This window comes from Ruminococcus sp. SR1/5, assembly GCF_000209835.1.
Lineage (GTDB): Bacteria > Bacillota > Clostridia > Lachnospirales > Lachnospiraceae > Blautia_A > Blautia_A fusiformis.
Genome location: NC_021014.1, coordinates 643,044 through 700,714, shown reverse-complemented (window position 1 = coordinate 700,714; position 57,671 = coordinate 643,044). Strand labels below are relative to the sequence as shown.

At 43.3% G+C, this 57,671-nt stretch carries 59 protein-coding genes, 3 pseudogenes, 2 riboswitches and 1 other annotated feature (1 of these 65 only partly in view); of the genes and pseudogenes, 11 read left to right on the top strand and 51 right to left on the bottom strand.

Features of this window, described 5'->3' with window-relative positions; translation table 11 throughout:
• The 4 genes and pseudogenes from alaS to CK1_RS03505 all read right to left on the bottom strand — a co-directional run.
• Nucleotides 1–2,597: the 5' portion of an alanine--tRNA ligase gene (gene alaS, locus CK1_RS03520; protein WP_015524943.1), read on the bottom strand. 46 nt of this gene lie to the left of the window's left edge; 2,597 of the gene's 2,643 nt are visible here — the first part of the coding sequence; its start codon is at nucleotides 2,595–2,597; the stop codon falls past the left edge of the window.
• An 86-nt stretch (nucleotides 2,598–2,683) separates the two neighbouring features.
• Nucleotides 2,684–3,910: a tyrosine--tRNA ligase gene (tyrS, locus tag CK1_RS03515; RefSeq protein WP_015524942.1), complete on the bottom strand. Its 1,227-nt coding sequence runs from the start codon at nucleotides 3,908–3,910 to the stop codon at nucleotides 2,684–2,686.
• Between the two features lie 97 nt (nucleotides 3,911–4,007).
• Nucleotides 4,008–4,328 (bottom strand) — a binding site (T-box leader).
• 194 nt (nucleotides 4,329–4,522) lie between these two features.
• A pseudogene (rnhA, locus tag CK1_RS03510) lies at nucleotides 4,523–5,010 on the bottom strand (ribonuclease HI).
• A 77-nt stretch (nucleotides 5,011–5,087) separates the two neighbouring features.
• Entirely contained in the window at nucleotides 5,088–6,356 is a 1,269-nt protein-coding gene (locus CK1_RS03505) for a cell wall hydrolase (protein ID WP_015524940.1), read from the bottom strand.
• 173 nt (nucleotides 6,357–6,529) lie between these two features.
• Between CK1_RS03505 and CK1_RS03500 the strand changes: the two genes are divergently transcribed.
• The 7 genes from CK1_RS03500 (at nucleotide 6,530) to folK (ending at nucleotide 10,858) form a co-directional block, all read left to right on the top strand.
• Nucleotides 6,530–6,829 carry a hypothetical protein gene (locus CK1_RS03500; protein ID WP_015524939.1) on the top strand — a complete coding sequence of 100 codons (300 nt, stop codon included), beginning with the start codon at nucleotides 6,530–6,532 and terminating at the stop codon, nucleotides 6,827–6,829.
• A gap of 258 nt (nucleotides 6,830–7,087) precedes the next feature.
• Nucleotides 7,088–7,444: a hypothetical protein gene (locus CK1_RS03495; protein WP_015524937.1), complete on the top strand. Its 357-nt coding sequence runs from the start codon at nucleotides 7,088–7,090 to the stop codon at nucleotides 7,442–7,444.
• Entirely contained in the window at nucleotides 7,441–7,716 is a 276-nt protein-coding gene (locus CK1_RS03490) for a hypothetical protein (RefSeq protein ID WP_015524936.1), read from the top strand. The genes CK1_RS03495 and CK1_RS03490 overlap by 4 nt, the downstream gene beginning before the upstream one ends.
• A gap of 219 nt (nucleotides 7,717–7,935) precedes the next feature.
• Nucleotides 7,936–8,032, top strand: a riboswitch (THF riboswitch).
• A gap of 144 nt (nucleotides 8,033–8,176) precedes the next feature.
• Nucleotides 8,177–8,734, top strand: a complete 558-nt coding sequence (gene folE / locus CK1_RS03485) for a GTP cyclohydrolase I FolE (RefSeq protein WP_015524935.1) — start codon at nucleotides 8,177–8,179, stop codon at nucleotides 8,732–8,734.
• Nucleotides 8,734–9,195, top strand: coding sequence for an HD domain-containing protein (locus CK1_RS03480; protein ID WP_015524934.1), 462 nt, complete (start codon nucleotides 8,734–8,736; stop codon nucleotides 9,193–9,195). Before folE ends, CK1_RS03480 begins: the two co-directional genes overlap by 1 nt.
• A 25-nt stretch (nucleotides 9,196–9,220) precedes the next feature.
• Nucleotides 9,221–10,027, top strand: a complete 807-nt coding sequence (gene folP, locus CK1_RS03475; RefSeq protein ID WP_015524933.1) for a dihydropteroate synthase — start codon at nucleotides 9,221–9,223, stop codon at nucleotides 10,025–10,027.
• A gap of 9 nt (nucleotides 10,028–10,036) precedes the next feature.
• Nucleotides 10,037–10,858 carry a 2-amino-4-hydroxy-6-hydroxymethyldihydropteridine diphosphokinase gene (gene folK / locus CK1_RS03470; RefSeq protein WP_015524932.1) on the top strand — a complete coding sequence of 274 codons (822 nt, stop codon included), beginning with the start codon at nucleotides 10,037–10,039 and terminating at the stop codon, nucleotides 10,856–10,858.
• Between the two features lie 248 nt (nucleotides 10,859–11,106).
• On the opposite strand, the pseudogene putP reads toward folK, so the two are convergent.
• The 19 genes and pseudogenes from putP to CK1_RS03380 all read right to left on the bottom strand — a co-directional run bounded on the left by putP (nucleotide 11,107) and on the right by CK1_RS03380 (nucleotide 32,340).
• Nucleotides 11,107–12,638, bottom strand: a pseudogene (putP, locus tag CK1_RS03465) (sodium/proline symporter PutP).
• Between the two features lie 512 nt (nucleotides 12,639–13,150).
• Entirely contained in the window at nucleotides 13,151–14,140 is a 990-nt protein-coding gene (locus CK1_RS03460; RefSeq protein WP_015524928.1) for an ABC transporter ATP-binding protein, read from the bottom strand.
• Complete coding sequence (locus CK1_RS03455; RefSeq protein ID WP_015524927.1) at nucleotides 14,133–14,918, bottom strand: ABC transporter ATP-binding protein; 786 nt, start codon at nucleotides 14,916–14,918, stop codon at nucleotides 14,133–14,135. The genes CK1_RS03460 and CK1_RS03455 overlap by 8 nt, the downstream gene beginning before the upstream one ends.
• A gap of 14 nt (nucleotides 14,919–14,932) precedes the next feature.
• Nucleotides 14,933–16,501, bottom strand: a complete 1,569-nt coding sequence (locus tag CK1_RS03450) for an ABC transporter substrate-binding protein (RefSeq protein WP_015524926.1) — start codon at nucleotides 16,499–16,501, stop codon at nucleotides 14,933–14,935.
• A 58-nt stretch (nucleotides 16,502–16,559) separates the two neighbouring features.
• Nucleotides 16,560–17,390 (bottom strand): nickel transporter permease, encoded by an 831-nt coding sequence (gene nikC / locus CK1_RS03445; RefSeq protein ID WP_306288717.1) that lies wholly within the window; start codon nucleotides 17,388–17,390, stop codon nucleotides 16,560–16,562.
• On the bottom strand, nucleotides 17,391–18,329 hold the full coding sequence (gene nikB / locus CK1_RS03440) for a nickel ABC transporter permease (protein ID WP_021651480.1): 939 nt from the start codon (nucleotides 18,327–18,329) through the stop codon (nucleotides 17,391–17,393).
• Nucleotides 18,330–18,512: 183 nt separating this feature from the next.
• Nucleotides 18,513–18,701: riboswitch (cobalamin riboswitch) on the bottom strand.
• Between the two features lie 284 nt (nucleotides 18,702–18,985).
• Nucleotides 18,986–19,945, bottom strand: coding sequence for a M14 family metallopeptidase (locus CK1_RS03435; RefSeq protein ID WP_015524925.1), 960 nt, complete (start codon nucleotides 19,943–19,945; stop codon nucleotides 18,986–18,988).
• Nucleotides 19,946–20,116: 171 nt separating this feature from the next.
• A complete protein-coding gene (hisIE, locus tag CK1_RS18755; RefSeq protein ID WP_044961526.1) occupies nucleotides 20,117–20,695 on the bottom strand; it encodes a bifunctional phosphoribosyl-AMP cyclohydrolase/phosphoribosyl-ATP diphosphatase HisIE in 579 nt (192 codons plus the stop codon).
• Between the two features lie 327 nt (nucleotides 20,696–21,022).
• Nucleotides 21,023–21,397 (bottom strand): annotated as a pseudogene (locus tag CK1_RS18750) (HisA/HisF-related TIM barrel protein); the annotation flags it as partial.
• An 18-nt stretch (nucleotides 21,398–21,415) separates the two neighbouring features.
• Nucleotides 21,416–22,003 carry an imidazoleglycerol-phosphate dehydratase HisB gene (gene hisB, locus CK1_RS03425; protein ID WP_015524923.1) on the bottom strand — a complete coding sequence of 196 codons (588 nt, stop codon included), beginning with the start codon at nucleotides 22,001–22,003 and terminating at the stop codon, nucleotides 21,416–21,418.
• Entirely contained in the window at nucleotides 22,003–23,313 is a 1,311-nt protein-coding gene (hisD, locus tag CK1_RS03420) for a histidinol dehydrogenase (protein ID WP_015524922.1), read from the bottom strand. Before hisD ends, hisB begins: the two co-directional genes overlap by 1 nt.
• Nucleotides 23,314–23,363: 50 nt before the next feature.
• The gene (gene hisG, locus CK1_RS03415; RefSeq protein WP_015524921.1) at nucleotides 23,364–24,002 is read right to left on the bottom strand and encodes an ATP phosphoribosyltransferase; all 639 of its coding nucleotides are present in this window, start codon (nucleotides 24,000–24,002) and stop codon (nucleotides 23,364–23,366) included.
• Nucleotides 24,002–25,123: an ATP phosphoribosyltransferase regulatory subunit gene (gene hisZ, locus CK1_RS03410; RefSeq protein ID WP_015524920.1), complete on the bottom strand. Its 1,122-nt coding sequence runs from the start codon at nucleotides 25,121–25,123 to the stop codon at nucleotides 24,002–24,004. Before hisZ ends, hisG begins: the two co-directional genes overlap by 1 nt.
• 110 nt (nucleotides 25,124–25,233) lie before the next feature.
• Complete coding sequence (locus CK1_RS03405; RefSeq protein ID WP_015524919.1) at nucleotides 25,234–25,767, bottom strand: Holliday junction resolvase RecU; 534 nt, start codon at nucleotides 25,765–25,767, stop codon at nucleotides 25,234–25,236.
• A 12-nt stretch (nucleotides 25,768–25,779) separates the two neighbouring features.
• The gene (gene lepB / locus CK1_RS03400; RefSeq protein WP_015524918.1) at nucleotides 25,780–26,337 is read right to left on the bottom strand and encodes a signal peptidase I; all 558 of its coding nucleotides are present in this window, start codon (nucleotides 26,335–26,337) and stop codon (nucleotides 25,780–25,782) included.
• Nucleotides 26,321–27,289: an RluA family pseudouridine synthase gene (locus tag CK1_RS03395; RefSeq protein ID WP_015524917.1), complete on the bottom strand. Its 969-nt coding sequence runs from the start codon at nucleotides 27,287–27,289 to the stop codon at nucleotides 26,321–26,323. Before CK1_RS03395 ends, lepB begins: the two co-directional genes overlap by 17 nt.
• Before the next feature lie 12 nt (nucleotides 27,290–27,301).
• Complete coding sequence (locus CK1_RS03390; RefSeq protein ID WP_015524916.1) at nucleotides 27,302–29,758, bottom strand: YgiQ family radical SAM protein; 2,457 nt, start codon at nucleotides 29,756–29,758, stop codon at nucleotides 27,302–27,304.
• A 46-nt stretch (nucleotides 29,759–29,804) separates the two neighbouring features.
• Nucleotides 29,805–30,617: a GTP pyrophosphokinase gene (locus CK1_RS03385; protein WP_015524915.1), complete on the bottom strand. Its 813-nt coding sequence runs from the start codon at nucleotides 30,615–30,617 to the stop codon at nucleotides 29,805–29,807.
• A gap of 277 nt (nucleotides 30,618–30,894) precedes the next feature.
• The gene (locus CK1_RS03380) at nucleotides 30,895–32,340 is read right to left on the bottom strand and encodes an aminoacyl-histidine dipeptidase (protein ID WP_015524914.1); all 1,446 of its coding nucleotides are present in this window, start codon (nucleotides 32,338–32,340) and stop codon (nucleotides 30,895–30,897) included.
• Between the two features lie 82 nt (nucleotides 32,341–32,422).
• Between CK1_RS03380 and CK1_RS03375 the strand changes: the two genes are divergently transcribed.
• Together CK1_RS03375 and CK1_RS03370 are read left to right on the top strand one after the other, a co-directional pair.
• Complete coding sequence (locus CK1_RS03375) at nucleotides 32,423–32,989, top strand: hypothetical protein (RefSeq protein WP_015524913.1); 567 nt, start codon at nucleotides 32,423–32,425, stop codon at nucleotides 32,987–32,989.
• A 23-nt stretch (nucleotides 32,990–33,012) separates the two neighbouring features.
• Complete coding sequence (locus CK1_RS03370; protein ID WP_015524912.1) at nucleotides 33,013–33,357, top strand: hypothetical protein; 345 nt, start codon at nucleotides 33,013–33,015, stop codon at nucleotides 33,355–33,357.
• Here the strand turns inward: CK1_RS03370 and CK1_RS03365 are convergent.
• The 5 genes from CK1_RS03365 to CK1_RS03345 form a co-directional block, all read right to left on the bottom strand.
• Nucleotides 33,334–33,972 (bottom strand): F0F1 ATP synthase subunit B family protein, encoded by a 639-nt coding sequence (locus CK1_RS03365; protein WP_015524911.1) that lies wholly within the window; start codon nucleotides 33,970–33,972, stop codon nucleotides 33,334–33,336. The two genes, CK1_RS03370 and CK1_RS03365, sit on opposite strands and share 24 nt — an antisense overlap.
• Nucleotides 33,973–33,984: 12 nt before the next feature.
• Nucleotides 33,985–34,479 (bottom strand): pantetheine-phosphate adenylyltransferase, encoded by a 495-nt coding sequence (coaD, locus tag CK1_RS03360; protein ID WP_015524910.1) that lies wholly within the window; start codon nucleotides 34,477–34,479, stop codon nucleotides 33,985–33,987.
• A 15-nt stretch (nucleotides 34,480–34,494) separates the two neighbouring features.
• A complete protein-coding gene (gene rsmD / locus CK1_RS03355; RefSeq protein ID WP_015524909.1) occupies nucleotides 34,495–35,043 on the bottom strand; it encodes a 16S rRNA (guanine(966)-N(2))-methyltransferase RsmD in 549 nt (182 codons plus the stop codon).
• Nucleotides 35,040–35,435, bottom strand: a complete 396-nt coding sequence (locus tag CK1_RS03350) for a methylglyoxal synthase (protein WP_015524908.1) — start codon at nucleotides 35,433–35,435, stop codon at nucleotides 35,040–35,042. Before CK1_RS03350 ends, rsmD begins: the two co-directional genes overlap by 4 nt.
• A 166-nt stretch (nucleotides 35,436–35,601) precedes the next feature.
• Nucleotides 35,602–36,363 (bottom strand): DNA/RNA non-specific endonuclease, encoded by a 762-nt coding sequence (locus CK1_RS03345; RefSeq protein WP_015524907.1) that lies wholly within the window; start codon nucleotides 36,361–36,363, stop codon nucleotides 35,602–35,604.
• A gap of 346 nt (nucleotides 36,364–36,709) precedes the next feature.
• Between CK1_RS03345 and CK1_RS03340 the strand changes: the two genes are divergently transcribed.
• On the top strand, nucleotides 36,710–36,940 hold the full coding sequence (locus CK1_RS03340) for an alpha/beta-type small acid-soluble spore protein (RefSeq protein WP_015524906.1): 231 nt from the start codon (nucleotides 36,710–36,712) through the stop codon (nucleotides 36,938–36,940).
• Nucleotides 36,941–37,085: 145 nt separating this feature from the next.
• Here CK1_RS03340 and CK1_RS03335 read toward each other — a convergent pair whose 3' ends face one another.
• From CK1_RS03335 to CK1_RS03290, 10 genes are all read right to left on the bottom strand, one after another.
• The gene (locus CK1_RS03335) at nucleotides 37,086–37,709 is read right to left on the bottom strand and encodes a GDSL-type esterase/lipase family protein (protein ID WP_015524905.1); all 624 of its coding nucleotides are present in this window, start codon (nucleotides 37,707–37,709) and stop codon (nucleotides 37,086–37,088) included.
• A 158-nt stretch (nucleotides 37,710–37,867) separates the two neighbouring features.
• Nucleotides 37,868–38,443 carry a DUF6465 family protein gene (locus tag CK1_RS03330; protein ID WP_015524904.1) on the bottom strand — a complete coding sequence of 192 codons (576 nt, stop codon included), beginning with the start codon at nucleotides 38,441–38,443 and terminating at the stop codon, nucleotides 37,868–37,870.
• A gap of 95 nt (nucleotides 38,444–38,538) precedes the next feature.
• On the bottom strand, nucleotides 38,539–38,724 hold the full coding sequence (locus CK1_RS03325) for a hypothetical protein (RefSeq protein ID WP_306288716.1): 186 nt from the start codon (nucleotides 38,722–38,724) through the stop codon (nucleotides 38,539–38,541).
• Between the two features lie 269 nt (nucleotides 38,725–38,993).
• Entirely contained in the window at nucleotides 38,994–39,683 is a 690-nt protein-coding gene (locus tag CK1_RS03320; RefSeq protein ID WP_306288715.1) for an Ig-like domain-containing protein, read from the bottom strand.
• A 186-nt stretch (nucleotides 39,684–39,869) separates the two neighbouring features.
• On the bottom strand, nucleotides 39,870–41,990 hold the full coding sequence (locus CK1_RS03315) for a BspA family leucine-rich repeat surface protein (protein ID WP_015524902.1): 2,121 nt from the start codon (nucleotides 41,988–41,990) through the stop codon (nucleotides 39,870–39,872).
• Nucleotides 41,991–42,068: 78 nt separating this feature from the next.
• The gene (gene recG / locus CK1_RS03310) at nucleotides 42,069–44,129 is read right to left on the bottom strand and encodes an ATP-dependent DNA helicase RecG (protein ID WP_015524901.1); all 2,061 of its coding nucleotides are present in this window, start codon (nucleotides 44,127–44,129) and stop codon (nucleotides 42,069–42,071) included.
• An 11-nt stretch (nucleotides 44,130–44,140) separates the two neighbouring features.
• The gene (locus CK1_RS03305) at nucleotides 44,141–45,793 is read right to left on the bottom strand and encodes a DAK2 domain-containing protein (protein ID WP_114002507.1); all 1,653 of its coding nucleotides are present in this window, start codon (nucleotides 45,791–45,793) and stop codon (nucleotides 44,141–44,143) included.
• A gap of 20 nt (nucleotides 45,794–45,813) precedes the next feature.
• The gene (locus CK1_RS03300) at nucleotides 45,814–46,173 is read right to left on the bottom strand and encodes an Asp23/Gls24 family envelope stress response protein (RefSeq protein ID WP_015524900.1); all 360 of its coding nucleotides are present in this window, start codon (nucleotides 46,171–46,173) and stop codon (nucleotides 45,814–45,816) included.
• A gap of 825 nt (nucleotides 46,174–46,998) precedes the next feature.
• Nucleotides 46,999–47,430 carry a flavodoxin family protein gene (locus CK1_RS03295; RefSeq protein WP_015524899.1) on the bottom strand — a complete coding sequence of 144 codons (432 nt, stop codon included), beginning with the start codon at nucleotides 47,428–47,430 and terminating at the stop codon, nucleotides 46,999–47,001.
• Nucleotides 47,427–47,801, bottom strand: a complete 375-nt coding sequence (locus CK1_RS03290; protein WP_306288714.1) for an MmcQ/YjbR family DNA-binding protein — start codon at nucleotides 47,799–47,801, stop codon at nucleotides 47,427–47,429. The genes CK1_RS03295 and CK1_RS03290 overlap by 4 nt, the downstream gene beginning before the upstream one ends.
• A 391-nt stretch (nucleotides 47,802–48,192) precedes the next feature.
• Here CK1_RS03290 and rpmB point away from each other — a divergent pair, with 391 nt between their 5' ends.
• Nucleotides 48,193–48,381 carry a 50S ribosomal protein L28 gene (gene rpmB / locus CK1_RS03285; protein ID WP_015524898.1) on the top strand — a complete coding sequence of 63 codons (189 nt, stop codon included), beginning with the start codon at nucleotides 48,193–48,195 and terminating at the stop codon, nucleotides 48,379–48,381.
• A 294-nt stretch (nucleotides 48,382–48,675) separates the two neighbouring features.
• Here rpmB and CK1_RS03280 read toward each other — a convergent pair whose 3' ends face one another.
• The 13 genes from CK1_RS03280 to ruvB form a co-directional block, all read right to left on the bottom strand.
• On the bottom strand, nucleotides 48,676–49,047 hold the full coding sequence (locus CK1_RS03280) for a GerW family sporulation protein (protein ID WP_015524896.1): 372 nt from the start codon (nucleotides 49,045–49,047) through the stop codon (nucleotides 48,676–48,678).
• Nucleotides 49,031–49,630, bottom strand: a complete 600-nt coding sequence (locus tag CK1_RS03275) for a DUF2953 domain-containing protein (protein WP_306288713.1) — start codon at nucleotides 49,628–49,630, stop codon at nucleotides 49,031–49,033. Before CK1_RS03275 ends, CK1_RS03280 begins: the two co-directional genes overlap by 17 nt.
• Before the next feature lie 95 nt (nucleotides 49,631–49,725).
• Nucleotides 49,726–50,085: a hypothetical protein gene (locus CK1_RS03270; protein WP_015524894.1), complete on the bottom strand. Its 360-nt coding sequence runs from the start codon at nucleotides 50,083–50,085 to the stop codon at nucleotides 49,726–49,728.
• 18 nt (nucleotides 50,086–50,103) lie between these two features.
• Nucleotides 50,104–50,415, bottom strand: coding sequence for a hypothetical protein (locus CK1_RS03265; RefSeq protein WP_173733336.1), 312 nt, complete (start codon nucleotides 50,413–50,415; stop codon nucleotides 50,104–50,106).
• Between the two features lie 64 nt (nucleotides 50,416–50,479).
• Entirely contained in the window at nucleotides 50,480–50,935 is a 456-nt protein-coding gene (locus CK1_RS03260; protein ID WP_015524893.1) for an NUDIX hydrolase, read from the bottom strand.
• A 100-nt stretch (nucleotides 50,936–51,035) separates the two neighbouring features.
• Complete coding sequence (locus CK1_RS03255) at nucleotides 51,036–52,037, bottom strand: peptidoglycan D,D-transpeptidase FtsI family protein (protein WP_353611113.1); 1,002 nt, start codon at nucleotides 52,035–52,037, stop codon at nucleotides 51,036–51,038.
• Nucleotides 52,034–52,387, bottom strand: coding sequence for a hypothetical protein (locus tag CK1_RS17935; protein WP_353611112.1), 354 nt, complete (start codon nucleotides 52,385–52,387; stop codon nucleotides 52,034–52,036). The genes CK1_RS03255 and CK1_RS17935 overlap by 4 nt, the downstream gene beginning before the upstream one ends.
• Before the next feature lie 43 nt (nucleotides 52,388–52,430).
• Complete coding sequence (locus tag CK1_RS03250; RefSeq protein ID WP_015524892.1) at nucleotides 52,431–53,810, bottom strand: FtsW/RodA/SpoVE family cell cycle protein; 1,380 nt, start codon at nucleotides 53,808–53,810, stop codon at nucleotides 52,431–52,433.
• A gap of 155 nt (nucleotides 53,811–53,965) precedes the next feature.
• Nucleotides 53,966–54,430: a hypothetical protein gene (locus CK1_RS03245; RefSeq protein WP_502685120.1), complete on the bottom strand. Its 465-nt coding sequence runs from the start codon at nucleotides 54,428–54,430 to the stop codon at nucleotides 53,966–53,968.
• Complete coding sequence (locus CK1_RS03240) at nucleotides 54,315–54,956, bottom strand: DUF3656 domain-containing protein (RefSeq protein ID WP_306289062.1); 642 nt, start codon at nucleotides 54,954–54,956, stop codon at nucleotides 54,315–54,317. Before CK1_RS03240 ends, CK1_RS03245 begins: the two co-directional genes overlap by 116 nt.
• Before the next feature lie 49 nt (nucleotides 54,957–55,005).
• Complete coding sequence (locus CK1_RS03235; protein WP_306289061.1) at nucleotides 55,006–55,974, bottom strand: peptidase U32 family protein; 969 nt, start codon at nucleotides 55,972–55,974, stop codon at nucleotides 55,006–55,008.
• An 88-nt stretch (nucleotides 55,975–56,062) separates the two neighbouring features.
• Nucleotides 56,063–56,470 carry a cell division protein ZapA gene (locus tag CK1_RS03230; protein WP_015524889.1) on the bottom strand — a complete coding sequence of 136 codons (408 nt, stop codon included), beginning with the start codon at nucleotides 56,468–56,470 and terminating at the stop codon, nucleotides 56,063–56,065.
• Between the two features lie 130 nt (nucleotides 56,471–56,600).
• A complete protein-coding gene (gene ruvB, locus CK1_RS03225; RefSeq protein WP_015524888.1) occupies nucleotides 56,601–57,611 on the bottom strand; it encodes a Holliday junction branch migration DNA helicase RuvB in 1,011 nt (336 codons plus the stop codon).
• Nucleotides 57,612–57,671: the final 60 nt, after the last annotated feature.

Genomic DNA, 57,671 nt, shown 5'->3' with positions numbered 1-57,671 from the left:
GCTTCCTGGGCTTTTTCCGGATTCTTTCCGCCGGCCTGTGCCATGTTCGGACGTCCGCCGCCGCCACCGCCAACGATCGTTGCCACTGCTTTGATCAGGTTTCCTGCATGAGCGCCTGCTTTCTGAGCTGCATCCGTTGCCATTGCAAGAAGATTAACCTTGCCGTCGTTTACTGCTGCAAGAAGGACAACACCTTCGCCAAGCTGCTCTTTCAGTTTATCACCCAGGTCTCTGAGACCGTTCATGTCAACGCCCTCAACTTTGGCTGCAAGGAGTTTTACGCCGTTTACTTCAACGACTTTATCCATGACATCGCCAAGTGCACTCTGGGCAGCTTTGCTCTTGAGGGATTCATTTTCGCTCTGAAGAGCCTTTACCTCAGCCTGCAGGTGACTGATCTTTTCTACAACCTCGGCTGTATTGGCCTTTAATGCTTTTGCAGCCTCATGGAGAAGCTCTTCCTGCTTTCTGTAGTATTCGATAACTGCTTTGCCGGTAAGTGCCTCAATACGGCGTACACCAGCTGCGATACCGGATTCGGACACGATCTTAAAGAGCATGATGGAGCTTGTATTCTTTACATGAGTACCACCACAGAGCTCTTTGGAAAAGTCTCCCATGGATACTACACGTACCTTCTGGTCATATTTCTCACCAAAGAGAGCCATTGCTCCGGATTTCTTGGCTTCTTCCACATCCATGACATCTGTATGAACATCAAGACCTGCCTGGATCTCTTTGTTTACAAGCTCTTCTGTTGCCTGGAGTTCTTCTGCTGTCATAGCCTGAAAATGAGCAAAGTCAAAACGAAGTCTGTCCGGAGTTACCAGAGAACCCTTCTGCTCTACGTGGGAACCAAGAACGGTCTTCAGTGCTTTCTGAAGAAGATGTGTTGCACTGTGGTTTTTCTCGGTATCTTTTCTTGCTTCTTCGTTTACCTTCAGGGATACTGTCTCACCTGAGGAAATCATACCGGATTCCATATGTCCTACGTGGCCGAATTTACCGCCGCGGAGTTTGATGGTGTCCTCAACAACAAATTTACCGTTTGCAGTCTCGATCACACCGGTATCACCTTCCTGTCCACCCATTGTTGCATAGAAAGGAGTCTGCTCTACAAATACGGTACCCTTCTGTCCCTCTGTGAGAGAATCTACGATCTCTGTTTCTGTGGTAAGGACAGTAACCTTGGAATCAAAGGTAAGATGATCGTAGCCGACGAATTCTGTTGTCACGTTTACATCAATATCATCGTATACGGTTGCGTCTGCACCCATATAGTTGGTTACTTCACGGGCAGTACGTGCCTTGACTCTCTGTTCCTCCATTGCTTTCTGGAAGCCTTCCTCGTCAATGCCGTAGCCTTTTTCCTCAAGGATCTCTTTTGTAAGGTCAAGAGGGAATCCGTACGTATCATAAAGCTTGAATGCGTTGTCACCGGAAAGAGTCTTTTCACCTGCTTTTTTCATATCCTCTTCCATGTCGGAAAGGATACGAAGTCCCTGATCGATAGTTTTGTTGAACTGATTCTCCTCATTTGTCAGTACACGGAAGATGAACTCTTTCTTCTCCTCAAGCTCCGGATATCCGGCTTTGGAGCTCTCGATCACCTGTGCACTTAATTTTGCAAGGAAAGTTCCCTCGATGCCAAGAAGACGTCCGTGACGTGCTGCGCGGCGGATCAGACGGCGGAGAACATATCCACGTCCCTCATTGGTTGGCATGATTCCATCGGAGATCATAAATGTTGCGGAACGGATATGGTCCGTGATCAGACGGATGGAAACGTCATCTGCATAGTTTTTCTCATATTCTTTATGTGCGATCTCGCATACAAGATTACGAAGTGCACAAATTGTATCTACATCAAAAATAGAATCAACATCCTGAACAACTACAGCAAGACGCTCAAGTCCCATACCGGTATCGATGTTTTTCTGTTTCAGGGTTGTGTAGTTTCCGTTTCCATCGTTCTCGAACTGTGTGAAAACGTTGTTCCATACTTCCATGTAACGGTCGCAGTCGCAGCCTACCGTACATCCGGGTTTGCCACAGCCGTATTTTTCGCCACGGTCATAGTAGATCTCAGAGCATGGACCGCATGGACCTGCGCCATGCTCCCAGAAGTTATCCTCTTTTCCGAAACGGAAAATACGTTCAGACGGAATCCCTACTTCTTTGTTCCAGATATTGAAGGCTTCCTCATCATCCAGGTAAATGGATGGGTAGAGACGGTCTGCATCAAGCCCTACAACCTCAGTAAGAAACTCCCAAGACCAGTGGATGGCTTCTTTCTTGAAGTAATCACCAAAAGAGAAGTTACCAAGCATTTCAAAGAAAGTACCATGACGTGCGGTTTTACCTACATTTTCGATATCTCCGGTACGGATACATTTCTGGCAGGTTGTCACTCTTGTTCTTGGCGGCTTCTCAGCACCTGTAAAATATGGTTTCAGCGGAGCCATACCTGCATTGATCAGCAGAAGACTCTTATCTCCCTGAGGAACCAGGGAAAAGCTTTTCATTACAAGATGGCCCTTGCTCTCCATAAAGTCAAGGAACATCTTACGAAGTTCGTTCACTCCGTACTTTTTCATGTTGTTATCCTCCTTGTGTCAACCCTACCTGTCAGCATTTCCGGAATGCCGTAGCTTTATCCCGGAAATGTCACAGATATGGGAAATTATTTTACACAGATCTTTTTGAATTTTTTCTTGCCTCGTTTCAGAACGATCCCGTCCCCTGCAAAAGCATCCTTCTCAACCGTATGGTAAATATCGGTGAGCTTCTCACCATCGATGGATACACCACCCTGCTGGATCGCACGGCGACCCTCGGAACGGCTTGGTACCAGCTCTGCTTTTACAAGAAGTGTGATCAGGTCGATTTTTCCTTCCTCGTCAAAATCTTCCTCTGAAAGCTCTGTTGTAGGCATATGAGAAGTATCTGCACCTGAGAACAGTGCGCGGGCACCCTCCTGTGCTTTCTTGGCTTCCTCCTCACCGTGTACAAGCTCTGTCAGCTGGTATGCAAGGATCTCCTTGGCTTTGTTCAGCTCGCTGCCTTCCCATTTGGCCATCTCGTCGATCTCCTCAAGAGGAAGGAAAGTAAGAAGACGCATACATTTGATAACGTCAGCATCGTCTACATTTCTCCAGTACTGGTAGAAATCGAACGGGGATGTCTTATTCGGATCAAGCCATACAGCTCCGGACTGTGTTTTTCCCATCTTTTTGCCCTCAGAATTGAGAAGCAGTGTGATGGTCATGGCATAGGCATCCTTGCCAAGCTTACGGCGGATCAGCTCGGTACCGCCAAGCATGTTGCTCCACTGGTCATCGCCACCGAACTGCATGTTGCAGCCGTATTTCTGGTACAGCATGTAGAAGTCGTAGCTCTGCATGATCATGTAGTTAAATTCCAGGAAGCTTAAGCCTCGCTCCATACGCTGTTTGTAGCACTCTGCTGTCAGCATACGGTTTACGGAAAAGTGAGCACCTACCTCACGGAGAAGCTCTACATAGTTAAGGTTCATAAGCCAGTCAGCATTGTTTACCATAAGAGCTTTTCCATCAGAGAAATCGATGAAACGGCTCATCTGCTGCTTGAAGCAGTCAATATTGTGCTGGATGGTTTCTTTTGTCAGCATCTGACGCATATCGGTCCTTCCGGACGGGTCACCGATCATTCCTGTTCCGCCACCGAGAAGGGCAATCGGACGGTTTCCTGCCATCTGCAGTCTCTTCATCAGGCAAAGAGCCATGAAGTGACCTACATGAAGGCTGTCTGCTGTAGGGTCAAAGCCAATATAGAATGTGGCTTTTCCGTTATTTACCATCTCTTTGATCTCGTCTTCGTCTGTAACCTGTGCGATCAGGCCACGTGCTTTCAGTTCTTCCCAAACTGTCATTGTTCTTTCCTCCTGTATAGCTTTTATGTTTACGCTTTTATTAAAGTTTATAATTTACAGTATCAGCGTAAAAAATAAAAATGCCCGGTTCCTGTCCGTTTAGGACGAGAACCGGGTCCCGCGTTACCACCTAAATTTACAGAAAACTCGCATTTCCTGCCTCATAAAGTGAATCTACATCCCGTTATATCCATATATATCAAGATATAAAACCACTTCAGCACAATAACGGGTGCCATTCCGTCGCAGCCTATCTATAATACGCTATTATTATAAAGTTTATAATTTACAGTATCAAGTTCCGATTCGGTGCGCAGCTCCGGGATGTATTCACAAAAGTTCTACCCTGCGCCTCTCACCTGCCGGCTGCTCTCTGTGGGGTTTTCCTCAAGCTACTTTTTCCCTTCCAAGCCTTTTACTATACTATATGAAGTATACAAACTGCTTTTTTGTTTGTCAAGAAATTTTAATATTGCTTTGACAACTTAAAGTGGCAGAATGTTACTGTTTACTCTGTTCTCAGTAACACGCTTCGCGATGCACAGAATTTACGCTGATCGCATAAATTCGCGCGGTATGTTTCGGGTTTTCTGTGAGTGATAAGTGGAACTTTTATTTCTGTAAGCCATTTAATCCCTCATCTACGAAAAGGTCATTGCCGTCTGCCGCTGATGTGGCAAGCTGATCACACCGTTCATTTAACGGATTATCTGCATGTCCCTTAACCCAGTGGAAGCTTACCTGATGCTGCTCCTTGGCCTTTAAAAGGCGTTTCCAGAGATCTACATTCTTCACATCTTCGTTTTTCCACGTTTCCAGTTTTTCTTTAGCCAGGAATCGATCCAGTGCTGATTAAAAGCATCTACCAGATATTTGGAATCGGAATACAGATCCACCTGGCAGGGGCGGTTCAGTGCTTCCAGTGCTACGATGGCTGCCATCAGCTCCATCCGGTTGTTTGTGGTTTTTTTGTAGCCTCTGGACAGTTCACGTTCATGTAACTGGCCTTTGGTATCGATGTACTGAAGAACTGCTCCGTAGCCTCCCGGTCCATCCGGATTTCCCCGGGCTGCACCATCCGTATAGATTTTCACCTGCATATTTGCTTCTCCTTAAATTTTCAATTTTATGTCCATACGCCTGTTTGTTCAAAGTTTACTGCCGGAGACTATGTTGCTTATACCCAGTCTACAAAAAATGTATGGCCTTTATAAGTTTCATATTTCACTTTGCTGAAATTCAGATTCTGGTTCCAGAAATAGCTGGTCATCATGAAATACATATAATTAAAATCTTTCTGTTTAAATCCTCTGAGTGTCCTGGCTTTGCCGGAAGTGACATGTTTATTGAAAATAGTCATTGCTTCTCTTGCAGCCTGATAAGCAAGAGTACGGTTTTCAAACTGACCATTGAGACGTTTGAGAAGGGCCCCGTTCCGCACTACAGAATACTGTGGGGTTGTGCTGCTTCCGATATTCTCATAGATCACACCTCGTATCGTAGATGGAAATTCCTTGTCTGATTTGATCGTACGATTCAGAACACAAAGTGCTACTGCTTCCATTCCGATCTTGCCCTGATCGCCTGCTTCTGATTCGCAAAGCGCGGCCAGAAGTGCTTCATCTGAGGTCTTTCCGTTTGCAATTCCGGGATGACTCTTATATTCCTTGACCATGGTGTAATATCTGCTGTTTCTGGTATCATAAATTTTAACATTTCCGTTTCCGACATTTACATTAGGTTTGGTAGTCTTCGCAGTGGCCACTCCGTCTGCTGCGATGGAGTATGTAATTCCATTCACTGTCACGGAGGTACTTACTGCCATGACACCGTTGGATTTAAAATAATAGTTCTTCTGATTGATCGTCTTCAGACCAGTATACATATAACCGGTACTGGTGGCAAAATAGTAGCTGATATTTTTGGATTTGTTTTTTACCCATTTGGTTGCCATATAACCGGAAGTTTTGTAAAAATAACGTTTCTGCCCTTTGCTGTTGGTGAGCCAGCCGGTTGCCATAATGCCTCCGCCTTTTGTGAAATAACGTTTCCTTCCCTTGCTGCAGTTTACCCAGCCTGTGGTAAGCTTACCTGTTTTGGGATTGAAATAGCGCTTATGGCCTTTGGAATCTGTCATCCAGCCGGTTGCCATAACCCCCTTGACTTTTGTAAAATAGTAGGTATATTTGCCATTGACCTTCATCCAGCCCTTTACCTGTACTCCGGTCTTTGTGTTAAAGTAGTACTTGTATCCGCTCAGGGTCAGCCAGCCTTTCTGCTTGCTCCCATCACTTTTTATGTAGTATGTTTTTCCATCGATAGTTTTAAAGCCTGCAGTGGCAGCCTGTACCTCTTTTGCAGAAGCAGAAAAGACTGTGCTTCCCACGATCAGCAGCATGGCAAGCATCAGACCCTTCAGCCTATTTTTTGTTCTGAAACTCTTCATAATTTTCCCCATTTCCTGTTTTAGATATAAAAGCTAGTTTGCCTCAAAAATTACAAAAATGTTACATTTCGTTTATTATATCGTAATGAATAAACACTGTCAACTTTTTGTAACTGTGGACGGACTCCTGCCATATGATGAAGTGTAAATAAAATTTGCTGGAGGACTTATCGATGAGTGACTTAGCAGCTACCAATTGTGGATGTGATTGCGGATGTGGTTGTGATTCCGGATGTAGCACAGGATGTGGATGTAACAATAACTGTGGCTGTAATAATGGCTGCGGAAATTCCCTGTTTGGAAACGGTGGAAACAGCTGCTCCTGTATCCTTTGGATCATCTGTCTGATGTGTTGCTGTGGAAACAACAGTGGCTGTGGCTGTAATAACAACGGCTGCAACGACAGCTGTTGGATCATCATCCTTCTTCTGCTTTTGTGCGGAAATGGATGCGGCTGCAACAATTGCTGCTGATCTTTTGAAAAGGCAGAGGTTATTTCCTCTGCCTTTTCTGCTGCCGTTTTTCTGCTTCCTCCTGTTTCTGTTTTTCTCTTCCAGACATTTCAGATCTATCTCATAAAAAGAATTTCCATCAATGACAAGTTCCTGTTTTTTTCAGATTCCATAATCACATTCCTTTGAAAAATTTCTTCTATATATAATATGACCAGAGAAGGTTTCTGTCATATTTCTTTCTGCAAATTCATAGATTTCAGGAAAAAGGATTTTTTTATGGAACAGGAGCCTATCGCACGTACTGCTCTGGATGAAATGGTGGAAAGTGACCAGAATCAGATGCTGAAAGCCATGATCCCGTACCTTCCTTCTTCCGGGCAGCGGTTTTTATCTGTGTATACGAAAGTCCGGGAACTTCAGAATACCATGTCGCTTTTTCAAAGCAGCCGTAGAACAGCCGATCTGCAGGCTACCGGTTTTTCCGGCACCGATCCTCTGGAAATGCTGCAGGATATCCGTAAGTGCTGTGGCGGAGAAAATCGCCGTCAGATCGATCATATCACCAGTCTTATGGCTACGATCCAGATGCTTCAGATCATGAATGAAGATTCGTCAGGAGGTGAGAATCCATGAGTGATGACTGGAAAAATAATCCACGGCTTTCCGGAATGGACCCTCAGAAGCTTTCCATGCTTCAGGGTCTGGCAGATCAGGGATTGGGGAAAAATCCGTCCGAACTTCTGCCTTTTATCATGGGCGCAGCTTCTAAAGGAAAAAATGCGGGCTTAAATTTCAGCTCTGATGAGATCTCCACTATCATAGAAGTTCTGAAAATGGGGAAAAGTCCGGCAGAGGCAGCTAAGCTTGACAGAATTGTGAATCTGATGAAAATGATACGTCATTAACAGCTTTGTGATCCCGGAACAGCGGTTTTCTGTTCCGGGATTTTCTACTTTGTAATTCTTTTTATATTTGTCGGAATATAATCTGCAAAAATCTGACATATCCATAGATTCTATCGCATAATTCATAGAACATATTCCCTATTTTTGTGATATTTTTTTATCATTTTCCCTTTCTTCTTATATCAGTATATGGTATACTTGTCCGTGAAATGAATGATATGCAAAATAGGATTTTATGCGTCAAGTGTTTGGCGAATGGGGAGTTGTCGCCAGAACGAAAAGTACGTCTTACGGTATGAAATCCGCACCCGTTGCAGCAATATAAGAGAATATCTCATATTGTGTAGGGCTTTTTCGACATACGTTCTATTACAATTGGAGATATCTTTTTTTATGCGCAAAAATAAAAGAGACAGTCTCCGAAAAACGTGATTTTTTTAACAAATGGAGGTTGTTATTTATGGTAGACAAAGCAAAAGTTGAAGAGGCGATCAAGCTTCTTCTCGAGGGAATCGGCGAGGATGTAAACAGAGAGGGACTGCAGGGAACTCCGGAACGTATCGCCCGCATGTGCGAGGAAATTTATGGCGGACTTGATAATGAAGCGGATGAACATCTTCAGAAACAGTTTCATGTAGAGAACAATGAAATGGTTCTGGAAAAGGATATTACCTTTTATTCCATGTGTGAACATCATCTTATGCCCTTTTACGGAAAAGCTCATATCGCATATATCCCAAATGGCAAGGTTACCGGCTTAAGCAAGCTGGCCCGTACCGTTGATGTGTATGCAAGAAGACCGCAAATCCAGGAACGTCTGACTGTGCAGATCGCAGATGCGCTGGAACGTGTTCTCGCTCCTAAGGGAATCATGGTTATGCTGGAAGCGGAGCATACCTGCATGACCATGCGTGGGATCAAAAAGCCGGGAAGCAAAACGGTTACGACTGTTACCAGAGGTGAATTTAAAGAAAATATGGAGCTTCAGAAACAGTTCCTTGCTATGGTCAAGGACTGATGGACAGAGTGAATCAGATCTGGAATCATCCGCTCTATCAGAATGAGCTTAATAAGCTTCAGCTTCTGGAGACTGACCGTGAATTCTGCAGACATACACCGGAGCATTTTTTGGATGTGGCACGCCTTGCCTATATCCGGGCACTTGAGGAAAATGCTCCTGTTTCAAAGGAACTGATCTACTGTACTGCCCTTCTTCACGATATCGGACGGGCCAGACAGTATGAAGATGGCACTCCTCATGATGAGGCCGGTGCTGCTATCGCAGGACAGATCTTAAACGAGCTTGGATTTTCTATGGAAGAAATGGAAGCAATCATTGCGGCAATACGTGGTCACAGAGCTCAGACGGATCCGACAGTTCTTGGAAAACTGCTCTATACTGCGGACAAAAGCTCCAGAAACTGTTTTTCCTGTAAAGCAGAGCCGGAATGTTACTGGTCTCCTGCTAAAAAAATATGACGATCCAATATTAGGAGGTTTTTCCATGAAAATCGGAAATCGTGAGTTTGATGTAAAAAACAAAACATATATTATGGGTATCCTAAATGTCACACCGGATTCTTTCTCAGATGGCGGAAAATGGAACGATATGGATCATGCCCTGAAACATACAGAAGCTATGATCGCCGAAGGTGCTGATATTCTTGATATCGGTGGGGAATCCACACGTCCGGGACATACACCGGTTGATGCACAGGAGGAGATCGAGCGTATTCTTCCTGTTATCGAAGCAGTAAAAGGGCGTTTTGATATCCCCATCTCTGTAGATACCTATAAGGGATGTGTTGCGGAAGAAGCCCTGAAACACGGAGCAGATCTTATCAATGACATCTGGGGACTGAAATATGATCCTGAAATGGCTCCTGTCATTGCCAGATATCAAGCTCCCTGCTGTTTGATGCATAACAAAGATAATACTGAATACAATAATTTTATTGTGGATATGCTGGCAGAAACCCAGGAATGTGTCAATATTGCCAAACGTGCCGGTATTGCCGATGATAAGATCATCCTTGATCCTGGTGTCGGATTTGGTAAAACATATGAGATGAACCTGATGACCATGGATAATCTGGAGCTTTTCCGGAAGCTGGGATATCCGGTGCTTCTTGGTACCTCCAGAAAATCCATGATCGGACTTGCCCTTGATCTTCCTGTAGATCAGCGTGTAGAGGGAACTCTTGCCACATCGGTGATCGGTGTTATGAAGGGTTGTGCATTTGTCCGTGTTCATGACATCAAAGAAAATAAACGCGTCATCCAGATGACAGAAGCTATTCTGGGACGTTAGGAGGAACTGATGGATAAAATCGAAATCAGAGATCTTGAGATTTTTGCAAACCATGGCGTGTTTCCGGAAGAAACAGCTCTCGGACAGAAATTTGTTGTTTCTGCTGTTATGTATACAGAAACACGTCCGGCAGGGCTGACAGATGATCTTTCTGCTTCCATCAATTATGGAGAAGTCAGTCATATGATCACCGATTTTCTTCAGAAAAATACTTATAAACTTCTGGAGGCTGCTGTGGAGAATCTGGCAGAGACGCTGCTGCTTTCTCTCCCTCTTCTTAAAAAGATCACCCTCCGCATTGAAAAACCCTGGGCTCCGGTAGGCCTTCCTCTGAAAACCGTTGCTGTGGAAATTACCCGAGGCTGGCATACGGCTTATATTGCTTTTGGTTCCAATATGGGGGATAAGAAGAAATACCTGGACAATGCGATCCAGGGTCTTCGGGATATGAAAGAGATTGTTGTTGAAAAGGTTTCCGAGTATCTTGTAACGGAGCCTTACGGGGATGTGGAGCAGGATGAGTTTCTCAACGGAGCCTTAAGAGTCCGGACGCTGCTTTCTCCGGAGGAGCTTCTTGACAGGCTGCATGTGCTGGAACAGGCTGCGGACCGGAAAAGGATCATTCACTGGGGACCAAGGACACTGGATCTGGATATTCTGTTTTACGATAATGAGATCATTGATACAGTGGAACTACATGTGCCTCATATTGATATGGAAAACAGGGATTTTGTTTTGAAGCCTATGGTGGAGATCGCACCGTATCTTCGGCATCCGGTGTTGAATTTAACAATGGAGCAGTTGTTAAAAAAGCTTGAGGGAAAAAATTAGTTTTTCTCGGCTTGAAAGCTGTGAAAAGCGTGGGGAAGGGAAGCATTCATAGTTGCGAAGGCCATTTCCCTTCCCCACACCCCTTCCCTCCGGCCACGCTTAAAACATTTTTGGCTGTGTGACTTTATTCAAATTCAAATTATAAATAAAAAAGATGACAAGCCCGATACAGATGTCCTGATTGCGATCTGTATCGGGCTTGTTTTGTATGGTGTGAATTATTGACTACTTGTTATTGAAATAATAATTTATTTTTGGTTTACCAAATCGAATTCGTCGGTGATTTCTTTGGATGGGGCCTTGGTGAGAAGACTGACGATGATGTTTGCTGCGATGGCTACCAGGAAGGCGGGGAGGAGTTCGTAGATTCCCCAGGCACCGCCGAGTTTGCTGATTCCATATTTCCAGATAAATACCATGGATCCGCCGCAGATCATTCCTGCCAGAGCTCCCTGCCAGTTGGAGCGTCTCCAGAATAATGCCAGGAGTACTACAGGGCCGAATACGGCTCCGAAACCTGCCCAGGCGAAGGATACGATGGTGAATACGGAACTGTTCGGGTCACGGGCGATGAACATGGCTACTACTGCGATCAGAAGGAGTGTGACCTTATCCGCTACCATGCTTTCTTTTTGGTTTCTTTGTCTTTCAGAATACTTCCGAGAAGGTCGGAAGAAACTGCTGAAGATGCTGCCAGAAGCTGGGAATCTGCAGTTGACATGGTGGATGCCAGGATTCCTGCGAGGATGAGTCCTGCAAGGATTGCCGCAAGTACACCGTGCTGGCTGAGAAGATTTGCTATCTGAACGATGATGGTCTCAGATGCAGAACCTTCCAGAAGATCAAATTCTCCTGCTGCTGTCATTCCAAGTCCTACCACACCGATCAGTACTGCTACTGCCAGTGAGATCACTACCCATGTAGTTGCTACTCTTCTGGAAAGTGTAAGCTTCTCTTCGTCTTCGATCGCCATGAAACGAAGAAGAATATGCGGCATTCCGAAATATCCAAGTCCCCATGCAAGCATGGAAATGATATTAAGCAGTGGATATGCCTGTTCTGTTCCGGTTGTTGGATCATATGTAGTAAACATAGTCAGATATCCGGGCAGTGATCTTGCATGGTCTGCAACTGCTTCAATACCACCTGCTGTGCTGATCCCGAATACAAATACGATCACAAGAGCGATGGACATGATGATACTCTGGATAAAGTCCGTGGTAGATGCTGCCAGGAATCCTCCCAGTGTGGTGTATCCAACGATGACCAGTGCACTGATGATCATAGCCGGCAGATATTTTACACCGAAGAGACTTGCAAAAAGTTTACCACAGGCTGCAAATCCGGAAGCTGTATACGGAATAAAAAAGATCACGATAAAAATCGCTCCGATAGACTGCAGGATCTTTTTCTCATCTCTGTAACGATTACTGAAAAAGGATGGCAATGTAATGGAATTTCCTGCCACATGTGTGTAGCGGCGGATTCTTTTTGCCACGATCCTCCAGTTTACGTAAGTTCCGATCGCAAGGCCAATGGCTGTCCAGCCTGCATCTGCAATACCGGTAAGATAAGCAAGTCCCGGCAGGCCCATCAGAAGCCAGCTGCTCATGTCAGAAGCCTCTGCACTCATAGCTGTGACAAGTGGACCAAGCTTTCGTCCTCCAAGATAGAAATCAGAACTGTCATTATTGTTCTTGGAGCAAAGATAACCTACAAAGATCATTGCACCCAGATAGACGATAATGGCTGCCATTATACAAATATGTGCTGTTGTCATTGTTTCTCTCCCTTCCATGTTTCTGTTTTAAAATCACAAAACATGAGGGATTTTGTGTATGCATCCCCATGTTTCTGCTTTTAAACCAGTTTTACACATATTTATAGATTTTATTATATTAACTTTAGAAAGTAAAGAGGATTTTTCGTTTTTTACATAAAAAAGTATTTTATATGAAGAAAAAGGGCTGAACCATATAAGGCGGCCCAGCTCTTTTTCAAAATCTCTGTTTATTTTTCTTCCATACGCTTCTGCACATCTTCCACTGTATATGCAAGCTTCTCAACATCCTCGGAATAAGTCAGCCCTCCTTCTCAGCCAGAGCTTTCAGAACACCGATCGTTTTCTGAAGATGCATGTAGTTTCCTGCGGAGGAACCACCTGTCAGCGCGATGTATTCTCTATAATAATTCATGAACATGTTCATTTCCGGGCTGTCCTGATTATATACTACAACACCTATTATATATTGGATATCTCCGTCTTCGACAGCAGCAGAAAGTTTTTAAAAATCATACTGTTTTGTGCCTTTTCTTATTTTTTTCCGTTACATAATGGCAGGCTACTTCATGTCCGGACTCTACTTCTGTGAGCACAGGACGGATCGTCCTGCATTTCTCCATGCAGTGTTCGCAACGATTCTGGAATGGACAGCCATGAGGAACATCCAGAGGGCTGGGGGCCTCACTTTCGATGCTCTCGATCTTTTTGTTCTGATCCATATGAATGGAAAACTGTGCCCCCAGAAGAGCCTGTGTATATGGATGAAGAGACTTTTCCGTAACATCCTCTCCCGGAATTACCTCCACGATATTCCCGAGGTACATGACAGCAATCTGATGAGCAAAGGAACGGATCAGAGCCAGGTCATGGCAGATAAAAAGCATGCTGATGTTTTTCTCCTTCTGGAGACGCACCAGAAGACGGATCACAGATTCCTGTACGGAAACATCGAGTGCAGAGGTAGCCTCGTCACATACCAGGATCTCCGGTTCCAGGGAAAGTGCCCGGGCAATACTGATACGCTGACGCTGTCCGCCACTCATGTTATGGGGATAACGGTCTGCAAAATCTCCGGGAAGCTCTACCATTTCCAGAAGCTCTCTGGCTTTCGCTTCCTTTTCGTTTCTTTTCAGCTTTCCGTAATTGATCAGGGGTTCTGTGAGAATATCCACGATCTTCATTTTCGGGTCAAAGGACGCCAGCGGATCCTGGAAGACCATCTGCATGTTCTGACGGTTCAGCCAGGTTTCTTTTTTGGAAAGATCAGAGAGGTTTTTTCCATGGTAAAGGATCTCTCCGCTGGTCGGTTTGTCAAGAGAAATGACCATGCGGACAAAGGTCGATTTACCGCAGCCACTTTCTCCTACGATTCCCAGAGTTTTTCCTTTATAAACGTTCAGGTTCACATCGTTGCAGGCTGTTAAAGTTCTGCCGCCGGAAGCCGGGAACTGTTTTACGATATGTTTTGCACTGAGTATGATATCGGATTCCTTAAACATAACGCTGTCCCTCCATTTCCGGCACTGCAGCCAGCAGTTTCTTTGTATAGTCACTGGTCGGATGCTCCATGACCTCATCTCGTGTTCCCTGATCCACAACTTTTCCGTTCTGCATAACAACAAGCTGATCAGCCATATAGGCTGCTACGCCAATGTTATGGGTAACAATGATGATACCGGTTCCGAAATCATCACGAAGCTCCATCATCTGGCGTACGATCTGTGCCTGTGTGGTAACATCCAGCGCACTGGTCGGCTCATCTGCAAGAAGCAGCTCCGGGTTAAAAGTCATGGCCATGGCAATACCAACTCGCTGGCGCATACCACCGGAAAGCTGGTGAGGATAACTTTTCATGATATTTTCCGCGTCAGGAAGACGCATTTTCTGAAGCATGGAGCATCCCTTCTTCCATGCTTCTGCTTTGGATACATCCGTATGTGTACAGATATATTCCACATACTGACTTCCAATCTTACGGATAGGGTTCAGGGTTCCGCCGCAGTCCTGGAAGATCATGGAAATGCGGGTACCCCTTAAATTTCTCCATTCATCCTTTGTATTGGAAAGCAGAGAATGTCCGTGAAACCGAATATCTCCGGTGCTGACCCGGCCACCTCCGGCAAGTGCGCCGAGGACAGCACGGATCACGGTTGTTTTTCCACTTCCACTCTCGCCTACCACACTGATGATCTCCCCCTTCTTCATGGAAAGGTTGAAATGTTCAATGGTAGGTGCCTGTTTTCCGTACTGAACGGAAAGATCCTTGATCTCAAGCATAAATAAGCGCTCCTTTACTCGGCAAGAGTGATATCCTTTGTCAGCCAGTAATAATCCATTGGATACATCTTAACACCTGTTACCTTTTTGTTGGAGAAGAGGTAGGTTGTCTCATAACCAAAGAATACAGTTGCAGCATCATCCATGATATCCTGCTGAATATCGATGATGAGATCTTTTCTCTTGTCCACATCAAATGTCTGCGCAAGCTCGTCAAGAAGCTTGTCAACCTCCGGGTTATTGTATCCTGCAGTATTGTTTGCAGAGGAGCTGTACCAGTTCTCTCTTAAGTAGTTCTCAGGGTCTCCAGTGTTTGCTACCAGCACGTTCCAGATCAGAAGGTCATACTGACCGGAATCTCTCATGTCAAGAAGTGTCTCATAACTTACTGTGTTCAGGTTTACGTTGATACCGATCTCCTTCAGACTGGCCTGTGCTGCCTGTGCGTATACACCAAGCTCGGCACGGCTTGTGTAGATAACAAAATCAAGAACAAGAGGATCTCCGTCAGGAGTTTCTACAAATCCGTCACCGTCAACATCTTTGTATCCGGCCTCATCAAGGATCTTCTTTGCGCTGTCCGGATCATAGGAATTCTCATCCTTCAAATCATCGAATCCAAAGTCAAGTGTTGGAGGAACCGGTGCTTTACCAGCTGTTGCACCACCCTCAAGAAGAGTGTTGCAGTATGTTTCCTTGTCAAGACCACGAAGAAGTGCCTGGCGAAGAGCCTTATCGCTGAGTGCATGATCCTCGTTCTGGTTCATGAATGCATAGGTGGAACGAAGAGACTGAAGCTCCTGGATGTCGTAATTGTCATTTCCCTCAAACTCAACCAGGTTCTCTGTTTTCAGGTTGTAAGCGATATCGATCTCACCTGTCTGAAGAGCCATGGAACGTGTTGTCTGGTCATCCACACATTTCAGTGTAACTTTATCAAGGGGAACTTCTCCATCCCAGTAGTTCTCATTTTTTACTACGACACAGGAATCTGTCGGACTGAAGGACTCTACTGCGTAAGGTCCTGTACAGATCGGTCCTTCCATGGCAAATGTAGAATCATCTACATTTGTATCTACGATCAGAAACAGCGGGTCTGCAAGGCATCCGGCCATGTTTGCATTTGCTCTGTTCAGGTGGAAGATCAGGTTCTGTCCGTCAACCTCGATGCTGTCAAGATCAAAGAATTCCGGAACACGGTCACTTTTTTCAGCGGTACGCTCGATGGAAGCTTTTACCATATCCGGTGTCATATCGTCACCGTTTGAGAATTTTACACCCTCACGGATCTTGAAGGTCCATGTCTTTCCGTCTTCGCTGTTCTCCCACTCTTCCGCAAGACATGGAACGATCTCACCATTCTCATCGAATTTTGTGAGGCACTCGCCGATCGCATAACGGGATACAACCCAGCTGAAATACTGCTCTGTCGGCTCCAGTGTATCTGCAAAGCTTGTTACTCCGATGGTGATCTCCTTATCACTTTTTTTGTCACCTTTTGCCTGAGCCACTGTTGTCATTGAAAGGGTCATCATACATGCAAGTGTAGCAGCCAGCACTTTTTTAACTACATTATTTCTCATTTCATCCTCCTAAAGATAATATACTGATCATATGGTGTTGGTTTGTTACAGAGTTGTTTTATTGATCCTGGCGCGGATCCAGTACATCACGGATGCTGTCTCCAAGCATGTTGAAAACAACAACACAGATCACGATAGCGATACCAGGGTAGATCATAAGCCATGGCGCCTTTGCCATGTAGGTTCTTCCTTCATTCAGCATCAGTCCCCACTCCGGTGTCGGCGCAGTTGCACCAAATCCCAGGAATGAAAGGGAAGCCAGCTCCAGCATCATGGTTCCGATATCTGCTGCCGCAGTTACCACCATCTGGGTTACCATGTTGGGAAGAATGTGTACAAGAAGAATTTTCCAGGTCTTTGTTCCGTTTACTATAGCTGCCTCTATGTAAAGACTCTTCTTGACTTTCAAAACCATACTTCGTGCAAGACGGGCATATTTTGTCCAGCTTACAGCCGCAATGGAGATAACGGCATTGACCAGGTTTGGTCCAAGCATACCGGCAATGGCAATGGCCAGTACAAGCCCAGGGAAGGAGATCATCATATCTGCGATACGCATGATCACTGCATCCACAACGCCGCCGAAATATCCGGCAATAACTCCTAAAAATGTACCGATGCCAAAGATCACTGCAACCAGACATAAGGTCATGATCAGAGAGGTTCTTGTTCCGAAGATAACACGGGAAAGAAGATCTCGTCCAAGCTTATCCGTTCCGAACGGATGAGCGGAGCTTGGCTCCTGCAGTGATTCGGTCATAACTGCATCCAGTGGATCATATGGTGAGAGCTGCGGCGCAAAGATCGCAATTCCGATCACCACGAGACCCAGAATGAAGAAAAGAGTGAACTGTTTATTTTCTTTGAATGTTCGTAATACCTTTTTCAATTATCTATCCTCCTTAAGTCTTGGATCGAGATAAGTATAGGACAGATCCACAAGCAGGTTGATGCACATGTACAGGATTGCGATCCAGAGTACATAGCCCTGTACAAGAGGATAGTCACGACAGGAAATTGCTTTTACTGCCATATTTCCCATTCCAGGCCAGTTGTAAATGATCTCTACAACTGCAGTACCTCCCAGAAGACTTCCAAGGGAAAGTCCCAGCAATGTTACCAGAGGAAGCATTACGTTAGGAAGGACGTGTTTCCAGAGAATGACGCTTTCCTTGATTCCACGCATTCTTGCACCTGTGACATAATCCTGGTGAAGTTCCTCCAGTACTGCACTTCTTACCTGTCTGGTATATTTTGCAGACATGGCAAGTGCAAGAGTCAGCGCCGGGAGGATCATGGATTTAAAATCCGTACTGCCTCCTGCAACATTGATCCAGCGAAGCTGAACACCAAAGATGCTGAGAAGGATCAGGCCCAGCCAGAAGCTTGGAACAGATACTCCCACAAAGGTAATTCCTCTCACAAAATAATCCGGGAATTTGTTCTGATATACAGCGGCCAGGATTCCAAGCGGTATGGAAATAATGACCATCATCAGAAGTGCCAGCAACGACATCCTCAGCGTCGGCCAGAAACAGGATACCAGTTTATCTGTTACCGGCATTTTGAAAGAATAGGACTGTCCCATATCTCCTGTAACAACACCCTTCAACCAGGAACCATACTGCACGAGAAAGGGCTGATCAAGGCCAAGCTCATGTCTTGTCTGTTCCAGAAGCTCTGGTGTAGGAAGATTACCACACTCTGTCAGCATGATCTCCGCAGGATCACCAGGTGACAGGTAGGTCAGTCCAAATGTGAAAAAGCTGATTCCAAATAAAACAATGATGATCTGGAGAAATCTTTTTCCTACTTGTTTCTTTGTCACGTTTTACTCCTTTCCTCATTTGATGCGATTTTAACATTGCCGTTTTAATTTAGTTAGATAAAAAAACTATTGGATTCTTAATATGCAGAATATGCATGGAATTTTAGAAAATTTGCACGAAAAAAGCCCGTGACGAAATACGGGCACACAAAATAAATATGCTTCCTATCTTCCGTAAGAATCATTTTAAAACAATTGCAAGCAGGTCTCCTGACTTAGGATCCTTACCCTCAGACACCTTCCCGGTCTATTTCTCACGTACTCGACCAGTGGTACTTTGTCTGAGGATTCCCCCTTACAGTGACGGGATCGTACCGGATTTACACCGGTTTCCCTATTAATCCTCTCAGAACTTACAACGGCTGATGTGAAAATCAGCAAATGCTGTCAAATTACTAAAACATTATATGATAAAACTATAGTTTATGTCTATGGAAAAATGTTATATTTTTAGAAAACTCATAAATTTTGTTAAAGATGCTTGAATTGTATATATCCCCCATGGGGGATTTGACAATTGGATTTATCTGATCTGCTAAAAAAACACGGAGTTTACCTCGCTATTTTTATAAATAGAATAGCAAATGGTAAAACCCGGTTTTCTTACTGTTTCAATATGATTTCAGACAGAAGCGTTCTGAAAGGGTTGTTTACTATCAGGTCAGAGTCTCCGTGATCGCTGCATATGCGATCATTGGTCCGTCTTCAATAATGTTCAGACTGGCTGTTTGATAAAGTACGACTCCGTTTTCAGTTGCAATAGATGTGTAAAGTAAATTCCCATAGTAATCTCTCAGTTCACCCAGTTCTTCCCCCTTAAAAAAGTATTCTCCAGGCTTCTTGGACGGATACCAGCATCCTGTATACGGCGCATATTCATAGACTACATTTTCAAGAAGCATCTGACGGTAATGCTTCAGACCATGACATTTCTTTCCCTGGAGATGAAAAACAAGGTGACGGACGTCTCTTTTATCCTGTTCTACTTCCTCCCAGGTCCAGTAGCTGTGTCCGCCTCTTTCGATGAGAATACTTGGAATTCCAAGAGAAGAAGCATAATTGTAGGCGCCACCTGTGGCGGTTGTGGAACGGACCACATATTTTACGCCGATATGCCGTGCCATATGTAATGATTTCTCTGCTGTCTTTTCATCTACAACCCCTACATAATAAACATAGGGATGAAGCTGTTCGAACCCATCTCCGCTATGCAGGTCGATATAATAATCTGCTATGGAAAAAAGCTTTGTCACTATAGCATAGGCAATACGATCTGCAGCTGTTCCCTCAGGATCTCCGGGGAAAACGCGGTTCAGGTTCTTGCCATCCTCATAGACCAGACTCATGGTGCGATGCTCAAAGCCACTGACATTGACCAGTGGAACGATGATCACATTTCCCTTCAGTTCTTCCGGTTGAAATTCTTTTGCAAGTTCCATTGCCGCCTGGATTCCTACATACTCCGCACTGTGTATTCCTGCTGTGATCAGTATCGTCGGTCCGTCTTTCACTCCGCATATCACAGTTGCCGGCATTGCTATGCCGTATCCTGTGATCTTAATTTTCCCCTGTGCCTTCTCTCCTTTTTCAATCACCCAGTCATCAATTTTGATCATTGGTTGTTTCCCTTTTCCTTTTTTATATTTCCGCACTTTTGACGATAAGTATATCATGCCTAACCGAAATTGTACATATTCTTTTAAGATTCCGGGAAAACAGAAAAAAGCTTTCGTAACCGTTCATTCTGATCCGACGTACAAAAGCTTTTTTCCTGAATGATATATAATTTATCTTTTTACCAATTCTTTGGTGATTTCTTCCCAGCTGACTCCTTTTTCCACCATGAGTACCATCATATGATAAAGAAAATCTGAAATTTCGTATTTAATCTCTTCTTTATCCGGATTTTTGGCTGCAATGACGATCTCTGTGCATTCTTCACCGACTTTTTTCAAAATCTTGTCGATTCCTTTATCAAAAAGATAATTGGTATAGGAACCTTCCTTTGGATGTTCTTTTCGGTCAGTGATCACATCATACACATTCTGGAACACGTGAAGAGGATTGGTATCATCGTACTCCTTTTTCATCAGCGGTTTGAAGAAACAAGTACGGTTTCCTGTATGGCAGGCTGCGCCCACCTGCTCCACTTTGGCAAGGATCGTATCATTATCACAGTCAATAGTAAGAGACTTTACATACTGTACGTGTCCGGATGTCAGACCTTTGGTCCAGAGCTCATTCCGGCTGCGGCTCCAGTATGTCATTTTTCCAAGCTTCAATGTTGTGTTAAAAGCAAGCTCATTCATATAGGCCAGCATCAGTACTTCATCCGTCCGGTAATCCTGGACAATAACCGGAACCATTCCGTCACTGTTTAATTTAAAGTCCGACCATGCAATATTACTTTTATATGTGTTTACCGGAATTCCGGCTTCTTCGCAGGTCTCCTTAAATGTATGCAGATCATTTTCAAGACTGCTTACATAAGCACCGCAAAGTCCGGACACAGCTGGTTCTCCTAAAAGCTCCAGAACGTTCTCAGATCTGTTTTCATCGGTATGAAGAACAATGGAAATCTGAGAAATCTCTGCAATTTCATTTTCGACAGTGTCCAAAGCCAGAACAGTGTCTGCATATGTTTCGATCAGATCCTGATTTTCTGTGAATTCTCTCAGATCAGAGATGCTGATCATCATACGCTCTTTTCCAAAGCGTCGGGATACTTCTTCCAGAAGCTTGATATTATTCTCTTTCGAAAAATTCAGTACAACTTTGGCACATCCCGCATAGATCAGCTTTTTTACATCTTCCATACGTTTGATATTTCCCGCTGCGATCACCGGGATCTCAGATACCTGACAGATATCACGGATTTTTCCGATCGCACGGTCATGCTCTGCATCTGCGGAAGAAAAGTCAAATACCAGAAGCTCATCTGCCCCATTGTCACCGTAAAATTTTGCAAGTGTTTCTACATTTCCGTCTCCGAAAAGATTTCTCTGTCCAAATCCGGTTACCGCCTTTTCTGAATGAAGATAAAGGCATGGGATCAACTGTTTGTTCATAAGTGGTCTCCTTCTGTATCAGAGGCTTCCCTTGGTAGAAAGCACGTCTGTGATTCGGGAATCGTACTGTGTGGCTGCATCAAGGGCTTTCGCAAAGCTTTTAAACATGGCCTCTGCCACATGATGGCTGTTTCCTCCGGAAAGAACCTTGATGTGAAGATTCATTGCTGCGGAATAGGATACTGCATAAAAGAATTCCTTTACCATCTCTGTAGCCATATCTCCTATTTTTTCCGTAGAAAACGCTGCATCCCATCCAAGATAAGGTCTTCCGGAAAGATCTACTGCGCAGAGCACAAGCACTTCATCCATAGGAAGGATACAGCTGCCGTAACGTTTGATCCCTTTTTTGTCGCCAACTGCCTCACGGATAGCGTTTCCAAGGACGATCCCTGTATCTTCAATGGTGTGATGATCATCTACATTCAGATCACCATGGACTCTCAGCGTAAGATCATACAGTCCATGGCGCGTAAAACCGTCCAGCATATGGTCAAAAAAGCCAATGCCTGTATCAATATCAGAACTTCCTGTTCCATCAATATTCAGCTGCAGACGTATCTGCGTTTCTTTTGTGTTTCTTTCGATCAGTGCTTCTCTTGCCATTATTCGTTCTCCTTGTCCTCTTCCTCAAAACGGACTGCAATGGAATTTGCGTGTGCAGTCAGCTGTTCCGATGTGGCAAACTGGATAATGTCCTTGTGGATTTTTCGGAGTGCTTCCCTGGAATAATATACAATACTGGATTTTTTGATAAAATCATCTACAGAAAGTGCGGAGAAAAATTTGGCAGTTCCATTGGTAGGAAGCACATGGTTTGGTCCTGCGAAATAATCGCCAAGGGGTTCAGAGCTGTGCTCTCCGATAAAGATCGCACCTGCATTTCGTACCTTCATCATATCTTCAAAAGGATTCTTTGTGACGATCTCCATATGTTCAGAAGCAATTTCATTGGCAGCCTCAATGGCCTCGTCCATATCTTCTGCGATCAGGATATAACCAAAGTTCTCCAGGGATTTCTCAATAATGGCTTTTCTGGAAAGTACCTCAACAAAACCTCTGACTTCTTTATCTACCTGATCTGCAAATTCCTCATTTGTTGTGATCAGGATCGCAGATGCCATCTCATCATGTTCTGCCTGAGAAAGAAGATCTGCTGCAATATAACGAGGATTTGCAGTCTCATCTGCAAGAACGAGGATCTCGCTTGGGCCGGCAATAGAATCAATGCTTACGTATCCATAAACTGCCTTTTTTGCAAGCGCAACAAAAATATTTCCGGGTCCTACGATCTTGTCAACCTTTGGAATACTCTCGGTTCCATATGCAAGTGCTCCGATGGCCTGTGCACCACCCACTTTATAGATTTCATCTGCTCCGGCTTCGTTAGCAGCAACAAGTGTGCTTGGATTTACTTTTCCGTCTTTTCCAGGAGGTGTTGTCATTACAATACGGTCAACACCGGCAACTTTTGCAGGAACGATATTCATCAGCACGGAAGACGGATATACAGCCTTTCCACCGGGAACGTAAACACCTACACAGTTCAGAGCGGTTACCTTCTGACCAAGCATGGTTCCGTCTGTTGTGCTTGTGAACCAGCTGTTCTGAAGCTGCTTTTCGTGATAGCTGCGGATATTCACCAATGCTTTTTTGATCACATCGATCAGGGAAGGATCTACCAGCTTGTATGCTTCCTCGATCTCCTCAGGGGTTACACGGATCGTATCCTTTGTCACTTCGACTTTATCAAATTCTCTGGTAAATGCAAATAACGCGGTATCTCCCTCTGCTTTTACTTTGGCAAGGATATTTGCTACTGCATCCTCGTATTTTCCGTAATTATTAGGGCTTCTTTTTAAGAGAGTTTCCAGAATATCTTTTGTAGATTCTTTGGTGAGTTTTACCTTACGCATAATAAATTCTGCCTTCTTTCTGTATTTTGGAGGTTCATCTGTTATTCAGTTTATTTGATCACACCTCGAAGTTCTGTGATCAGTTTGCGGATCCGTTCATCTTCCATTTTCATGCTGACCTGATTGACTACCATACGTGCAGACAGCGGGCAGACTTCTTCCAGCACCTTCAGGCCATTCTCGCGAAGGGTGCTTCCGGTTTCCACGATATCCACGATAACCTCGGAAAGTCCTACGATCGGTGCAAGCTCGATGGAACCGTTCAGCTTAATGATCTCCACAGTCTGATGCTTTTTGTTATAGAAATAATCCTTTGCAATATTTGGATATTTTGTAGCTACACGGATCAGCTGATTGTTATTCAGGACTTCTCTGGCGCTTTCAGGGCCGCATACGCACATGCGGCATGCTCCAAATCCAAGATCCATAACCTCATATAGCTTTCTTCCTTCTTCCAGAATGGTATCCTTACCTACGATACCGATATCTGCTGCACCATACTCTACATAAGTCGGCACATCCGGACCTTTTGCAAGGAAAAACTTCAGCTTCAGTTCCTCATTGGTAAAGATCAGCTTTCGGGAATCTTTGTCACGCATCTCCTCACATGTAATACCGATCTTCTCAAACATATCCAGTGTTTTGCTGGCCAGACGCCCTTTTGTGAGGGCAAATGTAAGATATCTCATCAGTCCTGCTCCTCCTTTGCCGGGCACAATGCCACTTTTTTACCTTTATTCCGAAGCTCCATTGCTTCCTGGATCGCTTTTTTCAGATTTCCCGGATCATAAGTGATCACAATGGTTTTATCGCCAGCCGGAACGGTCAGCTTCTGTCTGGAAAGCGCGAGCATCAGGTTATCAACCACAATGGCAAATCCAATGGAAGAAGCCGGTTTTCCGAAATGCTTCATCAATTCGTTGTAGCGTCCGCCCTTGATCAGGGGTTCACCGGTTCCATATGTATAAGCCTGGAAAATGATCCCTGTATAATAACGGAACTTACTGAGCATTCCAAAATCAAAAGCAATGTATTTCTCACAGCCGTATACTTTCAGGATTTCATAAATTTCTTCCAGTCGTTTTACTGCAGAAAGTGCTTCCGGATTGGAGGTGAGTTTTTTTGCTTTTTCCAGCACTTCTGCTGAACCGAACATCTGAGGCAGTTCAGTAAAAGCCTTGGAAAGGTTATCGCCTAAATTCTGTCCCTTAAGAAGCTCTTCCACACCAAAATAATTCTTCTGAGAAATCAGCTCACGAAGATGCTCTTCTATCTCCGGCTCCAGATCTGCCTCTGCAAGCAGGGATTTATAATAATCTACCTGGCCTACGCTAACCTGGAATTCGGTAAGTCCTGCTGCCTTCAGACACTCCACAGTCATAGCAAGGATCTCAGCATCTGCTGCTGCAGAATCATCTCCCATATGCTCAACACCCATCTGAGTATTTTCCTTCATCTGACCTCTGTAACTGGAATTGTTGATAAATGTATTTCCGGTATAACAAAGTCTTACAGGTCCCTTTTCCGGATCAAAATAAGTTGCACATGCTCTGGAAACAGACGGTGTAAAGTCAGGTCTGAGAACAAGTGTGTTTCCCTCTCTGTCAAAAAATTTATATAAATCCTTGGATGGGATCGTTCCTACTTCATTGCTGAACACTTCAAAATACTCAAATCCCGGTGTTTCTATATCTTCATATCCATATCTTGAAAACACCTGGTGGAGCTCCCTCTGGAGCCGTTTTTTGCGGCTGCATTCCTCTCCATAAATGTCCCGCACACCTTCAGGTGTATGAAAAATACGCTGCATGTTCATTTCCTCCGTAACACGTTTTGAGATTTTCTGTGTTCCACTTTAATTCGCTACCATGCTACCACAGAAAAACTTAAATTTGATTATATAGGAAACCTTTCCAAAAGTCAATCCCGTAATTGCAGATCTTTCTGGATCCCTTCCAGATAAGGAACCAGAAATCCATTTTTTCCGGAAAGATAAAATTCCTCGTCCAGCTCTTCCCGACGAAAACTTTTTCGTCCGCCGTCTTCCATCCTTTTCCAGAATTCCTTCAGCTTACGAAGGGTAAGATAATAAAAAACATTATCTGCGCTGAAATAGATCAGAAAAAAAGCAATCCCCTTCTGCTTTTCAAACTCATCCATAAATGCTACCTGATGAGGATGAATGTTCGCAAGGGGAAAAGTTTTTACACAGCATTCTTTTGCATCGAAGCAGACAGGGATTCCCTGTACTGCTCCGATATAATCTACGGTACTTTTCTGTTCAAAATATGCCAGCGTGATATGCCGGGAGGTTTTATCCATTTTAACCGGAGTGATCGGCGTCGGGATTTTCTGGATGAGGGCCAGTCCCTTTTCCCTGTACTGCTCATTGGTACGATTGATAAGTTCCTCCAGAGTAGAACCACGAAGTCCTCTGCTGTTCCATGTTGCCATAAAGTCTGCCCTTTAATTTAGAAGTTTGATGGATGGGAAATAACGGATCTCCGCCTTTCCGACGATCTGATCAAACTGTACATATGTATTCTGCCAGTATCGGGAATCCTTGGAATTGTTACGGTTGTCTCCCATCATAAAGTAACAGTTTTCCGGTACTTCGTATGGTCCGAAGCTTCCAAGAGGAGTTTCCGACACAAAGGAATCATCCAGAGGTGTCTCTGAATCATTGATATAAACTTTACCATCTTTGATCTCTACTTTATCTCCGGGAAGACCGATGATACGTTTGATGAACAGCTGGGACTCATCATCCGGATATTTGAAGATCACAATGTCAAAGCGTTCCGGATCTTTCCATTTTTTTGAGATCTCGTGACCAAATACATCCATATTCAGACCATAGGCCAGACGATAGCCAAAGATACGATCTCCAGTCATAATGGTATTTTCCATAGATTCTGACGGGATCTTTGCATTGATCAGTACTACATTGTTGATAACCAGGACTACAACTACCACGATGATGATCATCTTGAGGTAATCCCATATTTCATTCCAGATTTTCATAATAACTCTCCTCCAACTTTTCCTCTTTTAGTGTTCTGAGAAAGATTTCCGGAAGCGGTGCCGTAAAGACCTTCCCGGATAAATATGACAGGCTTCCTTTCATAGATGGAAACTCCATTCGAAAAGAATGAAGCAGCTGTCCTTTCAGTTTTTTATCGGCTTTTCCATATTTGGGATCACCAACAATCGAATGTCCCTCCGAAGCAAGGTGAGCTCGGATTTGATGTGCACGTCCTGTGATCAGTTCAACCTTAAGAAGGGTACGGGTTCCATTGGTACCCAACGGATAATACTTTGTTTCCACTGGAAGGGCATTTTCTTTCTCTTGTTTATAGATGGTTACTTTATTGCTTTTTTTATCTTTTGCCAGATAACCTTTGATATATCTTTCTTCTTTTAAAACTCCCTCCACAAGACAGAGGTAATATTTATGAAGTTCCCTGGACTTGAACATCCCTGAAAGTTCCTGCAGACCGGAAAGGCTTTTGCCTGCCGCTATCAGCCCGCTGGTATTGCGGTCAAGGCGGTTGCATACGGAAGGACGAAAGGTTCTCAGATCATTCTCTGTAAGAGAGCCATTTTTCAGAAGATAGCCAGTCAGATATTCTACCAGTGAAGGGGTTCCGTCATCAGCAGGCTGAGAAAGCATTCCTGCCGGTTTGTTGATCAACAGGATATTTTCATCCTCGTAAATGATATCCAGAGCATAATGTGCCCGTGGAGCAGAATCATTTCCGCTGAATTTTTCAAATGTTTCATCACTTAAAAACAGTTTTACATGATCTCCTGAAAACAGCTTTTCATTCCCGGTGGCTTTTTTTCCATTGAGCGTAATATTTTTTTCCTCATCATTTTGTAGAAAAAAGCTCTTTGGAGCTTCACGGAGAAGCTTGGCCAAATATTTGTCAAAACGCTGTCCGGCCTCGTTTTCGTTAATGATAAATTCTTTCATTATATAATGCTCCTACAGACAGATTGCCAGGATCGTATGTTTGATCAGTTCTTCCCTGGAAAGATCCGGGTATCGCTCATCCGGCGTGAATTTAATCCCGTTTCTTAAAGATTCTTTGTGCTCATTCATGGAATCCAGACGTTCCAGATAGGGTTTCAGGTCCCTCAGGATCTTTACATCTACTTTATATCCGTTTTTACGGATGATTTTCTGTGACTGCTCTGCAAGGTAGGCGATATCTGCTTTTGGATCACTGGTATAACCCACTACTGTATTTCCGCACACGGCAACAGCATCCAGATAACCGCTTTTCTCATAAAAAGTCATGTACATTTCATAGGACATGACCAGGTCACCGGCATGCTTGCGGATCTCTTTATAGAGCTTTTCATCCATAGGATGACGTAACAGGATCATGATCAGGCTTACCATGGATTTACATCCTGGCAGACAGCCTACTACGGTCAGAACCGTCCAGACTGTCATTCTTGTTCCGTTGACGGCCCACGCCACAAAGAAAATGAGCAGTGGAAGCGAAAATAATCCTGCAGTGATCAGGAGTCTTCGTTTTTTTTCGCTGTTAAAATAACCGAAATCACCTTTTTTTGTTTTCTTTTTCTGGTATCTTTCATGTGCCGAACTCCTTGTCTGTGTTTTTTTGGCTTTTTTATGAAGCTCTCTGGGACGGATCAGACATTTCGGTCCAAAGCCGACCAGATCCATACGTCCGGTCATCTTAAGTCCTTCCAGGACCAGTTCGCGATTTTCCGGATTTTTATACTGCATCAGTGCTCGCTGTATTGCTTTTTCATGTGGATTTTTCGGCACATATACCTTTTCGCCTGTCAGCGGATGGATTCCTGTGTAATACATACAGGTAGAAAGTGTTGATGGCGTTGGATAAAAATCCTGAACCTGCTCCGGCGTAAATCCAAGATCACGGACGTATTCCGCAAGTTTCACGGCTTCCTTCATTGTACACCCGGGATGGGACGACATGAAATACGGAACGGCATATTGCTGCTTCCCAGTCCGCGCATTTGCTTTTTCATATTCCTTCAGAAAGCCCTCATAAACCTCGTGCCTGGGTTTGCCCATAAACTTCAGGACTTCATCAGAAACATGCTCCGGTGCTACTCGCAGCTGACCGCTGATGTGATATTTCACAAGCTCATTAAGAAAAGTTTTATCCGGGTCTGCCATCAGATAATCAAACCGAATGCCGGAACGGACAAAAACTTTTTTAACTTTGGGGATATTCCTGACCTTTCTGAGAAGCTGAAGATAATCCTTGTGGTCTACCGTCAGATTCTTACACGGAGAAGGAAACAGGCACTGCCGCTCCTTGCAGACTCCTTTTGTCAGCTGCTTTTTGCAGGAAGGATAACGAAAATCAGCCGTAGGGCCTCCTACATCATGGATATAGCCTTTAAAATCCGGATCCTCCGTCATCTTTTCAGCTTCTTTCAGAATGGAATCGTGACTTCTTGTCTGAAGGATGCGGCCCTGATGAAAGGTCAGCGCACAGAAATTACAGCTTCCAAAGCATCCTCTGTTGCTGGTCAGACTGAATTTGATCTCTTTCAGTGCCGGAATCCCGCCTTCTTTCTGATACATGGGATGATATCGTCCTGTATAAGGCAGATCGTAAACATCGTCCATTTCCATCTGCGTCAGAGGCTGAGATGGTGGATTCTGTATCACATATCCACGGTTCCCATAAGATTCTGCCAGAGGCTTTGCTGTAAATGGATCCGTGTTTCGGTACTGAATGGCAAAGCTGTCCGCGTAAGCTTTTTTATCGGTCTGTACCTGTTCAAATGACGGAAGGACCACCGGATCGTAAACCCTGCTGATATCGTGGCTTTTAAAAACCGTCCCTGCCACATATGTGATCTCCTGGACCGGAATCCCGCTTTGCAGGGCTTCTGCGATCTCCAGGATGGAATGTTCCCCCATTCCATAAGAGATCAGATCCGCACCGGAATCGATCAGAATACTGTGTTTGACCTTATTTTCCCAATAATCGTAATGTGCCATTCTTCGAAGGCTGGCTTCGATCCCACCAAGAATGATAGGCGTATGTTTATAGGTCTGCCGGATCAGATTGCTGTATACAACAGAAGCCCTGTCCGGTCTTAATCCCATTTTTCCTCCCGGAGAATAGGCATCTGTGCTTCGGTGCTTTTTGGAAACCGTATAATGATTCACCATGGAATCCATGTTTCCTGCTGTAACGAGAAAACCCAGGCGCGGTTCCCCGAACACCTGGATGCTCTCCTTCTTTCGCCAGTCAGGCTGAGGGATCATGCCTACACGATATCCTCTGCTTTCCAGAAGACGTCCAATGATCGCAGATCCAAAAGACGGATGATCCACATAGGCATCTCCTGTCACGTAGACAAAATCCAACTCATCCCAGCCTCTTGACTTCATATCTTCTCTTGTAACTGGTAAAAAATCCTGCATTTATAATTCCTCGTATGTATGTGTATTAGTACTGTCTGCCCTGTGTTCATATGCTGTGATGGACTGCCTGGGCACGATAACCCTCTGCAATGATATCCAGCTGCCTGTGGAAGCGTTCCAGCTGACGCAAATCCTTGGTTTTGAATACCCGCAGGAACTCATCCTGTATTTTGCTGACTTCCCGTTCACTGGAAACACGGTAGAGATTTTCAATATTATTCAGAATATCCTTTACAAGATTGGACTGCATCTGAGATGAATTCTGGGCATCCATGATCTCATTGCGCACAGAAGACATTTCATGATCCAGCGAAATGATCGCATCGGATGCTTTACTAAGACGTTCTGCTACATGAGGAGGCATATCACCTTTGTATTTATACTGAAGGGAATGTTCGATCGTTGCCCAGAAATTCATTGCCATGGTACGGATCTGTATTTCTACCTGAAGCCGTTTCGGCCCATGAATAGTCTCCACTGTATAATAAAGGATCATGTGATAACTCCGGTAACCGCTCTGCTTGATATGCGTCAGATAGTTCTTTTCACTTTTGACTTCCATATCTGTTCTTTTTCGGATGATCGCAGCAACGGTATCGATATCTTCTTCAAACTGACATATGATCCGTACTCCTGCCAGATCTTCCATTTCTGTTTCCAGCTGTTCGATCGGGATATCTTTACGCTGCATTTTCTCCAGGATACTGGAAACGCTTTTTACTCTTCCACTGACTTGTTCAATGGGAGAATAACGATCATTTTCGTGATACTCTTCTATCATATGTTTAAACTTGACTGTCAGTTCTTTGACAGCCAGCTCGTAAGGGCACAAAATACTTCGCCATAACTGTATTTCCATGTTGCTCGCTCCTTATCATCTGCCGTCAGTCTCTTTTTGGTTTTGGTGACAGCGGCATACATTTTTTATTATAACATATGTTTTGAAAAAAAGGGATTGTTTATCAATTTTTTATTAAAAAAATATAGAATTATTTTCCTTTTTGTGTGATGCATCCACAAATCTATATATATGTATAATTCTGTATTTTATGAATATTTTTTATCAGGGCATAAAAATACCCTGGAGAAACCTTACGTCTCTCCAGGGTAAAAGTTCGAACATACTCCGAACAGGATCAGTCTTTCAGATTTTTGAGAACCTGTACAAGATAGTTCCATACTCTTTCTGTGGAAGCAATGCTGAGAACCTCCTCGGATGTATGGATATCCTTCATATCCGGTCCAAGGGATACACAGTCCAGTCCTTCCATTTTTTTATAGAAAAGCCCGCATTCAAGGCCTGCGTGGATCGCTACGACTTCAGGCTTATGTCCGTACATTTCCTCAAAAACTGCAACCATTTTATCTCGTAATGGAGATTCCTTTCTGTACTCCCATGCCGGGTATGCACCCTGTACTTCATAGTCACCACCAAGAAATTCTGTGAGATATTCAATCTTATCAGATAATGCACTGCATGCAGCGTCTACAGAGCTTCTTACACTCGAACTTGCAAAAAGCTCGTCCCTATCCAGACGGAGGATACCGATATTGCTGGAGGTTTCCACCAGGCCTTTGATGGTTCCGCTCATTTTCTGGATTCCGAATGGTACATTCTGCAGATAAAAAACGATCTTTTCCTGACTTGTAGGATGAAGAACCTCTGCTGTTGCAGTACCCTTTTCTGTTATTTCAAAAGTAATGTTTTCGTCAGAACCAGTATATTCTTCACGGAGCTGCTCCTGGAGCTCTTTTGCGTAAGCTTTTACCTCAGCAACGGAATCCGTAAGAAATTCTGCGGTGCACTCTCTTGTAATGGCATTGTCTTTCTGTCCGCCTGTAAGAGAAATAAGGGCATATTCCGCTTTTTTCTTAAGTCCGTAAAGAAACCGTCCCATAAGTTTATTGGCATTCGCTCTGTTCTTGTCAATCTCGGCACCGGAATGTCCGCCCATAAGTCCACAGACTTTGACCTGTACCTTTTCTCCTTCTCCTTCTACGCGCTGGACAGGGATATGGCTGATACCGGAAAGACCGCCGGCACAGCTGATCCAGAGACTTCCCTCCGCTTCAGAATCCAGATTGATAAATCTTCTTCCCTTCAGCACGCTGCAGTCCAGACCGACTGCACCAAGAAGACCAATCTCCTCATCAACCGTGAGCAGTACTTCAAGAGGAGGGTGTGGAATATCTGTACTGTCAAGAAGGGCAAGGCCATAAGCAACTGCAATACCATCATCACCGCCAAGCGTTGTTCCGTTGGCTGTGATATAACCATCTTTTACAGAGATGTTCAAACCATCTTTTGTAAAATCATGATCTACATCCGGTCGTTTTTCACATACCATGTCCATGTGGCCCTGGATGATCACTGTGGGAGAATTCTCATATCCTGATGTGCCTGGCTTGTAGATCACTACATTATTCAGCTCATCCTGTACATATCTGAATCCATGATCCTTCGCGAATTCCACAAGGAAATCACTGATCTGTTTTGTATTTCTGGAACCATGAGGAATCTTGCAGATTTCTTCAAAATAATGAAAAACTCTCTTTGGTTCACAATTTTCTAATACTGGCATAAATTCTGCCTCCTTCTGCTTCATAAATTCATTTGTCTTTTATAATAATCATATACTGTAAAAAAAGCAAGGACCTGTTTTTATGAAACGAAAAATAATCATATTTTTCTATATCTGCCTGTTGTTTTTTCTGCTTTTTCACCCAAAAGAAGCTCTTACCGGAGTAAAAAATGGACTTGGATTGTGGTTGAATATCATGATTCCCACTCTGCTGCCATTTCTGATCCTGACAGGAGCATTATTAAAAACTGGAAATATCCGGAAGCTTCTGAAACCATCTGCTTTCTTCTGGAAAACGTTTTTCGGGCTTTCACCTGCTGGAGCCTATGTTTTGATCCTGGGTCTGTTATGTGGATATCCTATGGGAGCCAAACTGGCACATGATCTGTACATAGACCAACAGATTTCCCGCAGAGAAGGGGAATATCTTCTTACGTTTAGCTGCAATGCAAGTCCCGCATTTATCATTTCCTATCTTTCCGGGATACTCTTGAAAAATAAGATATCAGCAGTACAGATGATCCTCACTTTTCTGGCGGCAGATCTCTTTTGTATGCTGTTTTTTCGTTTCGTTATATATCGCGGGCATACCGTGGACTCTGTCTGCGTAAACAAGATAAAAAAGAGACATACCAACAGGACTCCATAGGAGTCATCCTGGATGTCTCGATCATGGACGGATTTGAAACCATCACACGTCTCGGGGGCTATATTCTCCTCTTCTCACTGATACTCGCCAGTATCAGCTTTTACTGGCCATTTCATGCACAAAGTTGTATGCTGTTCACAGCACCACTGGAACTAACTACCGGGCTGAAACAGATTGCCGGCGCACCACTGCCATGGAAAAGCAGATACCTTGCTTCTATGCTCCTGACTTCTTTTGGTGGCTTTTGCGTCATGGCTCAGACAAAAAGCGTATTGGAAAACAGTTTGTCACTGATCCCCTACGCTATTTCAAAATGTCTGAACGCCAGTGCGATATTCCTGATCCTAGTTTTCTCCGATATCGTCTAACAGATCTTCGTCTTCTTTTGTTATAGAAGAACTGTCATCATCCTGGAAGGTATTGGAGATTGCCGCTGCCTGAGCAGTCTGTGGTGCAAGCTCCTGACGATTATGATTAACAACCTCAAGGCAGCTCTGCAGAGCATCAATAAATGCTTTGTATTTACCACCGGCATCTTCAAGTGTCTGATTCAGGACAGAACCGATATTAGCCATCATATCATCTGTGTATGTGATCGCACTGAGACGAATGCTGTTTGCATCCTGTGTTGCAGAATCAAGAATCTCCTGAGCCTGCTTGTTTGCAGCATTTATGGTCTCATTTGCCTGTGCATATGCTTTCTGCATGATCTCATGCTGTGTAACAAGTTCCTGAGCTTTGGCCTGAGCATCTGCGATCAGACTGTCAGCTTTAGCCTGAGCATCCTCAAGGATCGCATCCTTATTGCTGATGATCTTCTGATAACGTTTGATCTCATCCGGAGTTTTCAGACGAAGTTCACGTAAATACTCCTCAATCTCTTCTTTGTTCACTACGATCTTGGTAGTGGAAAGAGGCTGGAATTTACAGCTGTCCACATACTCTTCAATCTCCTGAATAATCTGTTCAATTCTGCTGCTCATAATACACTCTCCTTATTTCTCTGTTTCTCTTTTTTTCAATTTCTCTTCGACTGCATCCGTAATCTCACGTGGAGCGAATTTGCTCAAATCTCCTCCGAAATTAGCAACTTCTTTCATGATCGTGGAGCTTAAGTATGCATATTCCAGACTGGTTGTAAGAAAAACGGTGTCCACATCCGGTGCCAGAACGCGATTAGTCTGGGCCATCTGCAGTTCATATTCAAAATCCGTGACAGCACGAAGCCCTCGAACGATCACCTGGGCATGGTTTTCCCTGGCAAAGTTCACTGACAGGCCCTCGAATGCTTTCACCTCCACATTCGGGATATCTTTTGTCGCCTTTGTTAGTATCTTAACACGTTCTTCTACAGAAAACAACGGACTTTTTGCAGAATTATGCAAAACTCCCACTATAACCCGGTCAAATGAAATGCTTGCCCGCTTAATGATGTCAAGATGGCCATAGGTTGCCGGGTCAAAGCTTCCCGGGTATACTGCTGTTATCATATGTCTGTCTCTCTTTCATTTTTTTAGGAAAACATGCTTGTTGGTTTTATATTCCTTGGAACGTACCAGATGATATCCAAGGTCCTCTACATAAGAAAAATCCGTATGTAGATCTTCCTCCACAACGATCAGCGTGTTTTCATCTGCAAGAGTGCTGTCAGCCAGATACTCAAGGACTGGTTGTTCCAGATGCTGTTCGTATGGTGCATCCATAAAAATACAGTCAAATGGTTCTCCGCCTTCCAGTGAACGCAGTGCCTGAAGCACATCCATGTTCAGCAGTTTACCACCATCCGTGAGTTTTGTAAATGAAAGATTTTCGCGGATACAAGTGCATGCTTTGGGATTTTTTTCCACAAATACGGCATACTCGGCTCCACGGCTCAGAGCTTCAATACCGATCGCTCCGCTTCCGGAAAACAGATCCAGAAACCGACAACCCGGTATTTCAGGCTGGAGAATGTTAAAAAGAGTTTCCTTAATACGGTCTGTTGTTGGTCGTGTCTCATTTCCGGGAATGGTTTTTAAGTTTAATCTACGTGCTTTTCCTGCTATGACTCTCATTTCAGATTTAATCTCCAATCCAGATCACCGCGGGCCAGTCCAAGGATCAGAAGTTCCGCAGTGGCAATATTTGTAGCAACCGGAATGTTGTACTGGTCGCAGCGTTTGACAATGCTCATGATATCCGGCTCTACCGGGTCCATCATGACAGGGTTATAAAACAGGATCACCATATCCAGATCCTGACGCTCTACCATCTCCATAAACTGCTTGTCTCCGCCTATACTTCCGGCAAGAAACTTGTGAACGTGAAGACTGGTTGCTTCCTCAATTCTTCTTCCTGTTGTTCCGGTTGCATATACTTCATGTTTGGCAAGGATATTCTTGTATGCAATACAGAAGTCTTCAATCAGAACTTTCTTACTGTTATGCGCAATAATTCCTAAATTCATAATTCACCTCTCCATTCTGCCCTTGGGTTACATCCCTTTTTCCCCTTTATATAGGTAAAATCATATAACTCTGTAACTGATTCTAGCATAACGCCCAAAAAAGTGCAATTTAATTCATGTAAATTCATGAAAAATTAATATTTTCCCCGGCGTTACTCCATATACTCTATTCTTCCCAGCTGTTTCCTGTAGTATAATCAATTTCAATTCCCGGCTGTATGTTATAAACAAAAACATGGAAAGATATCTTCTGGTCTTTAACGGATTCGGCTTCCATTTCCACACCCCGAGCTACCAGTTCATCTCCCTTAAAAAACGGAGTTACACGATACATGCAGGGATTTCCTGTACTGTGCACGTAATCTGCAACCTCATTTTCAAAAGGAAGCATTCCCGTCACATTGAGATATCTGGTTCCTGTGATAAGATTTTTCCTGTTTGCATTTTCTCCAGTCAGCTGATATCCGATAAGATGGCAGCGATTATACAGATACCTGCCATCTACATTTTCATATTTTACAGTATGCCATCCTGTAGGCTTCACCATTCCGATCGCTCCTCGCTCTTCGGCAGGCATCAGCTCCGGTGTGACCTTGGATTCTGCATAACCACAGCGCCCCAGGGAATCCAGTTCACTATAAAATTCGTATGCAGGTCCTGCGCTTTTTTCATCAGAAAAAGAGGGTATATTTCCATTGATCTCCACATATGGACTGCCGCTGTATTCCGGAATCTGATCCAGAGAAACAGATTCTGTCTGCCCTCCTGTCTTCGTCTGAGATTGTTTCAGTAATCCTGTCACTGCATCGGAAGCGGATTCCGAAATATTTTCCCAGAGGATCTGCGCATTTTCTTCTATATATGTAAGAAATACCTGTCCGAAGATCCGGCTTTGATCTTTTACCTCTTTCAGGCTCCGCGGCGGCATCCAGCCATTACATACTGCAAGGATGACACACAGGATAATGGCTGTGAGTATTTTTCGCCTGGGCTGTTTTTTCGTTTATATTTTCGCTTGTATGTAGGATAACGCTTCTTTTTCACGGGACCCCCTTATTTTTTGTCTGACAAATATTATATGTGATGCGGAGATTATTATAACCGCAATTCCAGTCAAAAAGCAACCATACATTCGGTTTTTACTGCAGTATAATTTATGAACAAAAATATTTTTATATGTTAAATTTCCTTTAACTGCCAGTGTATTATTTTATGGTTTTCACATACTAGCAATGTAACAGTAAACCAAATAACAACCAAGGAGGAAATGAATTATGCCAAGTAACACTTCTTCTAACAAAGCAGTTGTACCGGAAGCAAAGGGCGCACTTGACCGTTTCAAATATGAGGTAGCAAACGAGCTGGGTGTTCCGCTTACAGACGGATACAACGGAAACCTGACTTCCAAACAGAATGGATCCGTAGGCGGATATATGGTCAAAAAGATGATCGAGGCACAGGAGCGTCAGATGTCCGGCAACTCCCAGGGCGGCCAGCAGTACTAAATCTGTACGCGCAGGTAGTTTCATTGCTATGCTGAGTTGATCTAAGCTCATGCAAAAAAGATGCTGTCTGACAGAACTGAAAAACTGCCAGACAACATCTTTTTATTTTATATAAGATCCAAAAGTCTTAAAATCCTATATTCATTTACAGCAATTCCTGTACTTTTCGATATACAACCTCTGCAAATTTCTTATGTCCTGCTGCATTCAGATGTTCCTGATCTGCGTCACAGCAATGTACATAGGATGCTGCCGGAAGGAAACTGATATGACGTTCAGCTGCGATTTTTTCATAAACAGGCTGCAGATTTCTGGAAACGATCACAGACTCTCTGGAAAACTCCTGGTCATATCCTTCCTGCCATACTTTTTCTCCCAGATAGATGGGAGACATGAGAAGGACTTTCGCTCTTGGTGCGTATTCCTGGATCTGATCCAGCAGTCTTGTGATTCCCTTTCCGATTACATCTGCGGATGCTCCAAAAACAGTTTTGCAGTCATTGGTTCCCAGCATTAGAGTGATCACATCCGCCTGGGCATGTGTTTCCAGAAGTGTGGGAAGAAGTGCAGTTCCTTTTCTTCCGTCGCGGAGCGGATCTTCGAAAACCGTTGTTCTTCCGCACAGTCCTTCCTCGATCACGCGATATTCTTCTTTATTCAGTTTTTCCTGGAGAAGGCTTGTCCAGCGTACTCCCCACGGTAGTCTCTCTCTGCTCTCTCCGTCATATCCCCATGTATTGGAATCTCCAAAGCATAATATCTGTTTCATTTTACCATATCCCTACCTGTTTAGTATGTTATTACTTAAATGAATAATAACATGCTATTTGGAATTGGTCAAATATGCAAAAGAAATAGCCTGCTATAGACATTCTCTATAACAGGCCAATATATATCTTTTAAAATACTGTTCGATGAAGATTTTGTTTACAGTCCGATAAATCCTGTAACATCTCCGTTGATCACATAATGTGCACCATTATCTTCGGGTTTAATGTAGATTTTGAGATCTTTCAGTTCAGAAGCTTTTTTGCCCATATCCTCTGTCCAGATCTTTTTGATCCTGTCAGCAACCTCTGAAGTATGTATCTCTTTGCCCCAGTACTGAACATATACTTCTGTCACTGGCTCAGCTTTCTTAGCTGCTGTTGTCTTAGCAGCCGTCTTGGTTGTTGTTTTCTTAGCTGCAGTTGTTTTTCGTGTTGTTGTCTTCTTGGCAGCGGTTTTCTTAGCTGGCTCTTCTGATTTTACAGCTGTTGTTTTCTCTTCAGCAGATTTTACTTCTGCTGTTTTTTCTTCTACTGGTTTCTCAGCGGCAGGTTTTACCTCAGCTGTCTTCTCAGCTGCTTTTGTTTCTACAGAAGCTTTTGCATCGTCTGTCTTCGGTGTCTCAGCCTTAACGGCTTTCTCTTCGGATGCGGTTACTACAGATTTTGCAGGAGTCTCGCTTATTGAAGCCGTTTTTACAGTTGTCTTGGTTGCAGCTTTCTTTGTTCTAGCCATGTTTATAGCCTCCTTACAAGGGATTTGTTAATCTTTTCTCATGCAATACAATACTACGATTTGAAAGTTTTGTAAAGAAAAGTTTCAAAAGTCTATTAGTTAAGGCTGTAATTTACAGCATGTACACGATAAGTTACACTGCTTTTACTATATGTCCAGTTATGACGCAGCAGACAATTATGATGACGTCCGTCCCCATCCAGATTACACTCTATCACTTTAAATGAATCACTGTAAACTTCTGTAACGATAGCCGAATGTCCATTATTATTGATGCGCACATAGTCTCCTACCTGAACATTATTATCATATATTCTCTGAAGGCCTGATACTCTCTGCCCTTCCCAGATATCATAAAATACTTTTCTTGCAAACCCATCACACTGGATAGCCCCGTCAAACTTATTGCAATCATACTCGCCATTACCTGGTATCGGATCAATTCCGCTCTGAGTTCCGTGATGTTTGCATGGAACATCACTGATCGTATCCTGAAATCTTTCAGGAGCTCCGCTGCTGTCCAGATTATCTGTCAGATCTGAATAACTGTTTACAACATGGTTCCAAAATTTCCCATCAGGAAATTTGATTTTTTCATCTTCAATTCTCTGCTGCAGATTTTTCTTTTAATAACAGTAAGATTAACAATTACCGGCTTCGCTGCATTATAAAACGTTGTACTTTTTGTAGTAACTGTGATCTGCACTTCTCTCTGAATATCGTTTTCTTGCCATTCCTTCAAAGTAACCGTTCCATCAGAAGCTACCGATGCAATAGCACTGTTGCTGCTGGAATAAACCAATGTTGCATTCTGATCTGCTTTTGCCCCGAGATTGAATGCTCCATCATAGATCTTACGTTCCTGCTGCTGTACACAGCTGACAGATGGAGTTCCTTTTACCGTAGTGATCGTCAGTTTCCTGGTTGCCGGAGCATAGGAAGAAGATTTCGCTGCAGTGATCTGGATTGTAACTTTTCCAAGCTTCTTTGCCTTTTTAAAGTTCAAATTACCTTTGGAATCCACAGAAACAATACTGGTATCTAAGGACTTATAAGTAAGTTTCCCACCTTCTGAAGGAACTTTGGCACCAAGAGATTTCATTGTAGTGGAATACGCTATTTTTGCCCCATTCTTTACAGCAGTGGTAATATTCTGTCTTTTCAGCACATTAATCTTAATTGCAATATTCTGTGCCTGATAATGTTTGGTCGCCGCAACTTTTACAGTAACTGTTGCCACTCCCTCTCCATTAAGCATAATCTTGCTATTTTTTACAGATGCAATTTTTGCATTAGTGGTTGAATATGTCACTTTTGCAAATTCTTTTTTCCTGAAACACTGATTTTGTAGGATTTGCCTTTGTCTGTATAAAGTTTTGTAATACTTCCTGGTGTAACTTTTACCGGCTGTTTTGCTTTGCTGATCTTATAAGCTATTTTTTGTACCTGTAAAATTGCCCTTTCCTGTGATTTGTAAGGTTGCTGTTCCAGGTTCTTTATTATTAAGATATTTATATGTATAATCTTTTTCATTCTGTAATGAGATCATTCCGGCCGCATTGGCTTTCGGCATATAAATAGAAAATGCGGGAGTTTTTGCCTGTCCATCCCAGGTGTAAATCGTTGTCTTCAAATTAACTTGAACTTTACCGTCAAGACTGCATGCTTTGATGGTAAAATATTTAGAAACAGAATCTTTGTAACTTCCCTTTCCTGTGATTTTTGCAACAGCTTTTGTTCCCGTTTTTGTATTATTAGAATAAGTTACTGTATAATCTGTGCCGCTTTTTAATGTTGTATTTCCAAGTTTAACAGTTACACCTGGCTTCTGCGGACTTCCATTGTAAGTTGCGGTTTTTACAGTTACCTTTGCCGTTTTGATGCTCTTTCTAACTACTGGTTTTGAAGCAACTACCTTTAAAGTGATACATTTACTGTTCGTTGGCATGGTCGTATATTTTTTGCCTGAGCTGTCTGACATGGTAAATGGAAGTTCTATAGAGCACTTCAGGTTCGGGATCGTTTTCAGTGTTTTAAGATTATCCATATAGTACAGCATATATCTTGCATCATTGACGCTAGATGTATTAAACTTACTGAGGTTTAGAGATTCCAGGCTGCTACAGGAGTTAAACATATATCCCATCTTTACCACTTCAGAAGTATTGAAATGGCTCACGTCCACAGCTTTTAACGCATAGCAGCGTGAAAACATTCCTTCCATAGATTTTACTTTTGATGTGTTAAATTCAGAAACATCCAGAGAAGTCATTTTTTTAAGCTCGCCAAACATAGAATTCATATCTACTACCTTGGATGTATCAAAATTTTTAATATTGAGGCTTGTTAAAGACTCATTTCCATAAAACATGAAATACATATTCTGTACATTAGAAGTATTAAAACTGTTCAGATCCAGAGACTTGAGCTTGCTCATAGTACAGAACATTTTGCCCATATCTTCTACATTTGATGTATTAAAGTTTCGTACATTTAACTGTGTAAGACTTTCGCACCGTTCGAACATACCGTTCATATATACAACATTTGCTGTATTGAAATTACTGACATTCAACTGTGTAAGGCTTTCACAGCAATAAAACATCTCCTCCATAGTCGTAACATTCGCTGTATTAAATCTACTGACGTCCAACTGTTTAAGATTCCGACATTCACGGAACATTCCGCTCATCCTTGTCACTCTGGAAGTATTAAAATTCCGGACATTCAGCTGTGTAAGGCTTTCACAGCCTAAAAACATGCTATTCATATCATTAACTTTTGAAGTATCAAATTTACTGACATCCAGAGTTTTTAATTTACTGCAATTTCGGAACATTCCCTGCATATGAGATACATTTCCGGTTTTCAATGAACCAGTATCCAGCCGTGTAAGGCTTTCACAATCTGAGAACATAAAGGCCATGTCTGTCACCTTACTGAAATCACAGTTTTTAAAAGTGATCCTGGTAAGATTCCTGCATCCCTTAAACATAGCTCTTGTCTTTGTGATTCCGGAAATTTCAACTATGGCTGTTTTAATATCATCCTGCCATTTACTCCAGCCCCTTTCTGCATCCCAATAATAATCTGAGGTATCATAGTCACCGTTTCCTTTTAATGTAAGACATCCGGATGTATCAATTGACCAAGCAATATCTCCGGTGATTCCTCCATCCATCATGCTTGCGGAAGCACTTACAGCATCTTCTTCTCCATCAGAAAAGTCATCACTTTCTGCCATTTCTTCTGTTTCCGGTTCTTCCGAAAGATTTTCAGTGTCCTCCGACATTTCTATATTATCCGCTTCTTCCGGCTCTTCTTCTAATTCCTGTTCTGTGCTATCAGGTAATTCTGCTGCTTCATCGTCTGCTGAGATTCCATCTTCAAAAATATCTTCCTCAGAAAAACTTTCCTCTGGACTGTCAGTCTCCTCATTTACATTTTCCTGGACTGTTTTCGGTTCTGTCTCTGAAGCCATGGTTATCCCTGCATTGCCAAAGATCATAGACCCTGATAAAACGACACACAGAAGTTTTTTGATCATTTTTCTCCTCATCCTGTTTTCTCCCTTTTTCTTTTTATACTAAAACGAAGTTCTGATTCTTCGCTTTGCTCCATCCAATTAGATCCCCAGATTTTCCAGTTCTTCACTCATATACCCTTTGAGATGCTCCTTTAAAGCCTTATGCTGAGGCAGGATAAGATCAAAATCCAGTGCCAGGATCTCACCAGCTGCTTCACTTGCATTCTTCAGGATTCCCGCATCATTGTAGATATCACCGATCTTAAATTCCATCAGTCCGCTCTGGCGGATACCGAAAAGATCTCCTGGGCCCCGAAGCTTCAGATCTTCTCCGGCTATATAAAATCCATCATTGGATTCATTGAGGATCTTCAGACGTTTAGAAGTATTTTCTTCATTATTTCCCTGGATAAAAATGCAGTAAGACTGATGCTCTCCACGCCCTACACGGCCCCGAAGCTGATGAAGCTGGGCAAGCCCGAAACGTTCTGCATTTTCCACCATCATAACGGTAGCATTTGGCACATTCACTCCAACCTCCACAACTGTGGTAGATACCAGTACCTGGATCTCGCCGGAAGCAAACGCCTCCATGATCCTGTTTTTCTCTTTTGGCTTCATCTTTCCGTGAAGGATTTCTACTTTGATCTCCCCCGGAAGGATCTCCTGAAGCTTTCTGGCATAATCTGTAACATTCTCTGCCTCCAGGCCTTCGCTCTCTTCCACCATAGGACAGATCACATAAGCCTGCCTTCCCATCTGCACCTGCTTTTCAATAAAAGAATACGCCTTGGGACGGTAGGAAGTTCCTACTACGCAATTCTTGATCGGAAGTCTTTTTGCAGGAAGCTCGTCAATGATCGAAATATCCAGATCTCCGTATAAAATGATCGCCAGTGTCCGGGGAATGGGGGTTGCGCTCATAACAAGTACATGAGGCGGATTTCCTCTGGTCGTCAGCGCTTCCCTCTGGCGAACGCCGAATCTGTGCTGCTCATCTGTGATCACAAGCCCCAGATTCTTATATTCCACCTTTTCCTGGATCAGGGCATGAGTTCCGATGATCACATTCACTTCACCGTCTGCAATCTTCTGATAGATCTCACGCTTCTGTCTGGCTGTGGTAGATCCTGTCAGAAGCACCGGATGGCAGGAAGCGATATTCTGTTCTTCCATCAGCCTCAGAAAGCCTTCGTAATGCTGATTTGCCAGAACCTCTGTCGGTACCATCAATGCACTCTGAAATCCATTCTCTGCTGAAAGTACCATAGCTAAAAATGCGATCACGGTCTTGCCGCTACCAACATCCCCCTGTACAAGCCTGGACATCAGCTTATGACCGCTCAGATCCCGTTCGATCTCATGCCAGACATTCTTCTGGGCTCCGGTCAGGTCATAGGGAAGCCCTTCTATGATTTCCTCGGTTGTCCATACTGGTTTCATTGGAAAAGTGTTTGGAGCCTCTTCTGTTTTCTCCTTCAAGAGCTGTATTGCCAGCACAAAAAGCAGAAATTCATCGAATACCAGACGTTTCCTGGCTGTGAGAAGCTCCTGCATATTTTTCGGGAAATGGATAGTCCGGATCGCATAATTGGCATCTGCGAGCTGATAGCGTTCCCGTATCTCCTCCGGCAGATATTCCCCATGGAGAGGCCTTGTATCCAAAATCTGATGGACCAACTTCGTGATCATCTTGTTGGAAAGTCCTTTCGTCAGACCATATACAGGCTGCATACTGTGAATGATCTCCTCATAAGCTGCCGGGGTAAAAATCTCCGGATGTTCCATCTGCGGACGGCCTTTTTTTCTGATGATCTTTCCTCTGAGGATAAACACACTGCCCTTTTTGAGTGTTCCCCTCAAATAAGGCGCATTGAACCAGGCAACCGGCAATCGGCCGCTTGCATCTGCCACAGTTGTTGTCAGAACCTGGAGATTGCGTATCTGGTTAATATAAATACCTGTTGCTATAGTGGCACGGATAGAGACTGTTTTGTCCTCCTCTGCTGATGCAATCTCCACAGGCTCCTCATATATATCGTAAGTCCGCGGATAATAACGGAGAAGCTCTTCCGCAGTCGTGATCCCGATCTTCTGGAAAAGCTTCTCTGTTTTCTCACCCACGCCTTTTAATTCACGTAAAGGTGTCTTATCATTCATTTTTTTGCTCTTTATTCTACAGAAATCAGATAGTAGTAAATTGGCTGTCCACCCTGGTTCAGCTCAACCTCGCACTCCGGATATTTCTCGGTAAGAGAATCAGAAAGTGCCTCTGCATCTTCCTCAGATACATCTTCACCATAGTAAACACTGATAATCTCAGATTCCTCGTCAACCATCTCTGCTACCATCTCCTCTGCTACCTGAAGTCGATCTCTGCCTACTGCAAGGATACCTGCATCACCGATTCCCATGATATCTCCCTCATGGATTTCCTTGTTATCAATGCGTGTATCACGGACTGCATAAGTAATCTGTCCAGTCTTCACTCTGGAAATCGCATCGGTCATGGAAGCAAGGTTCTCCTCGCCGCCCTTCTCCGGAACAAAGCTGATCATTGCGGAAATTCCCTGTGGGATTGTCTTGGTTGGTACTACAATGATCTCCTTGTCCTCAGTCAGATCTCTTGCCTGGTTAGCTGCAAGGATAATATTCTTGTTATTCGGGAAAATATAAATTGTTTTTGCATTTACTTTCTCAATAGCATTGAGCATGTCTTCAGTACTCGGATTCATAGTCTGGCCGCCTTCGATCAGATAATCTACGCCAAGCTCACGGAAGATCTGAGAAAGTCCCTCACCTACGGATACGGAAATAAATCCATGATCCTTTGGAGGTTCTTTGTTTTCTGCCTGTTCTTTTGCAAGTTTTTCCGCATCTTTGATCAGTTTTTCCTGATGTTCTTCTCTCATATTGTCAATCTTCATACGGGAAAGCTGACCATACGTGAGTGCGCGTTCAAAAGCCTGTCCCGGATGATTGGTGTGCACGTGTACCTTGACAATCTCATCATCAGCCACCAAAACAATGGAATCACCGATGGAATCCAGAAATTCACGGAAACGGTCGATCTCATCCTGTGGAAGCGGTTTTTCAAGAAGGATAATAAACTCTGTACAATATCCAAATTTGATATCTGCCTCTGCCTGAGGAGAAATCTTTGTGATCTTAGGAGCTGCTGCTTCAAACTGGGAATAATCCACTTCTTTTCCATGATATCCGTCGATGGCACCACGGAAAACTTCCAGAAGTCCCTGTCCGCCAGAATCCACAACACCTGCTTCTTTCAGGACTGGAAGCATCTCTGGTGTTCTGGCAAGAGTTTCCTCTGCATGCTGAAAGATCCCGTCGAAAAAAGCATCCAGATCTTCTGCAGCATCAGCAAGCTCTGCTGCTCTGTCTGCTGCAGCTCTGGCTACAGTAAGAATGGTTCCCTCTTTTGGTTTCATAACTGCTTTGTATGCAGTCTCAACGCCTCGCTCCATAGCTGCGGCAATGGCAGGTGCATCCAGATCTGTAAGTTTACGCACACCTCTGGTAAATCCACGCAGAAGCTGTGACAGGATAACACCGGAATTACCTCTGGCTCCACGGAGGGAACCGGAAGAAATTGCCTTTGCCAGGGATTCCATATCCGGATCTGTAAGAGCACCTACTTCAGAAGCAGCAGACATGATGGTAAGCGTCATATTGGTTCCCGTATCTCCATCAGGTACAGGAAACACATTCAGTTCATTGATCCACTCTTTCTTCGCTTCCAGATTCTTTGCTCCGGACAGAAACATTCTGGAAAGTATTTTAGCATCTATGGTTTTGTTATTCACCACAAGTTCCTCCTCTAAAACTAATCTATTGCACGCACGCCCTCAACCATAATGTTGATCTTTTCAATCTCCATTCCTGTAAAGGCTTCGACTTTATATTTTACATTGTTGACAAGATTGTCCGCAATAGTACTGATATTCACGCCATATGCTACGATGACATGAAAATTCAGCCGGATCTTATTATCATCCGTGATCTTAACACTGATACCATGTTTCAGGCTGTCAATACGCAAAAGCTTGACCAGGCCATCCTTCATACTGATAGCTGCCATTCCGATGATACCAAAACACTCTACCGCCACACTGCCGGCATAAGTCGCAATGACATCCGTATCAATTACGATCTGACCCAATCCAGAATCTATACGTCCATTCATATGGTTACCTCCATTGTTTCATTCAGATTAAATTATATAAAACTATTATTAACCTTTTTTAATTACGCAATGATAGAGTTCAACTTGTTTTATCTTATAGAAAAATCCTTTATTTTCAATGGTTTCCAGTGCTTTTGTATACGGCAACTCTTCGTCTGATTGCGTCTGTTTTCTTTTATTTGTCACAAAAATTGTCAAAATAAAAAGCCACAATACCGGGTAATTTTCTATATTTCAAATCGTTCTAACCTATGCTATACTAAAAGAGCTGTCGAACCTCCAGCAGAAAGGAGGTGGCCACGATGGAAGAAATTCTCACCTCATTCCTTGTCTCCGTTGTAGCAGGCGTAGTTAGCTACTACATATGCAAACGGCTGGACGGTAGACGATAGGCAGCAACAGCCTAAACGGAATAACTCACCGTAACGAGCAAGAAAGCCCCCAGAGCTGCAACTCTGGGGGCTTTCACTTTGCCACTTGGAATCTCACCACATTCCTTAGCTGTTATTATCATATGCTATTACCGGAAAAAAGTCAACTCAAAACGTCATGGAGCTCTCCATATTTTCTGGCGTTTGTCCTAAAAACGTCACAAAACCATATCTCTGAATCACCCCACATATCCAGAAATGGCTTAAAATCAACACTTTCCAGACTTCACGGTATGAATATATTGCTTTTTTCATAATTACGCAATGATAGAGTTCAACTTGTTTTATCTTATAGAAAATTAAGCTCATCCACTCTAGTGAAGGGAAATCCCTGATTGTGATGGAACATGCCGACCGATACTATGAAACCGGTTTTTCTTTTTCGTTTATTTACTTATAATCCTTTTACAAACTCAACTGCATTTTTTATATCTTCTTCATCTGGATGCCCTTTTGCAATTCCACCAACCAGTTTAAATGGGCCAAATGTGTCATAGCCCTTGCACCCGAATTTTCCTATCACTTTAGAACGCTTTTTATCCAAAATCTGCTCTATGGATTTATAATTGGCACTTCCACCATAAGTACAGATCAGAAATACCTTTTTGTCATCCGGTAGATTCTTCTCTGCAAATCCCAATATCGACTGATGAAATTTTGAAAAATAGATGCCTGATGCAAACCCAATCATATCATAACTGCTCACATCTGCATCGGGTTGTTTTACAGCATCGATCAAATCGATCTGGCACGCTTCTGCTATGCTCTTTACTAATTTTTCTGTATTTCCATGATGTACAGATGCATATACGATTGCTTTTCTCATTTGTTTTCCTTTCTGCCTGCGCCATCAATCAGGTCATAACTCATGTCCAAAAAGTCCAGTATCTTTGCTTTACTGACCGAACCATCCAGTAAAATCGTGATCCAGTGCTGCTTGTTCATATGGTATCCAGGTAAAAATCCATGCGTCTGAATAATCAAATTCGTCATGTCCGGATCACACTTTACATCCATGATATCAACCGGATCCTTTCCTTCTAATCCCAGTTTTGATTTTTCAATAGTCATGATCACTGCATACCATTTTCCGTTTTTATGTCGAAGTACTGCACTGTCTGGCGATGTACTCCATAAATATTCCGGGACTGTTCCGTACTGTTTCTGCACATATTTAAAAATTTCTTCTTTCTTCACAAGCTATTCAACTCCTGACGTTTCTGATATCCTACCTATAATCATACCACATTTTCGGATTCCGAACTACCTGCCAAATTCTTTTGCATTTTCCCGTTTTTCCTATCCTCATATGCCAGTTCAACAAGAATATGTTCTATTCAGATTCAGGAAAGAGACCAGGCCAAAGAAAAAACGATAAATTAATTCGCACTGGGTAATTTTCTATGTTTCAAATTGATCTAAACCATACACACAACGCTTAATTTCACCATGATCCGCCCTGTTCCCGGAGGTATGGAATACTTTCCTTAAAACTCTTTGCAGAATTTTTGATAAATTTCCTTTTTTGCTTGCAAAAGAGCAATTCATCTGTTAAAATGGTGACTGTTGATAAAAGGAGGTGCTATTCATGGCTAAATGTGCAATCTGCGATAAAGGAGCTCATTTCGGAAACAATGTGAGTCATTCCCATAGAAGATCCAACAAAATGTGGAAATCTAACGTTAAATCCGTCAGAGTAAAAACAACTGCCGGCGGAGCAAAGAAAATGTATGTATGTACTTCTTGTTTAAGATCCGGAAAAGTTGAAAGAGCGTAAGTAATATCGTATGCCCCCGTAGAATGCGGGGGCTGTTTTTTTATCTTCAAGACAGATAAATCACAAGCGGGAAGCATGCCAAGTGCACACTTCCCGCTTATCTGCAAAACATATGATATCCGCATAGCAGACATATGACTGCCATTGCGATCACAATAAAATTTTCTGTAATAAGGATGCCAAGAACCATGCCCACACCAATAAAAAACAGCATAAAACCAGTTAGCTTTCCCACTCCTGTCTGCTCATTTCTTGTTTTTTATTACAGTATATGCATGAAATCTAAATGGAATACTACTCTTCTTTCCCGTCTGTATCCTCAGCATTGCCTGCACCTGGCGCAAAACGGTTCACAAAATCCGGCACCATATCCAGAACCTTGGTAAGGCCATCCTGATTTTTTACGTTTACAAGTTTGGTGCTTCCATTCTGGATCACAAGTACTGCACAGGGAGACATCTTTCCGGCAAGACCTCCGCCGCCATTGTTCTTCTTATCCCCTTCAAAAGCTCCGGCTCCCACGCCGAAGGATACATCGACCAGAGGAAGGATAATGGTATCACCTACATGAATGGCATCGCCAACCACTGTTTTGGCCGATACAAAGCCATCCATTCCTTTAAATAATGAATTCACGGTATCTTTGAAATTATTCTCTTTCTCCATGTTTTACCTCCTTATGTCTCCATCGGTGGATGACGTATTTTATATTTTTATTGAAATAAAGCTCTGCTGCTGTTTTGAGAACTACAATTCCATAAATCCTTCCCTTTAACAGGATCTCTCCCTCAAGAACATTTTCATCATCAAAAAGGGGCGCTGCTTCGATCTTGTTTTTATGAAAAGGAATTGTCATTCCTAATACAGCCAATACCATACCTGTAACTGCCGGATCTTCATTGCCAAATGTGATCTTTCCGGTGATCCTTGTCGGAAGCACATGATAAATCAGTTTTTTTGCATTTTTCCACAGAAAGGAAAGAGCCTCTCTGGTTCGGGGATGGTCTAAAAACTCCTTCCACCAGTTTATCTTATCACAGAAATTCCGGATTGTTAATGCAAGACTTTGAATTTTTTTCAGAATCCTTTTGGGGATTCCAAGAAAATTCTGTATGATTCGGATCAGCTTTCCAACTGCCGTTTTTATTTTTCCCACTATATTTGAAATTAAATCTGAAATCTTTGTCCGAAGCTTCTTTTCATCTTCCGATTCTTCCGATATTTCTTCGGAAATCGATATCGGCTCCATTATTACATTTTCCAAAATTTCATTTATATCTTCAACAGTATCTTCCTGCGGCTCAGACATTTGCAGCTCTGCGGTATCGTTCTGATTTTCGTTTTTTAATGTCTTTTCATGGCTTCTGGAAGCCTCTGCCTGTTTTTTGGCATTTTGATTTCCGGAGTTGGAAAGAGATCTAGGTTTCTTTTTTTACGAAACAGATTTTTAAATTTTTCCAAAGGAATCCCTAAAAAACATAATTTTGTTTTCAGAACGCCCTGCTCCCAGAATACCTGTGCAGAAATTATATGAAGCAGCCAGCTCACTTCACCGAAAGCATGTATTTCCCGAAGACTATCCGTTCGGTCTTTTTTATTTTCCCTCTGTATCTGATCGGACAGAATAAAAGAAGCAGCAGGATCATAAGAATCAGCCCGATCAGGATCCCCAGAAGGATCAATATCCATTTTATTATCAGCCATAATATATGCAGCATTGGTTCACCTGTTTTTCAGATATTCTTTTATTTTAAAATTTCCAGTTTCGGTATAAACCTGTTCGATCATATCCTGTACCATCTGTATAGCACCGGATTTTCCTCTAGCCATTCCAACGACCAAAGGACAGGTGGCTCTGGCGCTTCGCTGTACAAGCATGCCTGCAGGAAGAATTTCCAAAATATTTCCGGGATTATCAGACAAAGTAACAACGTAGATATCCGGCACGAATTTGCCAGCAGTGATCCTGGTTCTTATTCTAGTAGGATTTTTTACATCATTTCCTATGTAATAGTTTTTCATCCATTTCAGCAATCTGCCATCACCTCCGTCTATAATGCCAAACAGGGCTGCGTATGTACACAGCCCTGTCCTGTTGTTAAAAATACTTCTGCTGTTTCGCCCAGACGCCCTCACTTCGCATTTCCAGATACTCCTGATAGGCCTGTTCCACGATATGCTTCTCGTTGGAAAAACGGAGAAGATGATAGATCTCATGAAACTTATAGTATCCGGAATCTACAAAATATTCCTCTCGCTGGGGTTTGCTATGATAATTATCAGCTATCATGAGATACCAGTGTACCTCTTTCATTACCACATCCTCCGGAACGGTGAAATTATACTGGCTCTTACCGATATATTTCACGATAGAGGCCCGAACACCTGCTTCTTCCATTACTTCACGTAAAGCAGTCTGTTCAAAAGTCTCTCCTTTTTCTACAGTTCCTTTGGGAAGCACCCATCCTTCATAACGGTTCCTGTAGGATTTATACAATGCCAGGATCTTACCCCGATGAATTACCACACCGCCACAGCTTGTTGCTTCTATCATATTGCAATCCTCCTGTAATGCGTGTGTCTTTTGCACTGGCTATAGTATACCTCTTTTTCACCTTATAGGCAAGGGGCAAGAAGCAGATACTGTTCTCAATTTAATCGAAATAATATGCATCAAAAACATCGGCCGCAATGGGAACTGCCGCTTCACTTCCGGTTCCGCCGTTTTCCACGATCACTGCAATGGCGATATCCGGATCATCTACATTAGAATAACCCACAAACCAGGAATGACTGGAACCATTTTCATCAAACTCCGCAGAACCGGTTTTTCCGGCAACAGTATATCCTCGTCCGTTCAATGCAGAAGCCGTACCGTTTTCAACTACATTTTTCATTAGTTTTCCAAGGATATTAGCTTCATTTCTTGTCATCAGACGTTTGTATTCTGTTTTTTCTGTTTCCCTGACCGTATCACCGGAATTATTCACGATCTTATCGATCATAGTTGGCTTCATCAGTACACCATCATTGGCGATGGCACTTGTGATCAATGCCATATGCATCGGAGAAACAAGAGTGTTACCCTGGCCGATCGAGGTCTGCATCACAAGTGCATTCGGAGAATCTTTATCAAGGGTAAAGCGACTGGTTTTATAGGAATTCAGCGGAAGCGCCCTATTAAAGAGCAGATCCTCTGCAGTACTTTTCAGAGTATCTCCTCCCAGACCAAGTCCCATATCTGCAAATGCACAGTTACAGGAATGTGCAAATGCGGAATAAAAATCCTCCTGTCCATGTACTGCCCCATTGTAACACTGGATCGTGTGGTCATCCACTGTGATACTTCCCTGACACAGATAGGAATATCCCTCCAGTGATCCCTTTTGTCTGAAATAATCCAATGCCGTGACGATCTTAAATGTTGATCCCGGAGGATAAGCTCCATTGGTTGCACGGTTTAAAAGGCTACTGTTACTTTCATCATTAACAAGGGTATCCCAGTTCTGTGCGATCGTGTTCGGATCAAAATCCGGTTTGCTCACCATAGCCAGGATACGTCCGGTGGATGGCTCCAGTACAACTACCGCTCCTCTGCGGTCTCCCAGAGAATTGTATGCTGTTGTCTGAAGATCTGCATTCAGACTGGAGATCACGGTATCACCCTGATTCTTTTTCCCAGGAATTCATTTTTCATCTGTTCCAGAAAAAATGAATGGGAGGTGAGAAGCTGGAAATTTGCTTCCGATTCCAAACCGCTCTTACCATTGGTATCATATCCTACTGCATGTGCAAAAATATTGGAAAACGGATACGTTCTCTCTTCTGTTCCATCTTCATACACATTGGTCTGTGCCAGGACCTCACCATCCGAAGACTGGATACTTCCACGTACTACCCGGTCCGAAAATGTATCCTGACGGGTGTTGTACGGGCTGTTGATAAAATCTTCACTTTTTATGGCGTCAAAATAGACCAGATATCCGATCAGACTGACAAAGATCAATATAAAGAAGGCCGATACAAAAGTTAAAGGCCGGTTCTTTTTTCTACGGAGTCTGGCGATTTCTCTTTCTCTCAGGCGTTGCTCTCTTTCCTCTTCTTTCAATCGTTTCTTTTCGCTGCGTTTCAATTTGTTCGTCCTCATCTTCCCTCAGAATATACAGTCCCTGAATGATCGCAAGCATCAGGATGGTACACATGACAGAACTGCCTCCGTAACTCACTAGCGGAAGTGTAACTCCTGTCATTGGAATAAACTTGGTTGCACCGCCAATGGTCAGAAATACCTGAAAAGCATATTCAGTTCCGAGCCCCAGTGCGATCAGTTTATAAAACGGATTCCTGATCTTTAGTGCAATAGTAACGATCATCAGAAAAAAGCTTGTGCATACAAGAATCAGGCAAATGGCAAAAATACCCCCCAGTTCCTCGCAAATAGCACTGAAGATAAAATCATTTTTTACGACCGGAATCTTCTCCGGAGAGCCCTGACAAAGTCCCATTCCAAACCAGCCTCCGGTTCCGATCGCAAACAGAGACTGCACGATCTGATAACCTTCATTTTGATAGACAGCCATCGGATCCTTCCAGGCACTGACTCGCTGACGGACATGTCCAAAAAGATGATATGCGATCACCGAACCAACGCATCCTCCGCCAAGTCCCAGAAATAAATAGCTCGGATTTCTGGTTGCAACATAGATCAGTACAAGGTAGGTGACAAAAAAGATCACTGCACTACCCAGATCCCTGGAAAGAACCAGGATCCCTACATGGATCACTGCAACGATCGTAGCCAGTACTACTTTGCGAAAATCCACCTTGGTACACAGAAGTGATGCCATAAAAAATACGAAGGTTATCTTGATCACCTCGGAAGGCTGGATTCCCATAAGAGAAAGCTTTGCACCGTAGCTTGTGCTTGCCAGAACAAGAACTGCCGCCAGAAGTACAATACCAATTCCGGCATAAGCCCATGTAAGATCCTTTAAAAATTTCATTTTTCGTATCATTACCGGTATCACCAGTGATACTGCACTACCTGCGGCCACGATCAGAAGCTGCTTAGTTGCAGACGGAAGTGAAAGCCGGCAGAGCATGATAAATCCTACGCTCAGGAGCATACACATATTATTTAAAAGAAGCAGCGATGCATTCTGATAAATAATTCGATAAAGGATCTGGATCGCTGCAAAAAAGATCATCATTTCGATATAGAACAGGATGACCCTGAAATCCATGCTTTTTAAATAGATCACAAGAAATGCTGTAAAATCAATAAAAAAGATCATGGTCAGCTGCTGATGGAGCAGTTCTCTCTTTTCTTCCTCATCCTGCCGCCACACCATATAAAAACAATGAAAGGTATAGACGATCATCAATGTGAGGATCACATACTTAGATAATTCTGTAATTACATTAATCATACACTTTTACTCGGCTCCTCTTTTAAAATGGCCTTTTGTATACCTGCGTCCGGAAGGTTTTCCGTTTTCCTGATAAACCGTCCGGAATTCTTTCAGGATCGCTTTTGCTTTCTCTGGCTCTTCGATCGTAAATGCCAGTCGCAAAGAGTGAAGGTTCAGTTTTTTACCTGATCTTTTTCACCCGGAAGTCCGTAAGGAATGCTATTATAAATGATATTATAACAGTATTTTGCTTTTTCGGAGATGTTTTTTCCCCATGGATCACAACTGCATTTTACCGGAAATTCACTGTTATAGCGGTCTTTCAGATAAGCCGTCTCATATTTTCCTGTACATCCGAAAAGATTCTTCCTTACACACTGCGCGGAAAGCATCAGTGGGATATAACCATATAAAAGCAGCTCCGAAGAAGTATTATCTCTGTGTTTCAGTTCACCCTCATTCAACTCAAGGGGGACTGTATTTCGAAGAACTCCCTCTTCTCGCCAGAAATCAACACTCTGATCATTCCAGGTATACATGGATGCATCCAGGATACATTTTCCGCCATATCCCATTTTTTTCAGTACGGCGTAAGATTCCAGGTTTCTTACCAGAAAACCCTTCATACCCTGCTCCAACCATTTTTTGAGCTGATCGAAGCCACTTTTCGGGGATTTCTCCGCGATGGATATGTGGAGTAGAAAGATATAATTCACTGCTTGCAGCAAGTTCCGGTGAAAAATATTTTTCCATAGTATCAAAAGGAAAATAAAAACCTGTAATCCCCGGTTCGTTCAAAAGTACTTCCGCAGTATCCGAACGTTCACAGGATACATACACAGGCAGGCTGTCTGTTACCCTTCTGTGACAGGCAGCCTGATCCTTAGATTTCGTCTGCTGCTTCGTAACCTGTGCTCTCTTCTGACATCCGATCAGTGCTTCCCGCAGCTGACTCAGAGCATCTCTTCGTACTTCATTGAGAACTTTAACCGGAACAAAAATCCTTCCATTTATTTCAATGTTCAGATCCTCCCACTGAAAATCTGTATTTCCCAGTTTCTCCATCTGCTGACGGATCCTCTGTTCTTCCATTGGTTGATTTTTAGCAAACTGTACCTCACCGCCCATAGCAGTTACTGTCTGGCCCTTGCAGGTTATTTCCAGTATAACAGGACTTTCAGGAGAAAGTATTAAATTCCCATGAATTTTTCTTTTATTTTTCTGATCTCCGGCTGGATATTACCGGATTTTTTTCATTGGCAAAAGCCATCATTTCCGGCCCGCGATACATATCATAGTATCCTTTGCAGGATCCTCCACGACTGAAAAGCTCAAGAAGATACTTCCGGTCTTTTTCCTGAACGTGATATTCTTTTCCACTTAAATACATATCCAGATATTTTCGATATACTGCCGTGACGCCCGCTGTGTACGCCGGCTGTTTCATACGCCCTTCGATCTTCAGAGACATAACACCCGCCTCCAGGATATCCGGAAGAATATCCAAAGTGCAGATATCTTTCAGGCTTAATGCACAAAAATCCTTGTCTCCTTTATATTTTCTGTGATCCATGGTTACACTGTAAGGAAGCCTGCATGGCTGTGCACAGCGGCCACGGTTTCCGCTTCTTCCACCGAAAATACTGCTCATCAGACACTGGCCGGAATAGCTGTAACAGAGAGCTCCATGGATAAAAGTCTCTATTTCCAGAAGACTTGCCTTATGCATGGCAGATATCTCTTCCAGGGAAAGCTCTCTGGCCGGAACCACACGAGTTGCTCCCTTTTCCTCCAGAAATCGCATTCCCTCCGGTCCGGTTACTGTCATCTGTGTGCTTGCATGAATATCCAGATCCGGGAAATTCCGGCGTATAAAAGAAAATACTCCCAGATCCTGTACGATCACCGCATCCAGACCTGCCTCATAATATGGAAGCAGATATTCAAACAGCTGATCATCCAGTTCACGGTTCTTCAAAAGTGTATTCACAGTAAGATATAATTTGCGGTTATGGATATGTGCGGTCTCAATGGCAGTGATCAGCTCTTCCTGGGTGAAGTTCTGCGCATAAGCTCTTGCTCCAAAAGCCGGTCCCCCTACATATACCGCATCAGCCCCGGCACCAATAGCTGCCTCAAAACTTTCATAAGAACCTGCCGGCGAGAGCAGTTCTGTTATCATATTTTTCAAAGTATTCCCTCATCTCCCATCTGTTAATCAATCCGATGACCATAAAACAAAAGAGGATTACCGAAGCAATCCCCCCTCCTTATTTAAGCAGTTCATCAAGTTCTTTCTCCAGTTCCTTCACCTTACCGTCCAGAAGATTCTTCTGTTCCTGAGCTTCCTGTTCTGCCTTCTTCGCCTCTTCGATCTGCATTTTCAAAGAGATCAGTTCATGTTTCAGATCATACATCTCCTGGTCTTTCTGCTGCAGATCCTGTTCAAAAATCTCCGCCTGCTTCTTTGCCTTAAAATAATCATCTGTAATATTCAGACTGAGCAGTGTATGCTTGGTCTCCATGGCCTGTCTGGAGTATCCCGGCATCTGACTCAGCTCACTGATCTTATTATTCATATAGGCTGCAACCTTCTGAAAATATTCCTCGGACTCATACCCGCCCAGAGTAATGATCTTTCCATCGATAACAACCTGTGCTGTATTCTTTACCGCCATTCGTAAAGCCTCCTGAATTTATCTGTTACTGGTAATTTCCTCAATAACATTCCTCTGCATTGCCGGTCTTACAACCCACAATTTCTTTTATTATAACTGATTCCCGCAAAAATGTATAGAAGTTTTTCTATTATTTTGTCGATAAATCAGGACGAGGATATCCAAGATGGGTATATGCCAGCACGGAAGCCATTCTTCCACGTGGAGTTCTGTTAAGGAAACCTGTCTGCAAAAGATAGGGTTCATACACGTCTTCCAGTGTTCCGGAGTCTTCTCCGATTGATGCGGCAAGTGTTTCAAGCCCCACTGGTCCGCCCTGAAAATTCAGGATCAAGGTCTGGAGAATGCGGCGGTCTGTTTTATCAAGGCCATACTGATCTACTTCCAGAAGATCCAATGCGAAGCAGGCAACATCGTAGGTGATCACACCATTATACTTCACCTGGGCGAAATCACGTACTCTCTTCAGAAGACGGTTGGCCAGACGGGGGGTTCCTCTGGAACGCTTGGCGATCTCGGCAGCTCCATTGGGTTCGATTTCCACGCCAAGCACCTGAGCGGAACGTAGAATGATCGTCGTCAGTTCTTTTTTATCATAAAACTCCAGTCTCTGGGTTACGCCAAAACGATCACGAAGCGGCGCGGAAAGAAGACCTGCCCTCGTTGTTGCACCTACCAATGTAAACTTCGGAAGATCCAGACGAATGGAACGGGCGGATGCTCCCTTGCCGATCATGATATCGATAGCAAAATCTTCCATTGCCGGGTAAAGAACCTCTTCTACCTGTCGATTCAGTCTGTGTATCTCATCTACAAACAGCACATCTCCTTCCTGAAGGTTGTTCAGGATCGCAGCCATTTCGCCTGGCTTTTCAATCGCAGGACCTGATGTTACCTTCATATGTGTTCCCATCTCATTGGCAATGATCGCGGAAAGTGTAGTCTTTCCCAGCCCCGGAGGTCCATAAAACAGCACATGATCCAGTGAATCATGACGCTGCTTTGCTGCTTCGATATAAATTTTCAGGGTATCTTTTGTTTTCTGTTGACCAATATACTCATCCAGACTCTGAGGCCTTAAATTTCCCTCCAGGGAAAAATCCTCTTCTGTAACATCTGTTGTAATGATCCTGTTCTCCATTTGCTATGCTCCGTTCTATTTCATTTCAGTGCGAGCATGTTTGCTCTTACTCACGGCGGT

Coding starts and splice junctions, on each gene's coding strand:
- CK1_RS03455 (WP_015524927.1), bottom strand. CDS start 14,918: ATGCTTGAGATCAAGGATCTTTCCGTTCAGTACGGAAAACAGGCACCT.
- CK1_RS03340 (WP_015524906.1), top strand. CDS start 36,710: ATGCCAAGTAACACTTCTTCTAACAAAGCAGTTGTACCGGAAGCAAAG.
- rsmD (WP_015524909.1), bottom strand. CDS start 35,043: ATGAGAGTCATAGCAGGAAAAGCACGTAGATTAAACTTAAAAACCATT.
- hisZ (WP_015524920.1), bottom strand. CDS start 25,123: ATGCAGCGTATTTTTCATACACCTGAAGGTGTGCGGGACATTTATGGA.
- hisD (WP_015524922.1), bottom strand. CDS start 23,313: ATGCGTAAGGTAAAACTCACCAAAGAATCTACAAAAGATATTCTGGAA.
- CK1_RS03495 (WP_015524937.1), top strand. CDS start 7,088: ATGGAACAGGAGCCTATCGCACGTACTGCTCTGGATGAAATGGTGGAA.
- CK1_RS03395 (WP_015524917.1), bottom strand. CDS start 27,289: ATGAAAGAATTTATCATTAACGAAAACGAGGCCGGACAGCGTTTTGAC.
- folK (WP_015524932.1), top strand. CDS start 10,037: ATGGATAAAATCGAAATCAGAGATCTTGAGATTTTTGCAAACCATGGC.
- rpmB (WP_015524898.1), top strand. CDS start 48,193: ATGGCTAAATGTGCAATCTGCGATAAAGGAGCTCATTTCGGAAACAAT.
- CK1_RS03385 (WP_015524915.1), bottom strand. CDS start 30,617: ATGGAAATACAGTTATGGCGAAGTATTTTGTGCCCTTACGAGCTGGCT.
- CK1_RS03295 (WP_015524899.1), bottom strand. CDS start 47,430: ATGAGAAAAGCAATCGTATATGCATCTGTACATCATGGAAATACAGAA.
- CK1_RS03345 (WP_015524907.1), bottom strand. CDS start 36,363: ATGCCGCCGCGGAGCCTGAAAGAGGTAAAAGATCAAAGCCGGATCTTC.
- tyrS (WP_015524942.1), bottom strand. CDS start 3,910: ATGACAGTTTGGGAAGAACTGAAAGCACGTGGCCTGATCGCACAGGTT.
- CK1_RS03230 (WP_015524889.1), bottom strand. CDS start 56,470: ATGGCGGTAAAGAATACAGCACAGGTTGTTATCGATGGAAAGATCATT.
- CK1_RS03405 (WP_015524919.1), bottom strand. CDS start 25,767: ATGGCAACATGGAACAGCAGAGGACTTCGTGGTTCTACTCTGGAGGAA.
- CK1_RS03335 (WP_015524905.1), bottom strand. CDS start 37,709: ATGAAACAGATATTATGCTTTGGAGATTCCAATACATGGGGATATGAC.
- CK1_RS03450 (WP_015524926.1), bottom strand. CDS start 16,501: ATGAGAAATAATGTAGTTAAAAAAGTGCTGGCTGCTACACTTGCATGT.
- CK1_RS03380 (WP_015524914.1), bottom strand. CDS start 32,340: ATGCCAGTATTAGAAAATTGTGAACCAAAGAGAGTTTTTCATTATTTT.
- CK1_RS03275 (WP_306288713.1), bottom strand. CDS start 49,630: ATGGAGCCGATATCGATTTCCGAAGAAATATCGGAAGAATCGGAAGAT.
- hisIE (WP_044961526.1), bottom strand. CDS start 20,695: ATGGTTCCGGTTATTGTCCAGGATTACCGGACGGATGAAGTACTGATG.
- CK1_RS03315 (WP_015524902.1), bottom strand. CDS start 41,990: ATGATCAAAAAACTTCTGTGTGTCGTTTTATCAGGGTCTATGATCTTT.
- CK1_RS03375 (WP_015524913.1), top strand. CDS start 32,423: ATGAAACGAAAAATAATCATATTTTTCTATATCTGCCTGTTGTTTTTT.
- folE (WP_015524935.1), top strand. CDS start 8,177: ATGGTAGACAAAGCAAAAGTTGAAGAGGCGATCAAGCTTCTTCTCGAG.
- CK1_RS03390 (WP_015524916.1), bottom strand. CDS start 29,758: ATGCAGGATTTTTTACCAGTTACAAGAGAAGATATGAAGTCAAGAGGC.
- CK1_RS03435 (WP_015524925.1), bottom strand. CDS start 19,945: ATGATCAAAATTGATGACTGGGTGATTGAAAAAGGAGAGAAGGCACAG.
- CK1_RS03505 (WP_015524940.1), bottom strand. CDS start 6,356: ATGAAGAGTTTCAGAACAAAAAATAGGCTGAAGGGTCTGATGCTTGCC.
- CK1_RS03280 (WP_015524896.1), bottom strand. CDS start 49,047: ATGGAGAAAGAGAATAATTTCAAAGATACCGTGAATTCATTATTTAAA.
- CK1_RS03370 (WP_015524912.1), top strand. CDS start 33,013: ATGGACGGATTTGAAACCATCACACGTCTCGGGGGCTATATTCTCCTC.
- hisB (WP_015524923.1), bottom strand. CDS start 22,003: ATGGCAAGAGAAGCACTGATCGAAAGAAACACAAAAGAAACGCAGATA.
- CK1_RS03350 (WP_015524908.1), bottom strand. CDS start 35,435: ATGAATTTAGGAATTATTGCGCATAACAGTAAGAAAGTTCTGATTGAA.
- CK1_RS03250 (WP_015524892.1), bottom strand. CDS start 53,810: ATGATTAATGTAATTACAGAATTATCTAAGTATGTGATCCTCACATTG.
- CK1_RS03490 (WP_015524936.1), top strand. CDS start 7,441: ATGAGTGATGACTGGAAAAATAATCCACGGCTTTCCGGAATGGACCCT.
- lepB (WP_015524918.1), bottom strand. CDS start 26,337: ATGAAAATCTGGAATGAAATATGGGATTACCTCAAGATGATCATCATC.
- folP (WP_015524933.1), top strand. CDS start 9,221: ATGAAAATCGGAAATCGTGAGTTTGATGTAAAAAACAAAACATATATT.
- CK1_RS03260 (WP_015524893.1), bottom strand. CDS start 50,935: ATGATAGAAGCAACAAGCTGTGGCGGTGTGGTAATTCATCGGGGTAAG.
- CK1_RS03235 (WP_306289061.1), bottom strand. CDS start 55,974: ATGATAACAGAACTGCTCTCGCCGGCAGGTTCTTATGAAAGTTTTGAG.
- coaD (WP_015524910.1), bottom strand. CDS start 34,479: ATGATAACAGCAGTATACCCGGGAAGCTTTGACCCGGCAACCTATGGC.
- hisG (WP_015524921.1), bottom strand. CDS start 24,002: ATGAGATATCTTACATTTGCCCTCACAAAAGGGCGTCTGGCCAGCAAA.
- CK1_RS03365 (WP_015524911.1), bottom strand. CDS start 33,972: ATGAGCAGCAGAATTGAACAGATTATTCAGGAGATTGAAGAGTATGTG.
- CK1_RS03300 (WP_015524900.1), bottom strand. CDS start 46,173: ATGAATGGACGTATAGATTCTGGATTGGGTCAGATCGTAATTGATACG.
- CK1_RS03460 (WP_015524928.1), bottom strand. CDS start 14,140: ATGTTTAAGGAATCCGATATCATACTCAGTGCAAAACATATCGTAAAA.
- CK1_RS03480 (WP_015524934.1), top strand. CDS start 8,734: ATGGACAGAGTGAATCAGATCTGGAATCATCCGCTCTATCAGAATGAG.
- ruvB (WP_015524888.1), bottom strand. CDS start 57,611: ATGGAGAACAGGATCATTACAACAGATGTTACAGAAGAGGATTTTTCC.
- CK1_RS03500 (WP_015524939.1), top strand. CDS start 6,530: ATGAGTGACTTAGCAGCTACCAATTGTGGATGTGATTGCGGATGTGGT.
- CK1_RS03270 (WP_015524894.1), bottom strand. CDS start 50,085: ATGGCTGATAATAAAATGGATATTGATCCTTCTGGGGATCCTGATCGG.
- recG (WP_015524901.1), bottom strand. CDS start 44,129: ATGAATGATAAGACACCTTTACGTGAATTAAAAGGCGTGGGTGAGAAA.
- CK1_RS03330 (WP_015524904.1), bottom strand. CDS start 38,443: ATGGCTAGAACAAAGAAAGCTGCAACCAAGACAACTGTAAAAACGGCT.